Genomic DNA, 57,671 nt, shown 5'->3' on the forward strand with positions numbered 1-57,671 from the left:
CGTGAAGTGGGTCGTGCGCGTCCGGGTGGCCCCGGGCAGGTCCCTGGGCCACCCGGACGGCTGAGGGCGGCCGCCCGCGGCCGACCCCGATCCGCCGGCTGTTCGTGGCCGGTTTCAGCCTGCCGGCTGTTCGTGGCCGGTCTCAGTCCCGACGGCTGTTCGTGGCCGGCCCCGATCCGCCGGCTGTTCGTGGCCGGTCTCAGCCTGTCAGCTGTTCGTACGCGGGCAGTGTCAGGAAGTCCGCGTAGTCCTCGTCGAGGGCGACCCGGAGCAGCAGATCGTGCGCCTGCTGCCAGTGCCCGGCGGCGAAGGCGTCCTCGCCGATCTCGGCCCGGATGTCCGCCAGTTCCTGGGCAGCGACCTTGCGGGCCAGTGCGGGGGTGGCCTTCTCGCCGTTCTCGAACTCGACGCCCGCGTTGACCCACTGCCAGATCTGCGAGCGGGAGATCTCCGCGGTGGCCGCGTCCTCCATGAGGTTGAAGATGGCGACCGCGCCGAGGCCGCGCAGCCAGGCCTCGATGTAACGGATGCCGACCCGCACGGCGTTGACCAGGCCCGGGTATGTCGGCCTGGCGTCGAGGGAGTCGATGGCGATCAGGTCGGCCGCCGAGACGTGGACGTCCTCGCGCAGCCGGTGCTTCTGGTGCGGCCGGTCGCCGAGCACCTTGTCGAACGACTCCATCGCGATCGGGACCAGATCCGGGTGGGCGACCCAGGAGCCGTCGAAACCGTCGTTCGCCTCCCGGTCCTTGTCCGCCTTCACCTTCTCGAACGCGACCTTGTTGACCGCCTCGTCGCGGCGCGACGGGATGAACGCGGCCATGCCGCCGATCGCGTGCGCGCCCCGCTTGTGGCAGGTGCGGACGAGGAGTTCGGTGTACGCGCGCATGAACGGGGCCGTCATGGTGACGGCGTTGCGGTCCGGCAGCACGAACCTCGGCCCGCCGTCCCGGAAGTTCTTCACGACCGAGAACAGATAGTCCCAGCGGCCCGCGTTCAACCCGGAGGCGTGGTCGCGGAGTTCGTAGAGGATCTCCTCCATCTCGTAGGCGGCCGTGATGGTCTCGATCAGGACGGTGGCGCGGACGGTGCCCTGCGGGATGCCGACATAGTCCTGGGCGAAGACGAACACGTCGTTCCAGAGGCGGGCCTCCAGATGCGACTCCGTCTTCGGGAGGTAGAAGTACGGGCCCTTGCCGAGGTCCAGCAGACGCTGTGCGTTGTGGAAGAAGTACAGGCCGAAGTCGACGAGGGCGCCGGGCACCTGGGTGCCGTCGGCGTCGACCAGATGGCGCTCGTTCAGGTGCCAGCCGCGCGGACGCATCACGACCGTCGCCAACTCGGCGTCCGGGCGCAGGGCGTACGACTTGCCGCTGCCCGGGTCGGTGAAGTCGATGCTGCGGGTGTAGGCGTCGATCAGGTTGGCCTGGCCGAGGACGACATTCTCCCAGGTGGGCGCGGAGGCGTCCTCGAAGTCCGCGAGCCACACCCTGGCGCCCGAGTTGAGCGCGTTGACGGTCATCCTGCGGTCGGCCGGGCCGGTGATCTCGACCCGGCGGTCGTTCAGGGCCGCGGGTGCCGGGGCCACCCTCCAGGTGTCGTCCGCGCGGATCGCGGCGGTCTCCGGGAGGAAGTCGAGCGTGGAGGTACGGGCGATCTCGGCGCGGCGCTCCGCTCGGCGGGCGAGGAGCCGGTCACGGCGCGGCGTGAAACGCCGGTGCAGCTCGGCCACGAAGGCGAGCGCCGCGTCGGTGAGGACCTCCGGCTGCCGGGGCAGGGGCTCGGCGTCGACGATGGCCAGCGGGGACGGCGCTGGTGCGGACATGAACTGTCACTTCCTTCAGCGGTGGCACCGGGTGCCAGTCGTTCCGTGGGTCCGTGAAGTGGTTGGGCGCTTCTGGTTGGTGGATACTAGTTTCCTCATCGTGGAAGTTCAATGAGTGTCGACGTCGAGATCTCCGCGTCGAGGCAAGGCGGCGCCCGGTGTCACGACGCTCACTCAAGGTGGATGAGGTCCGCCTCCGTGTCGATGTCGTACGGCCGCGCCACGTCCCCGCACTCGACGAGCGTGATCGCCGCCTCGTGCGCCTTCAGGTAGGCGCGGGCGCCCCGGTCCCCGGTCGCGGCGGCGGTGATGCCCGGCCAGTGGGCGGAGCCGAGCAGAACGGGATGGCCGCGCACGCCCGCGTAGGCCGCCGACACGAGGGACGCCTCGTCCCGGTAGGCGGCACGCACCCGGGCCGCCGCCTCGGGCCCGATGCCCGGCTGGTCGACCAGCGAGACGAGGGCCGCCCGGGTGTCCGTACCGACGAGCGAGTGCAGCCCGGCCCGCAGCGAGGAACCCATGCCCGCGGCCCAGTCCGGGTTGTCCACGAGCACGCAGCCGCCGAGGTCGGCCCGCTCCCGCACGGTCGCCGCGGCGGCGCCGAGCACCACATGGACGCGTGCGCAGCCGGCCGCGCGCAGCACCGCGACCGCGTGCTCCACCAGCGGTCTGCCCCGGTGCTCCAGCAGTGCCTTGGGCCGGCCGCCGAGCCGTCGTCCGCCGCCCGCGGCGAGCAGCAGCCCGGCGACCCGTGTCCCGTTGCCCTGGTTGTCCGTCATGGCTCCTGCATACCTGACCCGAGGAGGAGTAATCGGTGTCCTGGGACTGAATTTCGGTCCCCGCAGTGGCGCGGCGCGCAGCGGGTGGCGTTTACTGGCCGTCCCCCGGTGTCCGGCCAGTGCCGCGGGTGCCGGGCGGGATCGTGAAGGGTGCGCCGCGCGTAGTGTGGAGGGGGAGGGCCATGTTGCGGAGTTTGGGGCAGATGCCGGTGACCGGCAGCGACGAGGACCCGAGAGTGACGGGGCTGCGGACCGCGGTCTCCCGGCTGCGGCGGGAACTCGCCGCGCATCCGGCCGAGTTCCGGGACCGCGCGATAGCCGAGGACGAGCTGGCGGCCCTGGCCGCGATGACCTCCGACGGCAACCCGGAGATCCCGCGCCTGCGCCGCTCCCTGCTTCTGATCGCGGGCGCGATCGGCTCGGTCAGCGCCCTGTCGCAGGGCCTCGCGGAGGTCCGCTCGGCGGTGGAACTGTTCGGGGAGCCCCCACGGTAGGGCTCCGCCGGTTGGGCCGGGCCGCTGATGCCGCCGCCGTCCCGATCGCTCGGCACCCGTCGCCGACGCTGGTCTGTTACGCCCGGTCGGGGGGGTGCGGTCTGCCTGGTGGGCGGGGTGTGGGTGCGGTGTGCCGGTTGGGTGCGTGGTTGTGGCTGCGGTTGGGGGTCGTAACCAGCGGTGGCCGTCTGCGGCGCCGTCGTGGCTGGTCGCGCAGTTCCCCGCGCCCCTTCGTCTTCGGGGCTCGGTCGGCGTTCTGTCGCGGGGTTGCGGTTGGGGGTTGTAACCGGTGGTGGCTGTCTGTGGTGCCGTCGTGGCTGGTCGCGCAGTTCCCCGCGCCCCTTCGGGGCTCGGTCGGCGTTCTGTCGCGGGGTTGCGGTTGGGGGTTGTAACCGGTGGTGGCTGTTTGTGGTGCCGTCGTGGCTGGTCGCGCAGTTTTCCCCCGCCCCTGTTCTGGTGGTCGGTGGGGTCAAGGGCCTGCTCGCGGCGTCGCGTCGTTCCCGGCAGTCGCAGTCGCTGTAGTCAGGAACCGGCGCTGGCCAGGGAGCGGGACAGTTCCGTTGCCACCTGCTGGAGCACCGGCACGATCTTCTCCGTCGCCGATTCGGTGACCCGGCCCGCCGGGCCGGAGATCGAGAGGGCGGCGGCCGTGGGGGAGCCGGGCACCGAGACCGCGAGGCAACGGACGCCGACCTCCTGCTCGTTGTCGTCGATCGCGTAGCCGAGGCGGCGCACGTCCGCCAGCGCGGCCAGGAAGCCGTCCGGCGTGGTGATGGTCTTCTCGGTGGCCGCGGGCATGCCGGTGCGGGACAGCAGCGCACGCACCTCGTCGTCGGGCAGGCCCGCGAGCAGCGCCTTGCCCACCCCCGTGGAGTGCGGCAGCACGCGCCGGCCGACCTCGGTGAACATGCGCATCGAGTGCTTGGACGGCACCTGCGCCACGTACACGACCTCGTCCCCGTCCAGCAACGCCATGTTCGCCGTCTCGCCGGTCTCCTCGACCAGACGGGCCAGATAGGGACGGGCCCAGGTGCCGAGCAGCCGGGAGGCGGACTCGCCGAGCCGGATCAGTCGCGGACCGAGCGCGTACCGGCGGTTCGCCTGCTGGCGTACGTACCCGCAGGCCACGAGCGTCCGCATGAGCCGGTGGATGGTCGGCAGCGGCAGCCCGCTGCCGGCGGCCAACTCGCTCAGACCGACCTCGCCACCGGCGTCCGCCATCCGCTCCAGCAGGTCGAAGGCGCGCTCCAGGGACTGGACCCCACCGCCGGCGGACTTGGCGGAGTCGGTGCTGCTGGCGCTGGACGGCGGCACGGCGCGTTCCTTTCGACTGGCGGGAAGGGCAGAAGCCTACCCGGCGGCCGGTCGGCTCCCCGCTTATGAAGAGCCACGTTCTGCTGGTCGGAATTCTAATTCCACGTCGTGGAAAGATCCAGGGTGAGCATCCGAAGGGCCCCGTCGAGCAGTGTGCCCCTTGACGCCGACCGAGCGGGAGTGAAGACTCCTTCAACAGATCGTTGAATTCCATTACGTGGGCGTATATCCCGTTTCCTGGAAGTGAACGACGGCAGAGAGGGGCCCGGGTGTCCGACGCCGAACTGGTGCTGCGCTCGACGCGCGTCATCACCCCGGAGGGGACGCGGGCCGCCTCGGTCGCCGTCTCCGCCGGGACGATCACGGCCGTACTGCCGCACGACGCGCCCGTGGCCGAGGGAGTCCGCCTGGAAGACGTCGGCGATCACGTCCTGCTGCCCGGCCTGGTCGACACCCATGTGCACATCAACGACCCAGGCCGCACCGAATGGGAGGGCTTTTGGACCGCCACGCGCGCGGCGGCGGCCGGCGGCGTCACCACCCTCGTGGACATGCCCCTCAACTCCCTCCCGCCGACCACCACGGTCGACCACCTCCGCACCAAACGGGCCGTCGCCGCCGACAAGGCCCACGTGGACGTCGGCTTCTGGGGCGGCGCCCTGCCCGGCAACGTCAAGGACCTGCGCCCGCTGCACGAGGCCGGGGTCTTCGGCTTCAAGGCGTTCCTGTCGCCGTCCGGCGTGGACGAGTTCCCGCACCTCGACCAGGACGGGCTCGCCCGGACGCTCGCCGAGATCGCCTCCTTCGACGGCCTGCTGGTCGTGCACGCCGAGGACCCGCACCAACTCGCCGCCGCCCCGCGGCACGGCAGCCCCAGCTACGCCGGCTTCCTCGCCTCCCGCCCGCGCGACGCCGAGAACACGGCCATCGCGCAACTGATCGCACAGGCCCGACGGCTCGACGCGCGCGTGCATGTGCTCCATCTGTCGTCGAGCGACGCACTGCCGCTGATCGCCGCCGCCCGCGCCGACGGCGTACGCATCACCGTGGAGACCTGCCCGCACTACCTCACCCTGACCGCCGAGGAAGTCCCCGACGGCGCCGGCGAGTTCAAGTGCTGTCCGCCCATCCGCGAGGCCGCCAACCGGGACCCGCTGTGGCGGGCGCTGACCGACGGCACGATCGACTGCGTCGTCACCGACCACTCGCCCGCCACCGCCGACCTGAAGACGGCCGACTTCGCCACCGCCTGGGGCGGCATCTCCGGCCTCCAACTGAGCCTGGCCGCCGTCTGGACCGAGGCGCGGCGGCGCGGCCACGACCTGGCCGACGTCGCGCGCTGGATGTCGACCCGCACGGCCGCACTCGTCGGCCTCGACGCCCGCAAGGGCGCCATCGCCGCGGGCCGCGACGCCGACTTCGCCGTCCTCGCCCCCGACGAGCCCTTCACCGTCGACCCGGCCCGCCTCCAGCACCGCAACCGGGTCACCGCGTACGCCGGCAAGACCCTGTACGGCGTCGTGAAGTCCACCTGGCTGCGCGGCGAACGCATCGCAGCCGACGGCGAGTTCACCGAACCGAGGGGCCACCTGCTGAGCCGTACCCCCTGAGCCGTACCCCTTGAGCCGCCCCCCCCCGCGCACCCGCAGCCGCCGACTCCCGAAAGGAACCCCTGATCACCGTGACGGCGATGCCCCGCTTCACCGGCGACGCGAACCCCTACGGAGGCGGTGACCCGTACGCGGACTACCGCACCGCCGACTTCCCCTTCACCCATCACGCCGACCTCGCCGACCGCCGGCTCGGCGCCGCTGTCATCGCCGCCAACGACGAGTTCTTCGCCCAGCGGGAGAACCTGCTGCTGCCCGAGCGCGCCGAGTTCGACCCCGAGCGCTTCGGACACAAGGGCAAGGTCATGGACGGCTGGGAGACGCGCCGGCGCCGTGGCGGCTCCGCCGCCCACCCCTGGCCCGCCGCCGAGGACCATGACTGGGCGCTGGTCCGGCTCGGCGCGCCCGGCGTGGTGCGGGGCATCGTCGTCGACACCGCCCACTTCCGCGGCAACCATCCGCAGGCCGTGTCCATCGAGGGTGCGTGTGTGCCCGGCTCCCCGTCGCCCGAGGCACTGCTGTCCGACGACGTGAAGTGGACGACGCTGGTGCCGCGCACCCCCGTCGGCGGCCACGCGGCCAACGGCTTCGAGGTCGACGTCGAACAGCGCTTCACGCACCTGCGGGTCAACCAGCATCCCGACGGCGGCATCGCGCGCCTGCGCGTGTACGGCGAAGTCGCGCCCGATCCCGCCTGGTTGGCCGTGCTCGGCACCTTCGACGTGGTCGCCCTGGAGAACGGCGGCCGGGTCGAGGACGCCTCCGACCGCTTCTACTCGCCCGCCACCAACACCATCCGGCCGGGCCGCTCCCGCACGATGGACGACGGCTGGGAGACGCGCCGCCGCCGCGACCAGGGCCATGACTGGATCCGCTACCGGCTCGCCGCCCGGGCCGCGGTCCGCGCGGTCGAGATCGACACCGCCTGTCTGAAGGGCAACAGCGCCGGCTGGGCGTCGGTGTCCGTGCGGGACGGCGCGGGCGGGGAGCAGGGCGAGGGCGGCGAGTGGACCGAGATCGTCCCGCGCACCCGCCTCCAGCCGGACACCAATCACCGCTTCGTCCTGCCGGAACCGGCCGTCGGCACGCACGCGCGCGTGGACATCTACCCGGACGGCGGGATCTCGCGGCTGCGCCTGTACGGCTCCCTGACCACCGAGGGCGCGACCCGCCTGACGGCCCGCCACCAGCAACTGAGCGGCTGATCCCGCCAGGCACCCCCAGCGCTGGCGCCGCCACCACACGCCCCTCCCGGCGCCCACAGCCAGCTCCGCGCCCCCCGAACCCGACCGCCCGAAGGAGCAGCCCCCAAAGAGACGCGCCCCAACCCCCCCAAGCCGAACCGACCGCCCCCCACCACCGCGCGGGCGCGCGACACCGACCGAACCGCAAGAACCTCACACCCCCATCGACGGCGAACCCGGCGCCGTTGGGCCGCCACAAGGCGCATCCGCTGCTGCGTCCAGGGTGCGCACCGCGCGTTGGCGGTGTGCTGCGCTTCGAAGCCACGTTCCCGGGTCACCGCGCCCGCGCGACCGATCACGCCGGACCGCCGGAGGGTTACGCCGCACCGCCGGGCACGTCACGGCGGCGGGCATCTCGATCCAGACGTACGACGCCGCGGGGCGCCCCGGGTACGGGTCGTACGCACTGCCGGAGCAGAGCCGGGCGCCAGGTTAACTTCCCGCTAATTCATCGGACTTGGCGGGCAGTTCTGCCCAGCTGTCATTGACATGCCATCCTCTACGCGCGTCATCATGAGGGCATGAGATTCCCCCCACGCATCACTCGCATCGGCGCCGCAGCCGCCGTCCTCTCCGCCCTCCTCGTCGGCGGCACCGTCACCGCCGGCCCGGCGGCCGCCGCGGTCGGTAGCATCTGCTACAGCGACCTGCCCACCCAGGCGTACGACACGCTCGAACTGATCGAGCGGGGCGGTCCGTTCCCGTACTCGCAGGACGGCAGTGTCTTCCAGAACCGCGAAGGCGTCCTGCCGAGCCACCCCACTGGCTACTACCACGAGTACACCGTGAAGACCCCTGGCTCCTCCACGCGCGGTGCGCGCCGCATCGTCACGGGTGAGGAGTACCAGGAGGACTACTACACCTCCGACCACTACGCCACCTTCGACCTCGTCGACTTCGACTGCTGAGGGCCGCCGCTGAACAGTCCGAGGACCGGTGCGACCTGCTGGAGACCCGGCCCGCTGCCCGGCCGGGCCTCCAGCCCTCACCATTCCTGAGCAGGCGGGGCTCGTGGATGCCGGCCATGCGAGCGGCCTCCCACCGCGGTAATTCGATGGCGCGCGCGAAACAGTGGGCCCACCCTGGTCCCCATGGCAGAACCCAAGTACCGGATTCGAGCCCTGCACACGGACTCCACGGTCACCGTCTATCAGGCGTACGCGCCGGGGATCGGTCTGCCGGCCGCTCGGGAAGGCCGTTTCCCGGCGGTGTGGCAGCGGGACCGGATGACATGGATCAAGCCGTCGTTCCTGTGGATGATGTCACCGCTGCGGATGGGGCGCCAAAGAAGGTCAGGAGACCGTCCTCGCCGTCGAGATCTCCCGCGCAGGCTTCGAGTGGGCACTGGAACACGCCTGCCTGTCCCACTACGAGCAGGCGCTCCACGCCGACCACGCCACGTGGAAGCGCCAATTGAAGCGGGCTCCGGCCCGGGTGCAGTGGGACCCCGAACGCGACCTGCGTCTTCAGCCGCTTCCTCACCGCTCGCTCCAACTCGGTCTCGCCGGCGAAGCCGCACGCCTCTACGCCGACGAATGGATCACCTCCATCACCGACATCACCCCGCTCGCCCACACGATCCACGCCCACATACAGGTCGGCGACCTGGACGCCGCACGGCACCTCCTGCCCCGTGCACGCCCCTACCCCGTGAACCACGGCTTCCTGGCCCATCTGAGCCCATGAGCCAGGCCGCTGGAAGTGGGGAATCGGCTGACCGTCGCAACCCAGCCGCGGCAACCGGAGCACTCCCCGCCCGACCACATGGCGTCGCCGAAGGCACCGGCGCGGGACGAGGACGAGACGACGAACGGCGGGTCCGGCGACCGGGCCGGGAAGGGCGGATGCGGCACGGTCGCCGGGACCCGGGGGTGTTCTGCCGGGACCCTCAGGAGGCCGCGGCCGGGTGCGGGTCGCCGAGGTACGGGAACCGGTCCAGGGTGTCGGTGTGCGGTGTCAGACCGGTGGGCGGTGCCTCGTTCTTGGTGAGGAACGCGACGCGGATGTCGATGACGTCTTCGGTGAACGTCCGGCCATTGGGGTACGCGGCCGGCTTGGAGGGGTCGAAGTGCAGCACGTCCGGCAGGATGCCGTGCTCCTCGAGCGCGGCGATCGCCTCCTCGGGCGTGTAGCCGCCGGTGTGGCCCAGCAGGTGCACGAACTGCTCCGTCCACCTGGCACGGTCGTTGGCCGGCTCGCCGGCGTTGTACTCCTCCTTTGTGTCGTCGGTGTTGAAGAAGCTGCTCACCGACGGGTGTCCGGCCCGGTCCGCGTGGACGAGTTCGCCGTCGCGCAGGACACTGCACCGGCCCCAGACGCGCAGCTCGGGGTCGGGCGCCAGCTCCGCGGTCGGCACTTCGACGGCCATGGAGAAGACGTTGGCCGTGACGTTGGAGTCGACGCCGGTCCACGGGGACGGCCCGTCCAGATGCGGGGCGGTGAAGTTCCGGTTGCCGCTGGTGTCGAACAGGTTCTTGATCCCGTCGAAGTCGAAGAAGAAGGCGTCGCTGCGGCTGCCGGCGGCCACCTTGTAGGCGCCGCTGTCGACCACGTTGGCCCGCGGGCCGAAGGAGACGTCGGCGTCCGACACGATCTTGGTGCCGACCGCCTCGGGGCTGCGGGACTCCGTACCGGTTGCCATGAAGACGCTGTAGGTCTGGGAGCCGTCGGCTGCCGGCGGGCTGAAGACCCAGCTGAAGGCGATGTCGGTCAGGTAGTCGCCGTCGTTGTCGATGTTCAGCCGGTATACGGCGTCGGGGTGCAGGGCGTCGGCGTTGGGATTGGCGTTGAGGATGAGAGCGGTCCTGCTCGGATCGCCGGGGGCTTGGAAGGCGTAGAGGTCGCACAGATCGAGGCGCTGGTCGCCGAGCGGCGGCCCCAGGCTGAGGCCGGTGAAGTGATTGGACATGTCGGGCGCTTCCTCTGCTCGCTCGCTGGAAAACCGCCAGAGCGCCACGGCCGTCTGGCAGCGCGCGTGAACGTCGGGGGCGGTGCGGCCACGCTAGCCCGGCGGACCGGTCCGGCCGTCGATGGGGAAAGTGCCGCTGCCAAACAGCCCTCGAATGGGCCACCGGCACAAAGCCGCCGCCCTGCGAGCAGAGGTACGGCTCGCCTCCGCGGACCCTTCCACGGCGCCCGTCTCCCAGGTGCCCGCCGGTCTCGCCGGCGCCGGGATCGCCGCCGCGCTCTTCGTGAGCGTCGCCATCTCCTGGCTTTCGTGTTCTCGCCAGCCCGGCCGCGGCAACCGCGTGCGGATCGCCCCCCCGCCCAGGTGTATTGCCCTGTGAGGTTGGGGACGCGGCCGGCGGGTGGTCGGCCTTTCAGCGCGGTGTGTCCGCGGACGCGGGACTCCTCGACGCCACCGCCCCCAAGCACGACCCGCAGGACACGGGCGACGCCGGGCGCCGTCCGCGTCCTGCGGGTCGTGCACGCCCTGCGCCGCACCGGGACGCGGGCCGGCCTCACCACACGGGTGCCCGGGGCGTGATCAGGGCCTCGCCCCCGCCCTCGATCTCCGCCGGCCGCACCGGGCGCCGCTCCCGCCGGGACACCTCGCACGCCTCGGCGATGCGCAGCGCCTGCAGTGCCTCGCGCCCGTCGCAGGGATTGGCCCGTTCGCCGCGCACCACCTCGACGAAGGCACACAGTTCGGCCTCGTAGGCGGGGCCGAACCGGTCCAGGAACCCCGCCCAGGGCTTGTCCGCGGGCGGTGGCCCGGTCGGCTCGGTCGAGGCGACGGGCGTACGGTCGTCCAGCCCCACCACGACCGTGTCCAGCTCCCCGGCCAGCTCCATCCGGACGTCGTAGCCCGCGCCGTTCAGCCGGGTCGCCGTGGCCGTGGCCAGTGTGCCGTCGTCCAGCGTGAGCACGGCGGCCCCCGTGTCGACGTCGCCGGCCTCCCGGAACATCGCGGGTCCGGCGTCCGACCCGGTCGCGTACACATCGACCACCTCGCGTCCGGTCACCCAGCGCAGCGCGTCGAAGTCGTGGATCAGGGTGTCCCGGAACAGCCCTCCCGACAGCGGCAGCCACTCGGGCGGGGGAGGGGCCTGGTCGGCGGTCATGGCCCGCACCGTGTGCAGCCGCCCCAGCCGCCGTGAGCGTACGGCCTCCCGCGCGCCGGCGTACCCCGCGTCGAACCGCCGCTGGAAGCCCATCTGCAAGGCCGTGCCGGCCGCGTCGACCTCCGCGAGCGCGTGCAGGGTGCCCGGCAGGTCGAGGGCGATGGGCTTCTCACAGAAGACGGGCAGCGCGGAGCGGGCCGCGCGGCCGATCAGTTCGGCGTGGGCCGAGGTCGCCGTGGTGATCACCACGGCGTCCACTCCCCACGTGAAGATCTCGTCCACCCCGGGTGCCGCCGTCTCGCCCAGACGGTGCGCCAGTTCCTGGGCCCGCGCGGGGTCCGCGTCCGTGAGGATCAGCGAACCGACCTCGCGATGACGGCTGAGCGTGTTCGCATGGATGGTGCCGATGCGGCCCGTACCGATGACCCCGATGCGCATGGAAACAAAGGTGGGGGCCGACCAGGGACGCTGTCAATCCGTATGTCCGGACAATCGAACCTCACGACTTCCCGTCAACCGGCCACGGAGCTACGCTCGGGCCGTGCCGAAACCAGAAGTGGACCCGACCGCAGCGCTCGATCTCAGCGTGGACCGCAGTTCGCCGGTCCCGTTGTACTTCCAGCTGTCCCAACAGCTGGAGGCGGCGATCGAGCACGGAGCGCTCACGCCCGGCAGCCTGCTCGGCAACGAGATCGAGCTGGCCGGACGGCTCGGCCTGTCCCGTCCCACCGTCCGCCAGGCCATCCAGTCCCTCGTCGACAAGGGGCTGCTCGTGCGCCGCCGCGGGGTCGGCACCCAGGTCGTGCACAGCCAGGTCAAACGCCCGCTGGAGCTGAGCAGCCTCTACGACGATCTGGAGGCGGCCGGCCAGCGTCCCGCGACCTCCGTCGTCGTCAACACCGTCGTCGCGGCGTCCGCCGAGGTGGCGGCGGCGCTCGGGGTGGCCGAGGGCAGCGAGGTGCAGCGCATCGAGCGGCTGCGGCTGGCCCACGGCGAGCCGATGGCGTACCTGGTCAACCATCTGCCGCCCGGCCTGCTCGACCTGGACACCGCGCAGTTGGAGGCCACCGGCCTGTACCGGCTGATGCGCGCCGCCGGGATCACCCTGCACAGCGCCCGGCAGTCCATCGGGGCCCGGGGCGCCATGGCGGCCGAGGCGGAGCGGCTCGGTGAGGCCGAGGGCGCCCCGCTGCTCACCATGCAGCGCACCACCTTCGACGACACCGGACGCGCGGTCGAGTTCGGCGACCACATCTACCGCCCGTCCCGCTACTCCTTCGAGTTCCAACTGCTCGTACGCCCCTGACGGGCGACGTACCGCTGCCACGCCCGAACGGCAGCCCGTACGCCCCTGTGTGCGATCCCCATGGCCTGGGCGGCAGTTCGTACGGCCCCTGTGTGCGGTCCGCATGTTTTGGGCGGCAGTTCGTACGGCTCTGGTGTGTGGTCCGCATGTCCTGGGCGGCAGCTCGTACGGCTCTGGTGTGCAGTTCGTACGGGCCGGGCGGGCTGCGCGTGCGGCCACGGCGGGCAGTTCGTACGGGCCCGGACGGCAGGCCCGGCCGCCCGCCCCTGCCGCGGCGACCCTTCCGCGCTCCCTGCCGGACGGCCGGGCGACCGGACTGCCGGCTGCATCGCATCGTCCGGACAGTCTGACCGGCCGGCCCTCCCCGCCGCGGAACCGCATCACGCGTATCCGGTGGGGGACCGGTTCGTGAGGCTGTGGCGCGGCACCATGGTGGGCCACCACACACGGGAGGAGATCACCCTGGACGAGTTGACCGGTCAGATGGCGGGCGAGCCGATCTGGAGGCCCTGCGCCACGAACTGCGGCGCGGTGGAGCCGCCGGGCCCCATGAGGTCCCCGTACCGCACCCGCCCCGCGGTGAGGCAGAATCGGCCCTGATGAGCACCTACCGCGACCTCACGGCCCCCATCGGCTCCCGCAGAGCCCCCGTCCTGCGCACGGTCGGCACGCGGGAACGCCGGTCCCACCTGACCGCGCCCCGAGTGCCCACCGTGGGCATCGACATCGGCGGCACGAAGGTCATGGCGGGCGTCGTCGACGCCGACGGCAACATCCTGGAGCGGCTGCGCACCGAGACCCCGGACAAGTCCAAGAGCCCCAAGGTCGTAGAGGACACGATCGTCGAACTGGTCCTCGACCTGTCCGACCGGCATGACGTGCACGCGGTGGGGATCGGCGCGGCCGGCTGGGTCGACGCGGACCGCAACCGCGTGCTGTTCGCCCCCCATCTGTCCTGGCGCAACGAGCCGCTGCGCGACCGGCTGGCCGGCCGGCTCGCGGTGCCCGTCCTGGTCGACAACGACGCCAACTCCGCGGCCTGGGCCGAGTGGCGCTTCGGCGCCGGCCGCGGTGAGGACCACCTCGTCATGATCACGCTGGGTACCGGCATCGGCGGCGCCATCCTGGAGGACGGCCAGGTCAAGCGGGGCAAATACGGTGTCGCGGGCGAGTTCGGCCATATGCAGGTGGTGCCCGGCGGCCACCGCTGCCCGTGCGGCAACCGCGGCTGCTGGGAGCAGTACAGCTCGGGTAACGCGCTGGTCCGCGAGGCCAGGGAACTCGCCGCCGCCGACTCCCCGGTGGCGTACGGGATCATCGAGCACGTCAAGGGCAACATCGGCGACATCACCGGCCCGATGATCACCGAACTGGCCCGCGATGGCGACGCGATGTGCGTCGAACTGCTCCAGGACATCGGCCAGTGGCTGGGCGTCGGCATCGCCAACCTGGCGGCGGCGCTCGACCCGTCCTGCTTTGTGATCGGCGGTGGTGTCTCGGCCGCCGACGACCTGCTGATCGGCCCCGCCCGTGACGCGTTCAAACGCCATCTCACCGGCCGCGGCTACCGCCCCGAGGCCCGCATCACCCGCGCCCAGCTCGGCCCCGAGGCCGGCATGGTCGGCGCCGCCGACCTCGCCCGGCTGGTCGCCCGCCGCTTCCGCCGGGCCAAGCGCCGCCGGGTGGAGCGCTACGAACGCTACGAACGGTACGCGGAGGCCCGCCGCCCCCGGGACACCGCATGACCGCTTCGCTGCCGCGTCAGACCGAGGCGCCCGACACGCGGGAACGGCCCGCCGAGAGTCCCGGCCACAAGGCCCGCCGCCGGGCGCTCACCCTGCTGATCATCGGGCTGCTCATCGGCGTACCGGCCGGCTATCTGGTGATCTCCGCCGCCCAGAGCCGCGACAGCGGCAAGGCCAAGGAGGCGAAGTACTCGGCGACCGGTCTCAGCGCGGGCTGGCCGTCGAAGGTGCAGCGCCGCCTCTACCAGGTGAACGTCCCGCATCCGGCGGACCAGATCGCCTACTACGAGACCAACAACTGGAAGACCAGCAGGCTCTACGTCCAGTTCCGCACCACCGTGGCGGGACTCGACAGCTATCTGCAGGCGCTCGGCATGCGGCGGGACGACCTGAAGCCCGACGACCTCCCCATCAGCGGCCGGGACCAGAAGATCACCGGCTGGGACTTCACGGGCTCCGGCCCGTGGTCGGGCTTCACCTGCAAGCAGAAGAACCCGGCGCCCAGCCAGGACGTGGTCGTGAACATGTCCGACCCGACCTACCCGATGGTCTACGTCGTCTCCCGCACGGTGCCCTGACGGCCCCGGCGCCGGCCGGCCGCCGGGGCCGACTGTCAGACCCCGCCCGTACAGTCGAAGACGTCTGGTCCGACGCACGGGCGGGAGGTGGCAGGACGTATGAGCGACACGGCCGCGGTGGCCGAGCGAACCGGGGAACCCGGGCGGAGCGAGGGCCCCGTCCCGGTGCGGCTCGCCGCCGTCTATCTGCCCGCGCCGCTCCCGCGCGAGGGCCGGATCGCCTTCTGGGACCCCGACGGCGGCCCCCTGCCCACCGCGCCCGACGCACCCGCGGCGGCCCAGCCGCACCCGGCCGCCGGCCACCGACGGCCGACGGGCCCCCGCCACGAGGAGTCGAGCCTCCTGCGCCATGAGGAGCCGACCGTCGTGCGCCATGAGGAGCCGACCGTCGTGCGCCATGACGGGCCGAGCCCCGTGCGGCATGACGAGTTGACCGTCGTACGCCCGCACGGCGCGAGCGTGCGCCGCAGGACGGTGCCCGCGCTGACCCTGCCGCTCGCCGCGGCCCTCCCGCTGCTCGTGCGGGCCCGCCACCATCCGGCCGCCCACCCGGCGACGGCCTGCTGGGGCGCGGCGGCCCTGCACGCGCTGCGGCTCGCCGCCCGCGGCCGGCTGCTGCCCGGCCTGACCCCCGCCGGGCAAGACGCCTGGCGGGCCGGCCCCCTGGAGCCCGACGACATCGCCCATCTGCGCGCCGTCGCCGCCGCCCTCCCCGCCGAGGGCCACGCCGTGCCGCTGCCCGGCCCCGGCCCGCTCCGGCTGCCCGAGCCGGAGGCGCTGGTGCGCTCCTTCCTGGACGCGGTCGCCGACACCCTGCCCCGCACCCCGGCCGCCCCCCACGCCTCCGGCGGGCCCTTCGCCGCCCGGGAACCCCACCTGCTGCCCGACGCCCACGACTGGGCGGCGGAGGTCGCCGCGGGCATGGACGCGGGCGTGCGGATCTCGCTCCGCCTCGACCTGTCGGCGTACGACCTCTTCGACACCGGCCCCGGCGGCGACGGCACCCGCGGCGCGGGCGCCGCGATCGTCCAGGTGCACAGCCTCGCCGACCCCACCCTGGTGGCCGACGCCGCCGCCCTGTGGGCGGGGGAGGCCGACACGGCGTTCGGGCCACGCGCGCGCGTGGACGCGGCCCTCGCCGTCCGCCGCGCGGCCCGCGTGTGGCCGCCCCTTGACCGGCTCGCCGAACAGGACGTGCCCGATGTGCTCGCCCTGTCCGAGGGGGAACTGGGCGACCTGCTCGGGGTGGCGGCCACCCGGCTCGCGGCGGCCGGGGTCGCCGTGCACTGGCCCCGGGACCTGGCGCAGGATCTGACGGCCACCGCGGTGGTGCGCTCCGCGCCCGGCTCGGCCACCGACGGCACCGGCTTCTTCGAGAGCGAGGAACTGCTCCAGTTCCGCTGGCAGTTGGCCCTGGGCGGCGATCCGCTCAGCGAGGCCGAGATGGATGCGCTCGCCGAGGCGCACCGCCCCGTCGTCCGGCTCCGCGACAGCTGGGTGCTCGTCGACCCCGCCCTGGTCCGCAAGGCCCGCAAGCGCGAACTCGGTCTGCTCGACCCGGTCGACGCGCTGTCCGTGGCGCTCACCGGCACCGCGGAGGTCGACGGGGAGAGCGTCGAGGCGGTGCCGGTCGGCGCTCTGGCGGCACTCCGCGACCGCCTCACGGCCGGGATCAGCCCCGCCCGGCCGCCCGCCGGACTGCACGCCACCCTGCGCGACTACCAACTGCGCGGGCTGGCCTGGCTCGACCTGATGACCTCCCTGGGCCTCGGCGGCTGCCTCGCCGACGACATGGGCCTGGGCAAGACGATCACCGTCATCGCGCTGCACCTGAAGCGGGCCCGCGACGAACCCACCCTCGTGGTCTGTCCCGCCTCCCTGCTCGGCAACTGGCAGCGGGAGATCGCCCGGTTCGCGCCCGGCGTCCCGGTCCGCCGCTTCCACGGCCCGGACCGCACCCTCGACGGCCTGGCCGGCGGCTTCGTCCTCACCACGTACGGCACCCTGCGCTCGACCGCGCCCCGCCTTGCCGAACAGCCGTGGGGCATGGTCGTCGCGGACGAGGCACAGCACGTCAAGAACCCGTACTCGGCCACGGCCAAGGCCCTGCGCACCGTCCCGACACCCGCGCGCGTCGCCCTCACCGGCACCCCGGTCGAGAACAACCTGTCCGAACTGTGGGCACTGCTCGACTGGACCACGCCCGGACTCCTCGGCCCGCTGAAGTCCTTCCGCGCCCGGCACGCGCGCGCGGTGGAGAACGGCGAGGACCAGGAGGCGGTGGACCGGCTGGCCCGTCTGGTCCGGCCCTTCCTGCTGCGCCGCAAGAAGTCCGACCCCGGCATCGTGCCCGAACTGCCGCCCAAGACGGAGACGGACCACCCGGTGCCGCTCACCCGCGAACAGGCCGCGCTGTACGAGGCGGTGGTGCGTGAGTCGATGCTCGCCATCGAGACGGCGGAGGGCATCGCCCGCCGCGGCCTGGTCCTCAAGCTGCTCGGCGCGCTCAAACAGATCTGCGACCATCCCGCGCTGTACCTGAAGGAGCCGCCGCCCGGCGACCGCCTGGCCGCGCGGTCCGGCAAACTGGCCCTGCTCGACGAGCTGTTGGACACCCTGCTGGCCGAGGACGGCTCCGCCCTCGTCTTCACCCAGTACGTCGGGATGGCCCGGCTGATCACCGCTCACCTGGGGACCCGCGCGGTCCCCGTGGACCTTCTGCACGGCGGTACGCCGGTACCGGAGCGCGAACGCATGGTGGACCGCTTCCAGAGCGGGGCGACCCCGGTCCTCGTGCTCTCCCTCAAGGCCGCCGGCACTGGTCTGAACCTCACGCGCGCGGGCCATGTCGTCCATTTCGACCGCTGGTGGAACCCGGCCGTCGAGGAACAGGCCACCGACCGTGCCTACCGCATCGGGCAGACCCAGCCGGTGCAGGTCCACCGGCTGGTGACCGAGGGCACGATCGAGGACCGCATCGCCCGGATGCTGGAGTCCAAGCGCGCCCTGGCGGACGCCATTCTCGGCTCCGGCGAGTCGGCCCTCACCGAGCTGACGGACCGTGAGCTGTCCGACCTGGTGTCACTGCGGAGGACGTCATGACGGCCGACCGGGAACGCCCCGCCGACATCGCCCGCCGCGCCCTGCGAGCCGCCCGGGAGCGGCCCGGCGACAGCGCACCACAGCGCACGTCTCCGGGTACGGCGGGGGAAGAACCGCAGGGGACGGCTTCGAGCACGGAGGGGGAAGAATCGCGCGGCACGGCTTCGGAAGGGGCGCGGACGCTTTCGCGAGAGATGGCACGAGAGACGGCACGAGGGGTGGCACGGGGGGCGGCTTCGGGCACGGCGGGGGAGGAATCGCGCGGCACGGCTTCGGAAGGGGCGCGGACGCTTTCGCGAGAGACGGCAGGAGGCGCGGTACGGGGGGCGGCTTCGGGCGCGGCGGGGGAGGAATCGCGCGGCACGGCTTTGGCAAGGGCGCGGACGCTCTCGCGAGAGACGGCAGGAGAGACGGCACAAGGGGTGGCACGGGGGGCGGCTTCGGGCACGGCCCGGACCCCGTCGCGAGCGGTGCCTTCCGAGATCGCCGAGACGCCCTCTCGGACGGCCCCCGCCGAGACGCCCTCTCGGACGGTGCCCGCCGAGACGGCGGAGGGGCCGGTGCACGGGGGCGGCACGCGTGCGGCGGAGCAGCGTCCGCGCGGGCCCGCTGCGAAGGCGACCAAGGACATGCCGCGCGGAGCCGCTTTCCCCGCCGGCGAGGCGCCCCGCGGCACCGACGGCGGGGGCGACCCTCCCGCGCGGCGGCCGAGGCCCGGCGACGCCGCCCGGGCCGCGATCAGGCCGGCCGCGTCCGCGGACCCCGCCTCCCGGGCCGGCGCGGTCGCCCCCGGAGGCCCGGCGGCCGGCAGGCCCCGCACGTCGGAGCAGGAGGCCGCGCGTACCCCGGCCGCGGTCAGCCGCCGGGCCACGGCGCCACCGCCGGCGACGCCCGCCAGTCGCGGCGACCGGCGGGCGGACCAGGGCGACGCCGCCTTCGGCGCCGTGGTGCGACGGGACGACCCCGACGCGGCGCGCCCCGCCACGGACGACATGCCGGACACGGCCCCGCCTCCCGCCGGCGAAGCCACCCCGGACACCGATCGTCCGGCCGGCCCTTCCGCCCCGTCCGCGAGCCGACCTGCGGACGCGGCCCGCCACGCCCTTCGAGCGGCCCGCCGGGAACCACGAAGGACCGGCGAACAGCTCCGGCCGTCCGCATCACCGCCCGCCACGCACCCCGCTCCGGCACCGTCCGGCACCCCCGCCGTCGAGCACACCGGCACCGGGACCGAGCAGGGAACCGGGACCGGTCCTCCCCGCCTTCCCCGGACCATGGCCACCCCCCACCGCGACGGTGAACTGCGCCGTACGTTCCCGGCGTTTCCCGGCCGGACGCCGGCGGACGGCCCGGACGCGGCCTTCGCCGCCACCTGGTGGGGCCATGCCTGGATCGACGCTCTGGAGCGGGGCGCGCTGGATGCCAAGCGGCTGGCGCGCGGCCGAGGGTACGCCGAACAGGGGCACGTGGACGCGATCACCGTGACACCGGGACTCGTGCTGGCCTACGTGCGGGGCAGCCGACCGCGGCCCTACCGGGTGCAGGTGCGGCTGCGCACATTCGACGAGGCGGACTGGGAGCGGTTCCTCGACGCCGCCGCCGAACAACCCGGCCGTATCGCCGCGCTGCTCGACCGGCAACTGCCCGTGTCCCTCGCCGAGGCCGGAGCCGCGCTGCTGCCCGGCGCCGGCGACCTCGACCCGCGATGCAGCTGCCCCGACTCGGGCCACCCCTGCAAGCACGCCGCCGCCCTCTGCTATCAGACGGCGCGGCTGCTGGACGCCGACCCCTTCGTCCTGCTCCTGCTGCGCGGCCGTGGCCAACGCCAACTGCTCGACGCGCTGTCCCGCCGCAGCGCCGCCGCCGCGGCCCGCGCCGCGCAGGACCGGCAGCCGCGCCCGCTGCCCGGCGTGCGGGCCGCCGAGGCCCTGGCCGCGCGCGAACTCCCCCCGCTCCCAGCCCCGTTGCCGCCGCCCGCGCATCCCGAACAGCCCCCGGTCTACCCGGCGGCGCCGGGCGGCCCCGACCCCTTCGTCCTGGACCAGCTGGCGACGGACGCCGCCGCCCGCGCGCATGCGCTGCTGTGCACCGGACGGGATACGGTCGGTGAGCTGACGCTGTGGCAGGACGCGGTGCGGCTGGCCGCGGCCCGCCCCGGCTCCGGCCTGACCGCCGCTGCCCGCGCGCTCTACTCCGCACTGGCAGCCGCCGCGGGCCGCACCCCCGCCGAACTGGCGCGCGCGGTCGCCGCCTGGCGGCAGGGCGGACGGGACGGGCTCGCCACGCTGGAGGAGCCCTGGGACCCGCCGGCGGGCCGCTTCGACCGGGCCCGCCCGCTGCTGCTCGCCGCCGGCCTCCCCGCGTTCCGCCCCTGGCGCAACCACCTCACCCATCCGCGGGGCCAGGTCCAACTCCGCCTGGGCCGGGACGGCCTGTGGTACGCCTACGAAGCGGAACCGGGCCACGACGACTGGTGGCCCCGAGGCACCCCGAACCCAGACCCCATCGGCGCCCTGACCGCCTTGACCATCCCCAACACCGACTGACCCTGGCACACCCGATGTCGACGGGGTGAGGATTCATCAGATAATCACCTCAAAGGGCTAACTCCCCATCAATCCCTTTGCGACCAGGGGACTTGACATCCCGTCCGCTGGGGGCGAGGAGGCGTGCAGGTGCTGCGGGTCCCTCGTTCGGCTCTCCGGCGAAGGGCCTGGTGATATGCCCGATATGACAGCCATGGGAGCTGTTTGTACGTTCAGTCATGCGTCGGCTGCGCAGCCGGCCCTCTCTCAGACAGGAGACGTTGCATGCTGATGACCCGCTCCACTGCCGTCACCGCCGGCATCGCGGCCGCCGCGGCCCTGGCCGCGACCGGTATCACCTATGCCTCGGCCGCCTCCGTTCCGGCCCAGGTGGCCCCCGCCCAGGCGCCCTTCGGCGGTTCCGGAAAGGGCAACGAGGGCAATGAGGGCAACGAGGGCAGGGGAAAGGGCTTCGAGGAGGAGGGCCTGATCCACATCAATGAGCGGTCGTACTCCGCCCACCCGGGTGGTTGCATCACCGTGGTCAGCGGCCTGGGCGCCAAGAGCCTGAACATCCGCAATGACACCCGCCGCACCGTCGAGGTCTTCCGTGGGGCGGTCTGCGACAACGGCGCCCCCATCGCCACGGTCGGGCCGCACAGCTCCAGCGACGGCGTGAATCCGCGGTCCAATGACGGCTTCTTCGACGAGGAGGCGGTGGTGGGCAGCTTCCGGGTGGTCAAGGACCGCGACGGCAAGTTCTGAGCCGGCCGCCCGACGGGAATCCCCGGCCCGCCGGAATCGGGCCGGGATCCCCTGCGGGCATGACCACCGTGCGGCAGAGGAGTCCGGGATCGGCCTAGGGACAATGCCGTCGGCATTGGGTCTAGCCTGCGCGTTTCAGTTGCGTCCGTGTCCGGATCTTGAGCGGAAAGACGAAAGTGCCTTCTGAGCTGGGATGATGAGGCTTGTCTAGGGCTTCTGTCACCACAGCAGGAAGGCACTTTCTGCGTGCACACTACCGGGTCGCGTCCCAAGCTCGTCGTCTCGTCCGACGGCCGCGGAGTGGTCAGCCACGCCGGATCCCGCCTACTGGCCGATCTCGCTGACGCCACGGGCCTGACCGGCTCCTTTACCGACGCGCTGCGCCTGCTGCGGCCGCGCGGCACCGGCCACGATCCGGGCCGGGTGGCGGTCGACCTGGCGGTGATGCTCGCCGACGGTGGCGAGGCAATCGCCGACCTGGCTCTCCTGCGCGATCAGCGCGAGGTGTCCGGTCCGGTGGCCTCCACTCCCACCGCTTGGCGTCTGCTGGCCGACATCGACACCACCGCACTCGCGGCACTGCGCACGGCCCGCGCCGCTGCCCGGGAGACCGCCTGGCTGCAGGCCGCCGAAACCCGGCGCGGGATACCTGTCTCCCGTGCGGGCGGGCGTGACCTGCCCGGCCTGGTCCTGGACCTCGACGCCACCCTCGTCACCTGCCACTCCGAGAAGGAACAGGCAGCCGCCACCTACAAACACGGCTTCGGCTTCCATCCGCTGCTGTGCTTCCTGGACAACACCGGCGAGGCCCTGGCCGGCCTGCTGCGGCCGGGCAACGCTGGCGCGAACACGGCGAGCGACCACATCACCGTCCTGGACGCCGCACTCGCCCAGATCCCGAATGCCCACCGCCACGGCACCGACATCCTCATCCGCACCGACAGCGCAGGCGGCGCCAAAGCGTTCCTGACCCACCTGCGCAACCTGCGCCAACAAGGCATCCAGACGCGCTTCTCCGTCGGACACCCCGTCACCGAACCGGTCCGCCAAGCGATCCGAGCCCTGCCCCGGCAGGTCTGGCACCCGGCCCTGGAACAGGACGGCTCCCTGCGCGGCACGGCCGAGGTCGCCGAGCCGACCGGCATGGTCTGCCGTGGCACCCCGAGCAACCACAGAACGCATTCTTGATCGTCCGCCGAAACCCCGGCCTCGCCCTGTACACCGCCACCGAACGTCTACCGGGCGTGCTCCGGATGCACAGGAAACCCCAGCCGGATGACCGGGAGTACGATCAGCCGGTCCGTGAGTGGCCCACGGACGAGGACCGCCGCAGCTGGTGCTTCCGCACGACACCTGACACCTCGGCCTACGCCCCTGCCGAAGCCGTCGGCGGCTATCACCGCCCGTACGCCGGACCACACATGTGGGTCTCGGAACCCGAACAGGCTGAGCAGAGCCTGGAACTGACCTGGCCCGCGCCGGTGACGATCCGCAGCGTCGACCTCGTCTTCGACGACGACGTCCACGACGACCTGATCAACCTCCACCACCACCGCACCGACTACGACGTGCCGCCCGAGCTGGTCCGCGCCTTCCACATCGAAGCCAGAACAGCGGACACATGGCACACCCTGACCCAGGTGACAAACAACCGACGCCGACACCGGGCGTTCGCACTGCCCGAGCCGGTCCACGCCCAGGCACTCCGCATCGTCATCGAAGCAACGCATGGCGCTCCCAGGGCACATGTGGTGTCACTGAGGGCCTACGGGTGAGAGTTCGCCCCATACCGAACCGACCTTGCTCCGGCGGCCTGAGAACGACATGAGCGTTCCGCCTCGACGGCCCGGACAGAAACGGACCCCATGAGCCACCACACAAACGGGAACTCCACGGCACGACCCGCACACAGTCGGACCGCCGAACGCCACAACGGCCAGAGCGTCTCTGCCCGCGACCCCTACCTCACCTACATCGGCCGATGGGGCCACCTCGGCACCATGGCCATCACCCCCAACTCCGGCTCACAGCTGCGGTTCCGGTTCACCGGACCCATCCTCCGAGGCATGTTCGACACGTCGACAACCGTGAGCCCTCCGCAGATCTACGTCTCCATCGACGGCGGCGAACCCCGGCTGCACCGAGTGGACCGCGACCTTGTCGACTTCACCCCGACACCACTGACGGACAGTCAGCACACCGCTGACATCGTGGTCAAGGACATCGACGAGCACGAGAACCGCTGGATCGTGCCGATGCGATCCGGCCTGCACTTCACCGGCCTGCAACTCGCCCCTGGTGCAAGCCTCCTACCGACAACGCTGCCAGACGCGCTACGCCTGATCTTCTACGGAGACTCCATCACCCAAGGAGTCATGGCTTTGGGCGCGGAGGCCACCGTCGACTGCGCCGACGGCACGAGGAGCTTCGCCCACCTCACAGGCCGAGCGTTTCAGGCCACCACACACCAGGTTGGCTTCGGCGGCCAAGGAATCCTTCGGCCCGGCAACGGAGGTGTGGGGACAGCCGGCCAGTCGCTCGGCTGGAACTTCCACGGGTCGTCTGTCGATCCACAGTTCCAACCCCACGCAGTGATCGTCAACCAGGGCACCAACGACCATGCCTATGAGGGCGCGGCATTCCGCCCGGCCTACCGCACATACTTGGACCGCACCCGTGCAGCGCATCCTCACGCCTGGCTGTTCGCCATGTCCCCCTTCGGCGGGTACCACGCCGAAGACATCGCCTGGGCCGTCGCGCAGACCAGGGATGCGCGAACCGTCTACGTCGACACCGCAGGCTGGCTCTCGCCCTCGCAAGACGACTTCAACGATGGCTGTCACCCCAATGTGCGGGGGCATGCGAAGGCGGCCCGTCGGCTGACCGCCGTCATACAGGCGACTACCGGATGGACTCCTGTTACCGACCGTTCCGTTGAGTTGTCGGGGGAGTGACAGAACAACAACCGCCGTGCGGAAGGCCGGCGCAGGACAGCGGACGCCTCGGCGGCATGCCTCACACTCATGCACGTAACGCCCACGTCAACGGCCTTCGAAGGGTCCGTCCGTACGATGCTCGGACGTCTTGCCTGACGCACCTGTCCTGATCCTGGGGCCCTCCCTCGGCACCACCTGGCACAGGTTGTAGAGACGGTCTGTCGGCGTCCAGGTCAGTCCAAGATGACCGCACAATTCCAGGTCAGAGCGTTTTGGTCCGGGGGAGTCGACGCAGTCGGTGACAGGTGTGTGATAGCGGTGTTCGACGAGAAGCCTCGCCGGTGCGGTCCGACGAGGCTTCTCAAACAGGTGCGTGCAACGTCCGTCGAGGGCACCGTTGTGCCCGGCTTCTCCCCTCCTGAGCACCCGAAGCAAGGAGGGGGCGCCGCCGCCGCTCTGACGGCCGAGGCACAGCCTGTCACCCAGGGACTCTCCGCGCCCAAGCGGGAGGCACTCTTCGCTTCTGCAAACTCATCGGCCTTTGAGGAGTGTCTACGGCACGGCATGTCTCTCCGAGGCCGGGCGGATCGCGAACCGCGCCCACGCGACCAACCGAGCGTCGGTGAACTCGGTGCGTGGTCGTGCGGCCGACGTACTGGAAGCGGTCGCGTCCACGTCACACCAGATCCCTTCCACCAAGAAGGGCAGGCGTGCGGGTCTCACGCGAACCCGTCTCTTCGTCATCGACCAGGGCGAGGTAACGCTCGCGACCGCTCCGCAAGATGATGTCCACGCCTGTAGTTGCCCACGTCATGGTTCAGGAGGGCATCCGCAGGGCGAGCAGGGCCACGTCGTCGTGAGGTTTCCCCGTCGATGTCGGACACGTGATCGTTATGCCGCGAGGGCGTGCTGGTGCCGTTGCCTGGCCTCGGCTGGGGTGAGGTAGCCGAAGGTCTTGTGTTTGCGTAGGCGGCGGCGGTTGTAGAAGGTCTCGATGAAGTTGAAGACCTCGGCGCGGGCGGTGGCCCGGTCGAGCCAGGTGCGGGTGCCGATCTCCTCCTTGAGCAGGGCCCAGAAGCTCTCCGCGGCAGCGTTGTCGAAGCATGATCCGGTGCGTCCGCAGCTCTGCCGCAGTCCCAGCTTCCCTATGTGTTGCCGAAACTGGGTCGACGTGTATGCACTGCCGCGATCGCTGTGAACCACGCAGCCGGGCTCGAGTCCGCCCCGGCCGTGGGCCATGTGGAGAGCGTCGACGACGAGCTCGGCGCGGTGGTGGTCGGCCATGGCGTAGCCGACGACCTCGCGGGTGGCCAGGTCCAGCCAGCAGGCGAGGTAGAGCCAGCCCTCAGCGGTGGGCAGGTAGGTGATGTCGCCGACCAGCTTGGTCCCGGGGCGCTCGGCATGGAAGTCGCGGCCGATCAGGTCCGGGGCCGGCTTCGCCTTCGCATCCGGCCGGGTCAGCGAACGTCGCCCGCGCCGGGTGATGCCGTGGATGTCGCGCTCACGCATCACGCGGGCGACGCGCTTGCGGTTCACCCGCCGGCCCAGGCGGCGCAGCTCGGCGTGGATGCGCGGGACACCGTAGGTGTACCGGGAAGCGATGTGCACCACGGTGATCTCGTGCGCGAGCGAGTCGTCGGCGGCCTGCCGGGCACGGCGGGCGGCCTCGCCCTCGCACCAGTCGTAGGAGGAGGGGCGGGCGACCTTCAGCACCCGGCACAGCAGCACGATCGGGTAAGTCGCCTTCTCCGCATGGATCAACCGGTAGAGCTCTCTCACCGGTCGTTCTCCTTGACGAAGAAGGCCGTCGCTTTTTTCAGGATCTCGATCGTCTGCTGCGGTTCACGGACCTCCTTCCGCAGCCGTTTGAGCTCCTCGCGCTCGGCGCTGGTCAGTTCACCCGGCCCGCCCTCGCCCCGGTCCGCCTTCGCCCGGCGATACCAGCCCCGCAGGGACTCGGAGCTGATGTCGAGTTCCCGGGCGACAGCAGTGACCGTCCTGCCCGAGGAATCAACGAGCGCGATGGCGTCCCGCTTGAACTCCTCGGTGTACCGCTTCGTGTACTTGCTTCCCACCTGGTGCTACTTCCTCTGGAACCTCAAGATCCCAGTCTCCAGGTGTCCGCGATCAAGGGGAAGCTTCACGGCGCCGCCTTGGGAACTGCTGAGACCGGGCCGCAGGTGGGGATGCGCTTGGAGACGTCTGCTTCGTCTGCCAGCGGCAACGTAGGCTCATTGTCTAGATGCGGGTTCCCTGCCAGGCAGGTCTCACGCCGTGACAGGACAGGTTTGTGGAGCGATCCACGCGCTTCCACGGCAGAACGGAGGCCGGCCCGTGAATGGGCCGGACCCCAGCAGGCGGGCACTGCCGAGGGAAGGACATTCGTGTATTTGTCCGGATGTGTTTGCGATGGAGGGTCGGAAAGGGCCAGAGTCGGAGGGGGGACAGGAGGCGACCGTGACCGTTCTCGCGATGTTTCTTCTCATCATCGGGGCGCTTTTGATATTGCTTGGGACGGTCCTGGTCGTCGTCGGGGTCCTCGTGATCCTCATGGGGATGACCCTGATCGCCGTTGCGGCCTTCCTGCTGATCCGGAGAGTGCTGGGCCGCCGACAGTAGAAATGGCAAGGCCGAGGGGGTGTCTGTACGTCCGGTCAGGCGTGCTGTGGTGTGACCTGCGCCCGAGGTGAGGCCGGAGAGGCGGGACCGGATGAGGCCCAACGCGTCGAGCTGCCGTTGACGCCTGGCTAGGCTGCGGTTTCTGTGATGAGGACGGCGGTGGTGGCCGGGCCGGATGTGTCGGTGGTGGCTGCGTCGGCTACGGCGGCCCGGACGGCGCGGGCGGCACACCCGCCGACCGGTAATGCTCCCGACCGCTGGCCGACCGCGACATCCGGGCCGTCGCCCGCGCCTTCCCAGCGCTGTGCGTCCTCACGCTCGCCCTGCCGCTCGCGGTGGGCTGGGCCATCGGCGGTACGTGGCTGTACAACGTAACCGCCCTGCTGTGGGCGGGACCTGTGCGCATCGCGCTTTTTGCTTGCGCGCAATGACCGCGTTCGGCTCCGCACACAGTTCGTGCTCTTGTGATGCTCACGGGACGCTGGATTTGCGATTGCGCCCATCAATGAGGGGAGCCGTGAGGCGGCGCAGCAGTTGCGTTTCACCGGATCACTGCAGCCGGGCACCGGGACAGGGCTCTGGAGTACGCCGTCGGCGCCGGTGCGTCATGCTGGGGCGCTGCCGATACGGGCTCGCCGCAGTGGGGCTCCTGCTCGGTGGAGGCTGGTGAGTGCTTGCCGGTAGGAGGTGATCAGTCCGGTTTCCAGGTAGTCGACTCCAAGGTCCTGGCAGTAGTGGCGGACGAGGGGCCGGGCCTTGCGCAGGTTGGGGCTGGGCATGCTGGGGAACAGGTGGTGTTCGATCTGGTGGTTCAGGCCGCCCAGGGCGAGGTCGGTGAACCAGCTGCCGCGCACGTTGCGTGCGGTGAGAACCTGGCGGCGCAGGAAGTCGGGGCGGTCGTTGCCGGTCAGGATCGGCATGCCCTTGTGGTTGGGGGCGAACAGACAACCGAGGTAGAGGCCGAACAGGCACTGGTGGACGGCCAGGAACGCGATTGCCATGCCGGGTGGGAGGACGATGAACACTGCGGTCAGGTAGGCGGCGGTGTGCCCGTAGAGCAGCGTGCCGTCCAGGGCGCGGTTCTTCAGGGCGCGGTTGCCCAGTGCTCGCGCGCTGGAGACATGAAGGTTGACCCCTTCGAGCAGGAGCAGGGGAAAGAAGAGGAACGCCTGCCGACGGCCGATGATCCTCGGCAGTCCGGTCGCGGCGCGGGCCTGGTCCTGGGACCACACGAGCAGGTCGGGGGCGATGTCGGGGTCGAGGTCCTCGTGGTTGGGGTTGGCATGGTGGCGGGTGTGTTTGTCCTGCCACCATCCGTAGCCCATCCCGATCGCGGCCCCGGCGATGCGGCCGGCCGTTTCGCTGGGCCGGCGCCGGCGGAAGACCTGGCGGTGCGTGACGTCGTGAGCGAGCAGAGCCACCTGCCCGAACATCACGGCGAGGAACGCGGCGAGCGCCAGGGTCCACCACCCGGCGCCGATGACGACGAACGCGCTCCAGCCCCCGGCGTAGGCGACGGCCACGACGATGGACCGGACGGTGTAGTAGCCGGGGCGCCGGTTCATCAGGCCGGCCTCGGCGATCTTCTTCGACAGGCGGGCGAAATCACTGCCACCTGCGGGGGGAGGCGGGCGACGGCGCGGGGTATGCGTGGTCATGGTCTCGGAGTGTCCTTCCCGGCTGACGGGCCGCATCCGGTCGTGCGGTGCAGGCCGGATGCGATGCGGCAGCCGGGTACCCACATCCCTGCCTTCGGACCGGCACCCGATGCTCGTCGGTCGGAGCTCCGGATGTCGCGGGCTTTGACATAAGGCCCCCACGGAGGGTGGCTGCTGTCGATGAACCTGCCGCGCTGGCAATCGGGGCGAAGCGGCATGACAGGGGTATAAGACACTAGCCTCGGGCCATGGTGACGCGTACCCGGCTGTATCACGACGGCACTCTGGTCCTGGAGGGCTTTCCCGCCAGTGACGTCTCAGCGCATCTCGCTGATCCGGCGTCGGTCCTGTGGCTGGACCTGCACCGGCCCGGGCCTGCCGAGTTCACCATGCTCGGCCAGGAGTTCGGCATCCACGAACTGGCTCTGGAGGATGCCGCTCACCGTGGACAGCGGCCGAAACTCGACCGCTATCGCACCCACGAGTTCCTCAGCGCCTATGCCGTGACCGTCAGCCCGGACGGTGCGCAACTGGCGTACAGCGAGATCGCCGTATTCCTCACCAGCCAGGCCATGATCACCGTCCGCAAGGACGACGGCCTCGACATCGAGGACGTCGTCGCCCGCTGGGACGAGAGCCCGGACCTGGCCGGCCACGGCGTCGGATTCCTGCTGCACGGTCTGCTCGACCATCTCGTGGACGGGCACTTCGCCGCGGTCCAGCAGTTGGACGACAGCGCCGAGGAGCTGGAGGGTCTGCTCTTCGCGGCCGGGCGCCGTGAGATCGAAGCCGTGCAGCGCCGGGTTTTCGCACTGCGCAAGTCGCTCGTCCAGCTGCGCCGCGTCGTGCTCCCGATGCGTGAGGTGGTCAACACCCTCATGCGCCCCGGCCTGCACCTGATCAACGACCCTCTCGCCCCGTACTACCAGGACGTCTACGACCACGTGCTGCGTGCCACCGAGTGGACGGAATCACTGCGGGACCTGGTGGCCTCGGTCATGGAGACGAACCTCTCGGTCCAGGCCAATCGCATGAACCTGATCATGAAGAAGGTGACGAGCTGGGCCGCGATCATCGCCGTACCCACCGCGATCACCGGCTACTACGGCCAGAACCTCCCCTATCCCGGTTTCGGCCGCGAGTCGGGATTCGTCACCTCCGCCGCCGTCATCGTGCTCCTGTCCGCCTTGCTGTATCTGACGTTCAAGCGCAAGGACTGGCTCTGACCGGCATCGGCACCGGCGACCAGGTCCCGAAGGCAGGAAACTGCCTGGTCATCCCGGGCTTTTCGGACCGGTGAGCGGAGTAGTGTGAAGACACCGGGAGTTCTTCGCGCACCGGCTCCGCTGCGGGTGCCGTTCCCGGAGATCGACAGCGCCGGGCCGCACCCACGAGCCCGGAGACAGGTTCGCGCCATGGCCGTGACCATTGACCGTACGACATCGGGCAGGCGCGCGCCGCCCCATCCGGCCCGGCTGTCCCTCACGCCCGCACCGGGCGGGCTGGACGGTATGTGGTGGCCCCGCTCCCGTGCCTTCACCCGTGAGCTGCCGTCGTTGACGGCCGCATTGGGCGATCTCTGGGGTCGTATCACGGGTGTCACCGTGCACCCGGCCTACTGGCCCGTCCTGCCGCACTGGGTGTCCTACGCCGGGCGCACCGTGCAGGTGGGCTGGTCCACCGAGGAACAGGATCCCCACAGGCTCACTCTGTTCTCCGCTGACGGCCGCCGGGACGTGCTGGTGATTCCGCCGGAAACCGGTGCGGATGTTGCCGTGCAGCTGATGGCCGGCGACGGCGCCGATGCCTCGGCCCGGGAGCAGGCAGCAGACAGGATCGATGCACGAAACAGGGAAGAAGCCTGGGAGGCCGACGGCGGAGCAGGTCGACCGTCGTCCCGGCCCCGGCCCATCGGCTCGGCAGGGCCTTCGCCCGCCGGTCGGCGGAGGTGAGATCCCATGCTCGTCATCGCCGCGGGCGTGCTGCTCGTCCTGATCGCCGTCGGAGTCGTTCTGATCCACCGGCTCAACGGTCAGCACGCCGAACGGATCGCTGCCTTCCACTACAGCGATGTTCTGCCGGGGATCGGGCGTCGGCCCCGGAGGCACCGTCGGCCGGCGGTGGACGCGACCGTTCCGACGCGCCCCACCGCGACGGCGACCGCGGACGGCATCGACTTCGGCCCGATCGTGGGCAGTAGAGGAAGGCGCGTCATGGCGATACTGCGAGACCGGAAGACGTACCGCGAGAGGATCATGCAGGCTCTGTACCAAGCCGCCGAGGGCAATCGCCTCCTGGGCGTCGATGGGGCGAAGCTCCGCTCCGACCTGGGTATCCCTGAGCAGGACATGGCCGCCGCTTGTATGTACCTGGCGGGCGAAGGCTGGGTCGTCGTGGACTGGGGGAGGGGTAACACGCCCGCGATGATCACGCTGACGCACCAGGGGATCCGGCAGATGGAGACGGAAGAGGAAGGGCGTGGCTGAGCCGCCGCGTCGGCTCCTCGGACCGGAGTGAACCCGCGCAAGGATTGCTTATGGCGGATTAGTCCCTTTGGCGTAACCTGGAAGGCGGGTCGGTGCACGCTCACGTGCAATGACCCGGAAGGGCGGCTCCGGCGGGTATACGCCGGAGCCGTTGCCTGTTTCCGTGACCGCGCCCTGCGGCGAAGCGCTCGCGGGAGCGTCGTGCGGAGTACCGTGAGGTAGCAGGGTCGTATCGTGGCAGCACGTCCTGCGGTCGCACTGCTCTCTGTGGACGGGCGGACACCATGGCCGACTCAGACACCCCCGATCTCCCCAGGCTTCTGCCGGACGCCGTCCACCGGTCGGTGCACCCCGGGACGGCCCTGCTGCGGCTGGAGACGACACACGCACGCGAGGGAATCCTGGACGGCGCATGGTGGCCGCGGTCCCGGGACATCGGTGCGGAGCTGCCCTCGCTGATCTCCGCGTTGACCGAGCATCTCGGGCCCATCACCCGGGTCGGTCTGGACGGCAGAGCCTGGGACGGACTGCCGACCCGGGTGATGGTCGACGACCGCGTCGTGCACATCGACTCCTTCCCGGTCGGTGACGACACCGTCCTCATCACCCGGGGCGACCGGGACCACTTCTCCCTGCTGCTGGTGCCTCCGGACACGTCGCCCGACGCGGCACGCGCCGCGATGGCCAGGGCCGTACGGGCCGAAAATGTCACCGAGGCCAGGCAGATCCTCATCGAAACGGGCAGCGTCCAGCCACCTGCGCCGGCCTGACACGTCCGTCGCACGCCGACTCTTTATCGGCCCGGACGCTAGATGCGGGCGAACTCCTCCGTCTGTTGGGCGAATTCCTGGGCCATGGCGGCGCTGACCGTGGGCCTGGTGTCGCGGATCGTGTCCAGGTAGTCGTCGGTGGTGGGGGTGGTCCGGGTGCCCGTGTCGAAGGTGCGCTCGAACTGGGCCTGGGAGACAGTGCGTGCCGCGTGGGCGATGTCGGCGGGGGTGAACCCCTCGCTGGCGGACGCGAGTACCGCGCTGTCGGCCCGTGCGCCCGCTCGGGCCAGGTAGCTCTCCCACAGCGCGGTCCTGGCGGTGTGGTCGGGAGGGCCGATCGGCAGCACGTAGTCGAAGCGGCCGTGCCGCAGGAACGCGGAGTCGAGCGTGGTCACGTTGTTCGTGGCGCAGACGAGCAGCCGTCCGTCCTGGCTTCGGAACCGGACGATCGCCTTGAGCAGTTCGTTGACGACGCCGACAGCGGTCGCGTCCGCGCCGCCGCGTTCGCCGGCGATCTCCTCGACCTCGTCGATGAAGACGAGGACGTGGTCGAGCCGGGCGATCTCGTCGAAGCGCCGGTTCAGCCCGGTCGCCAGGCCGTACTCGGCGGCCAGACGGGCGGGGAACAGTTCGAGGAAGGGCCATCCCAGGCGGCTGGCGATCGCGTGCGCGAACGTGCTCTTGCCGGTCCCGGGCGGGCCGAACAGCATCACCGCCCGTGGCGGTTCCACTCCGTGCTGGGCGGCCAGTTCGGGGTGGGCCAGCGGCAGGACCAGGCGCCGCTCGATGAGCTGCTTCTCCCGTTGCATGCCCGCGACCTTCTGCCACAGTCCCCCTGGCGGCAGCTCCGCTCCGAGCGAGGACAGCGTGCCGGCCGACTGCGGGGTCACCGGTCCGCGTTTCTCGAAGAAGACCAGCCCGGGGCGGGCGCCGAAGTCGCAGTGGCGCAGGGCGGTGGCACCGGTCTCGCCCTCGGGCAGGGCGGCGTGCACCGCGCGGATGCCGGCGGCGAAGAGCCGTTGCTCAAGGGCGGTGATCAGGGCACTGCCCAGCCCGCGCTGCCGCCAGCCGGGCGCCATGCAGATGCGCAGGATCCATGCCCGTTCGCCCTCCACCCTGCTCACCGCGGCGCCGATCAGCACGTCGTCGGCCGTGGCCACCACCGCCGGGTGGCGGGTCTGGAGGGCCGTCACGGCGTCCGAGAGCGGGAAGAGCGGCGGCTCCTCGGTCGTGCCGCTCTGCATGTCGACACGGATCACCGCTTCGAGATCGTCCTGGGTGTAGTCCCTGACCCGCCAACCCGTCATGATCAGCTCCGCGTGTTCGATCGTACTCCCATCATCAGCCGGTGTCCGGAGGACGCGCGCGACAGGCGACGGTCACGAATCCTCCCTGGTGCCACGGATCGTTCGGGCCGTAGTCGGCTTCACGCCGCGGTGCCTTGCGCGCTGGCGGCCGGGCTGAGGGACGTGTCGGTGCGGCCGGTGCCGACCGGTGGCGCTGCCGCGGCGGGGGCGGCGGCAGCGGTTTCCCGGGCGAGGAAGGAGCCGAGCTCGCCGATCGTGCTCATGAGGGGGGCCGGGAAGACGACGGTGGTGTTCTGGTCGACACCGATCTCCACCAGGCTCTGGAGATTGCGCAGTTGAAGCGCCAGGGGGTGGGCCATCATGGTGTCCGAGGCGTCGCCGAGCGCGGCTGCGGCCAGGGACTCGCCCTCCGCGTTGATGATCTTCGCTCGCTTCTCGCGCTCGGCCTCGGCCTGGCGGGCCATGGCGCGCTTCATGGTGTCGGGCAGCTGGATGTCCTTGAGCTCGACCAGCGTGACCTGCACACCCCAGTCGACGGTGGTGACGTCGAGGATCTGGCGGATGTCCAGGTTGATACGGTCCGTCTCCGACAGCGTCTCGTCGAGCGTGTGCCGGCCGACGACCTTCCGCAGGGTGGTCTGGGCGATCTGGTTGATCGCCGCGTTGACGTTCTCCACGGCGACAACCGACTTCACGGCGTCGACGACCCGGAAGTAGGCGACCGCCGACACGTCCACGCTCACGTTGTCCCGGGTGATGATGCCCTGGGACTGGATCGGCATGGTGACGACCCGCAGCGACACCCGGTGCAGGGCGTCGACGAACGGGATGATGAGCCGCAGCCCCGGGGAGCGTGTTCCGACAAGTCGGCCGAAGCGGAACAGCACTCCCTTCTCGTACTGCTTGACGACCTTCACGGACAGGGCGAGGGCCAGGACGGCCAGGAGACCGATCACGACGATGAGAACGATCAGGGCTTGCATGTGCTGCTCCTCGGGACGAGGACCACGGGGGCGGGGATCCGCCGGTCGAGACCCCTGCATATGCCTGCGCCGGTTCGCGAGGCAGGGCCGAAACCCGGGAAGGCACCGGTCGTGGCGGCCGTCTCACATGCCGATGACCAGGCGACTGGCGCGATCCGTCCGTGCCGGAACGGCTGCTGAGGCGGGGCCGTCCTCCTCGTGCTTCCCTGCCTCGTCCGGTTCGAGTGGCCGGTCGGCGGCGGAGACGGCGTGCCGGGTCTCGTCCGCGGCGATGAGAGCGCTTGCGGTCAGCGGTGGGCCGTCGTAGTCGGACGCGGTCGCCATCAGGCGGGCCGCCGACTCCGTCTCGGTCTCGGGCGGGATGACCAGCAGGTCCCAGCGGCCGGTGCCGTAGGAGAGCAGCAGCAGCTTGTGCGGGTCGATCTCCGGGGTGAACCATCCGACCTTGACGACATGACCGCCCACGGGGATCTCGTGCGGGATGACCGGCCAGTACTTCGGGTTGACGGCGATGCGGGTGATGCGGCCCCACAGAGGGTCCAGCACATCGGTCAGTGCGGGCAGCTCGCTCAGCAGGTCTCGGGAGCGGGGCCACCAGGCACCGTCCAGGAGGCCGCGCGACGGGCCGTCGGTCTTCAGCGCGAGACGCACGGCCGGGGCTGCGACGGGCTCGTGGTGTGGCAGGAGTTGGTGCAAGGTCGCCGACATGATGCGGACCCATCTCCGGGCCGCCTTGGCGGCGCCCCGGGTTTCGTCTCTCGCCGAGAACGACCCGGCGTGGAAGCCGGTGTGCGAAATGCCCTCGGTGCTTTCCACGGTACTCCGCACACGCCGGGGCGGTTGTGGAGACGCCGCCGCATTCGGTGAAGCGGCTGTCGATACCGGCGGGAAGTGGGCTGAGGGCGCCGGGGCACGCCGTACGCCGGCTACCGGACCGGTCTCACGCCCGACGGCTCGCATGCCCTGGCCGGCACTCCTTGGCTGTATTGCGCGGGAGGTTTTCCTCGTGTTCCGTTCAACCCCTCGCTCCGCATCGGTCCGCCGGGCGCGGGCGAGGAGTAACCTGGTGAGTACCGAGAGCATCTCGTACACCGGCTTCCACGCCGGGTCGTTCTCGGCGATTCATGGCAACCGGGCCGGCCGTGACCGGCCCGGGGTTGGGTCCGCGTCATGACCGCGACCATTCCGTTCACACCCGCAGTCGGAGACCGGGCCCCTTCTTCGTCACCGCTCCGACTCACGCTGGCGCGGGCCGGCGCCCCTCCGGCCCTGATCGACGGTGCCTGGTGGCCCCGTTCGCGCAACCTGACGGAGGAGCTCCCGGCGCTCGTCGAATGTCTCGACCCGCTGTGGGGGCGGATCACCCGGATAGCGGTGAGCCGCACGTTGTGGCCGGTCATCCCGGGTGAAGTGCCCGCGCACGGCCACATGGTGCGCGTCGGCTGGTCCAACGCCGGGCAGGACCCGCACAAGCTGTTGCTGCTGTCCCACACCTTCGGCCGCTGGGACCTGCTGGTGATCCCACCGGAGACAGCCCCGGCCACCGCAGCCCGGCTCATGGCCACGGCCACCGACCCGTCGCGGAGCCTCACGGCGACCGGCCTGATCCATGAGGCCGAACGTTTCCGGGCCGCGGCAGAGGCAGCGGCCGACTCGGACTCACTCGGGGAGGCGGTCTGGGACTCCGAAGGCGGACACGACGCCCCCCACCCCGCCTCACGCACTCCTGACGGACCGGTCACCGGTCACGGGCCCCCACCACGGCAGTAGGAGCATGGGAGATATGGGCACCTTCGTGACGGTGAGCGTGCTGCTCGCAATGATCGTCTTCGGTGTGATCGTGATTCAGCTGTTCACCGCGAGCCACGATGATCGCATGGAGGCCCTGACCTCCGGCCGTACCCGGCGGTGGCGGTTCTCGCCATGGCACCGCACGGGGAAGTGAACCCGCTCCAAGGAGGATCGCGGAGCCGCCCCCGCCGGTGCGACTTTCGCAAAGAGCGGCGGGAGAGGAACGTAGTGTGCCGTCGGCCATGTCCATGGCGGTGCGCTGCCGGCTCACTCCAGGAGGGCGAGGTCGTCGGGGGCGCTCCCGCGCCATTCGATCAGCAGGAGCGTCGCATCGTCCGTGATGATCCCGCCCCGCGCCCGTTGCAGCGCGTGGGAGAGGGAGCGCGCCACCGTCCGGACCTGTTGGGCCGTGGGCTCAAGGCGGTTCACCCACCCGATGAGCTGCTCCTCACCGAATTCCTCACCGCCGACATCGCGCTCCTCTGTCAGTCCGTCGGTGAAGCACAGGATCCGGTCGCCGGGGATGAGGGCCACTTCGCTGATCCGGGGCTCGTGACCGCCGAAGCCGACGGGCAGCGTCGTCGGGCCCTGCAGCCGTCGTACGACACGGTGTCCACGGATCAGCACAGGAGCGGGATGTCCGGCGTTGACCCACTGGAGCCTGCCCGTGGCCGTGTTGAGCCGCATCATCTGAGCGGTCGCGAAGTGGTCGGGGCCGAACTGCTCGGCGACGGCCCGGTCCGTGAACGTATAGATCTCCGACAGGCCGACGCTGATGCGCCGGGCATGCCGGTAGGCTCCGATGACCACCGTGGCCATCGTGGCGGCGTCCAGTCCGTGGCCCATCGCGTCGACCATGGCCACATGCAGGACACCGTCGTTGGGGGCGTAGTCGAAGCTGTCGCCGGCCACGTCGTAGGCGGGTTCCAGCATGCCGGCCAGCTCGACCCGGGGCGTGGACATCGCCAGCGGTGGCAGCAGCGACCATTGGATCTCCGCCGCCACACTCATCGGTTCTCTGCGGCGCAGCCGGAAGAACAGATCGGTGTAACCGTGCTTGGTCACCAGCATGTCGGCCACGAGCGAGGCGAGCCTGCGCAGCAGCCGTCGCTCGTCGTCGTGGAGGTGGTCCAGGGTGACGGCCATCACGCCCACCTGGTCTCCACCGTCCAGCAGGGGAAGGTAGACCCGCACACCGCCGGCCTGCGAAACCTCGACGGGACGCGCCTCCCGGAAGGCGCGTCCGGCGTCGGAGCCGTCGATCGGCTGCGGTTCCCCGGCCGCCAGCCCGTCGCCCGGCAGGGGGACGAGCCACACCTGGCCGTAGTCCTGCAGGAAGATAGAGGTCTCGCGGCCGTCGAGCCTGCCGATCTGCCGTGCGACGAGCGGACCGAGCTGGTGCGGCGGCAACTCGTGCCCCTGGTCCAGCAGGACTCCCAGAAACTCCTCCCCGAAGCACTCCGACCGGGTGGAGCCTTCCGCGGGTCCTTGCCGCTCACCGCCCGCCATCGCCGTGGCCCCGGGGGACGTTCGGGCGGATCCTCACGAAGGTGCTGTGCATACGAACTTCCGGCGGAGACTCACGGGCCGACGCGGTGGGGAACTTCCGCCCGGATGGTGGGGGCCGATCCACCGACTCCCCAACGAGTCGGCCGTGCGCTCGTGCGGCGAGGACCGGCACAACGGCCACCGGGCGCGCCCCGGTCGAGCCTCGGCGGCTGGCCGGCACCGGCGGCGGCCTCTGCCGGCTCGACCTCTCCGCCGCCGCCGTCGTCCGCCGCCGCGGAACGTCTTGGTGGGGTCCGCGACGTCTGCCGGCCTGCCCGCAGCCTGGATCACTGCCCTGCAGGGCGACGATTCCGACTACCAGTAGTGGCGTCGGCCGGCGACGGCGTGTCCCATCGCGCCGAGGATCCACAGGATGGCTCCGACGACCAGCAGGATGATCCCGATGGTCCACAGGATGGACAGGCCGGTGAGGAAGCCGACGACGAGCAGTATGACGCCCAGGATGATCATGATCTCTCCTTCGGGGAGTGATGTCGGCGCACCCGCGAACTGCTCTGGGCCGCAAGGGCGTCGGCGGGAACGGCCCAATCTCTCTCCTCCTTACTCCACGCGGTGTGGTCCGTGGCGGCTGACCTGTAGGCGGACCTCGGCGGGCATGTCGATGAGGCCGGTGGACCGACGCGCGGTGCTGAGCGGGCCTTCGCACAGGGCACCGAGAGTGGCGCCGGGCGTGCCCTCGGGGGTGAGGGTGAGCTTGATGCGGGTGTGGTGGCGGCCCGGTCGGCCGGTGATGAGTACGGCCGCATGGCCTACCCCTGGCAGGGCACCGGCTTCGTTCGCGATCGCTTCGCTGAGTGCGCGGTCGCGCACTTCGACGCCCTCCTGCGGGGGTGTGCCGCCGACGGGCAGTGAGCCGGGGCGGTGTCGGCTCAGCTGGGCGAGCAGCCACCACAGGGCGAGCAGGGCGGTGAGGACGAGGGCGGCGATGACCGCGGGCCACCACCACCAGCCCTGGCTGCTCCAGCGGGCCCGGTCGGCGGAGGCGAGCAGGACGTCGGCCGGGGTGGTCAGGGGCCAGCCGGCGGGTGGGGCCAGATCGTGTCGCCGGTAGAGGTCGAGCCCGGCGAAGAGGATGAGCAGTCCGCCGCCGAGGAGGACCAGTCCGGCGAGGGCCAGCAGAGTGCGGTTGAGGGCGGATCGCGGCGTCATGGCGGGCTCCGGTGCTGCGGGGCTTGTGTCAGCGGGTGCGTCGCCGCGTTCGTACGGCGATGCGGGGAGGACGGGCGAGGGCGAGCCGGTCGCGCTCCTCGTCGAGGACGGCGGTGAGGTCGTCCTTCACCTGTCGGGGGTCTCGGAAGCGGACGTCCGCGCGGGCTTTGATGCGGTGGCGGCCCACCAGGACGTGCGCCGCGCCGACTCCGGGGACGCGCATGGCGGCGTCGCGCAGCAGGACGGCGGCGCTGTTGCGGTCCACGAAGGCCCGCAATCGCGGGCAGCCGGCGGGTGAGCGCAGGGGCAGCCAGCGTCGCTGACCGGGGGTGAGGGCCAGGACGATCAGCCAGACGCCGACGGCGGCGGCCACGGCGGCCCCCGTCAGCATCCACACGTCGTCCACCGGGCGGGTCGCCAGTTCGTCGGCCAGGTGCCGTCGCCAGGCCGCGGCCGGACGTCCCGCCCGTACGGCGACGACATCGACGAGCGTCGCGACCGCGGCCACGAGAGTCACCGCGGCGACCAGCGCCGCCGTGATGCTGCGCGCCGACCACTCGCGACGGGTTCGGTGCCCTCCTTCGCGCTCACCGGCTGTCAGGTCCGAGGTGGACACGTCGCGTTCGGGAGGATCGGGCTCCTTCGTCAGCGGCACTGCGGCACGGTGCGCGGACGACGCGGAGCCGCGGCCCGGGGGACGTGGACCGGATGTCATCGCGATCGCCCTTCCTGCACGGCGTGCCCGGTGACCCGGGCCGCCCGGCCGCTCACCGGACCCGCCCCCGGCTCGAGTCGGCGGCGGTCACCAGCCGCCGGACGGTGAGGAGGACCTCTCCCACCCGCAGCCCGGTCAGCTGGGCGACCCGTTCGGCGACGTCCTGCCGGATCCGCTCGCAGACACGGGGGATGTCGGTGGGATAGGGCAGGTCCATGGTCAGATGCAGGCGCACCGATCCGGTACGGACGGCGGCGGAGGCGTGGGGTGCCGCAGGTCCGCCCCGATCGGGCGGTACCGCGGCGCGCCGCGCCTGCGCCGCGCGCGCGGCCTGCGCGGCGATACGGGCGACCACCCTGTCCGGGATGACGGTGGCGCCCCGCTCGGCCGGGGGCGGCAGCCCGGCGGCCGGCGCCGGCGGGCCCGACCCCTCGCCGGGGGAACCGGGCCGGGTCTTCACCGCTGCCTCCGTGTCCGGAGGTCCAGGTCGCCCTGTACGACGAGGCCGACGATCAGCCCCGCCGCGCCCAGGACCAGCACCAGCAGAAAGGCCCAGAAGCCGCCGAAGTAGCCGGCGAAGCCGAGGGCCATGCCGGCCGCGAGTCCCGTCGTTGCTGTGTTCATCTTGCACTCACCCGTCTCGCGAGTGTCCCTCCCGCCGTGATCATTCGCTCGTGCCCGAGGACACGGCGGTGCTCCCGGCAGCGGTCACCTCACGCGGCCCTCGTCCGGTCCGGTCTGTTCCTCCTCGTCGTCGGGCAGGTGGACGTCGTCGACGGCGATGTTCACCTCGACGACCTCCAGGCCCGTCATCCGCTCCACGGCGCTGATGACGTTGGTGCGTACGCCGCCCGCGACGTCGACGATGGAGACGCCGTACTCGACGACGACGTCCAGGTCCACCGCGGCCTGCCGTTCCCCGACCTCGACCTTGACGCCGCGGGTGACCGCTCCGCCTCCGCCTGCGCCGGGGACGTGTTCCCGCATGGCTCCGAAGGCGCGGGCCATGCCCGCGCCCAGGCTGTGGATGCCTGGTACCTCGCGGGCGGCCATGCCCGCGATCTTGGCCACCACGCCGTCCGCGATGGTGGTCCTGCCCCGTGTCTCGGCCGGAGCCCCGGCCCCGGTGCGGCCCTTGAGCGCGCTCACGCCTGTTTCGGGCCGGCTGCCCCCGCCGACGCTGGTGATGTTGTCCGTCATGGCGGTCGCCTCGATCGGTCGGCCGGACACCGGAATGATGCCCGTCGAAAGTTGGACATATCGAGCGGCGGAGTCCTCACGTGCCCTGGTGTGTGACGTGCATCACATCTCTTTTCGGGGGTACACGGTCGTTCCGAGACCTGCGTGGGGGCGCCATGATCGAACGCACTGCTTCCCCACGACTGGGGTGCGACCTGCCCGACCGTCTGCTGGCGGTGCGGGCGGCCGAGGGAGACGAGGACGCCTTCGCCGTTCTCGTCCAGCGGCACAGCCGCTCCCTCCTGACCCTGGCCCGCTGCATGCTGGGCAACCCCCAGGACGCCGAAGAGGCCGTCCAGGACGCCTTCGTCAGTGCCTGGCGCCACCTGCCGGAATACCGCCACAGGGCGGAGTTCCGCACCTGGATGTACCGGATCACCGTCAACCGCTGTCAGACCATGTGCCACCGCCGGCCGCCGCCCGTTCCCCTGGACACCGTGGCCGAACCCACGGCGAGCGACGCGTGGAGCCATCCCGCCCGGACCGCCGAGCAGGACGCGGCCACGGCCGCCCTGTTCCGCGCACTCGCCGAGCTGGACGCCGGACAGCGGGTCTGCTGGATCATGCGGGAGGTGCACGGCCTGCCCTACAAGGAGATAGCGCACGTGACGCGTACCGGCGAGCAGACGGTACGCGGCAGACTGTTCAGGGCACGCCGATCCCTGCAGGAGGCGATGGGCTCATGGCGCTAGACGACCCGCACACGCGGCCTCCCGAACCGCCCGGAGCCGACGGGCCCCGCAACGGCTGGGCCGCCGCCGACGTGCCCCCGATCGCAGGCGATGAGGTACTGCCCTGCGGCCGCCTGCTCAGCCGGGTCTGGGAACAGGCGCGGGACGCACCACCGGCCGCGGACCCGCACCCGGTGTCCTGTCCATACTGCCGAGAGGCGGTTGAGGGACTGGCCACGGTGAACGCGGCCGCCCGGACGCTGCGCGACGAGGACCCTCCGGGCCTGCACGCACTCGCCGACCGGGTCATGGACGTCGTCAGGGCAGAGGTCCGGTTCGGGCGGCTGCTGCCCCTGGCCGACCCCGACCGGGACCTGCGGATCGCCGAGAGCGCCGCGGCGAAGGTGCTGAGGCGGGCCGCGGACACGGTCCCCGGTGCCAGGGCCGCGACCTGCCGGCTCGTACCCGAGGGCAACGGCACCGACGTGCGGGTGACCATGACCCTGGCCGCCGCCCTCGACCGCCCGCTGCCCGACCGGGTCCACCAGGTACGCCGATCGGTCCTCCACTCGGCCGGACAGGACCTGGGGCTCACGGTGACAGCCGTCGACATCACCGTGGCCGACGTACTGGAACCGGGACCGACCCTCGGTCCCCGCCTCCCGACGGGCGGTGGCGCATGATGACCGCCGTCGGCACCACCGCGCTCCCCGGCGTCGCGGCCGAGGCAGCCCTCGCGGTTCCTGGCGTGGCCGCCCTGCAACCCCGCCTCGCCCGGCGCCTCGCGGCAGCCGCCGCGCCCACCCGGGCGGACACCACGCCGCCCGAGGCCGGCATACGCGCCGACCGGGCGCCGGACGGTTCCGGATGGCACATCGAGGTGCGCTGCGTCCTGACAGAGGGTCGGCGGGCGCTGGACATCGCCCGAAACGTCCACGACCGGGTGACAGCCGCCCTCGTCACCCACCTCGCCACCCACGGTGCCGCGGAGCCGGTCACCGTCGCGGTCACGGTGACTGGTATCGCCGCCTGGCGCGACGCGGCATGAGCGGCGGCGCGGGCACAGGCCCCGCGAACCGTCGTTCGGCAAGCTGGTTTCCCAGGGCGGAAGCGGCCGCGGGGCCACCAGGCGGGCAGGTGGTCGCCATGGACGAGGATGACGCGGACGCGGCGTTGCGAGCGGCGCCCGACCAGATGGCGTTCGCCACCCGGAGCGCGGCGGCGCTGTCGAGCACGCTGGACGCGGTCGAGGGGCTCAGACGGGTGTGCCGCGTGCTGGTGCCGAGACTGGCCGACTGGTCCGCGGCCGATCTGATGGACGAGGACGGCGCCGCCGAGCGGGTCTGTTTCTCACACCGCGACCCCGACGCGGCCCTGACCGGCCTGACGGGACCGTTGCCGCCGGTGCCGGAGACGGCGACGGGCCGCTGTCCCGGGTGCTTCGCGGCGCCGGCCCGCTCCTGTTGTCGGCCGGGCGGCTGCCGACCGCGCAGGGGCGTCCGATCCGCTGCACACGGCAACCACGCAACCGTTCGCGCGACTCGGGGGAGACTTCGTGATCGTGGGGCCCTTGCGGGCACGCCGGCGAGTGCTCCGGAGCGTGCGTGATCAGCGACCGCCGGAAAGTCTGGCGTGCGACGTTTTGGTCAGATGGGTTCGGGGACGCGTTGAGCGGAGGTCGCGTCGCGTGCGGGTTCGGAAGTGAGCTGGCATTCAACTCGTCCGCCCGCCCTGCCGTCCGGCTCGGAACACGGGCGGCAGAGCTGTGCTGCGTTCAGATGGACCGTGCGGTGGCCAGTGCCTTGTCCAGGGAGGTGCGGATCTCATCGGGCAGCTGTTCGCTGTGTACCCACTCCACGATCAGTTCGGAGACCTGCCGCAGTTTCGTATTGGTGTGCTGTGAGACCTCTCGTAGCAGTTGGAAGCCCTGCTCGGGACACAGGCCACCGAGGGTGATGACCACACCGATCGCTGCTCGGTCAGACCCTGGAGGTGGACGAGGCCCTCGCCCGGTTGAGCCGCAGCCTTGCTCTCCGCCTCACCGACGGGGCCGCGGTGGACCTGCGGGTCGGCTCCCGTCCGGCTGGGGTGACAAGTAGCCCTGGCCGCTTTCAGGGCCCTGTCCGCAGTTTCGTGATCCCCAGGTCAGCGGAGGGAACGACGGGCACAGCGCCCACGGCGCGGTGAGGTTCTGTCCGGCAAAAAGGCGTTCCGGAGCAGCCGCCCTGGCGCCCGCGTACGGCCACACCTGGTCGTGTCGGTGCCCGCCAGGCGCAACAAGTCGAAGGCGACGAAGTGGGCGGGCCACTGCTCGGCGAGCCGGCCAGCGCCGGCACCGCGCCGCTGGAGGCGACCCCGGAGTCGCTCGAAGGCGAGCCTGCTGGATTTCCCGTACGACCAGCTCGCCGTCCAGGGCCGTCGCGTCGGCAGCTGGACCGTGCCCGGAACGAACCTCGGGGAAGGAGGGTGCGAGGTTCCTGTCCCTGCGCGAGCGCAACACCAAACGCCCGGCATCCAGAGAGAGCAGCGCTCTCCAACCATCGTTCTCCAGACTCTGGCGTGTCTCATAAGACATGGGCCCGTCGAGCCGCTTTTGTACGGAGCAGCCGTGGCGGCCCCGTCCGCGGGCGAACGCCGGAGCGTGACTGTTCACGGATTGACGCTCACTGCGGTTATTACCAAGCTGGTGGGGGGTGCGGAGGGGACTGCGGTCGTGAGCGGTGGACAAAGTGGACTCACCCGATTGCTGACGGCAGCGGAGACAGCGGCGCCGGCGGACGCCGTCGACGTGATCGCGGAGGACCTGCTGTGGCGTTTCGAGGCCACGAAGGTCTCTTTCCTCATCGTGGACCTGACGGGGAAGGCGGTGGCTCGGCTGTCCACCGCTCCCACTCGGGGTGGGCGGCAGGCCGAGCGGATTCCTCTGTTCGGCAGTGTCTACGAGGAGGTGATCCGTACCCAGCGCCTGTATCAGGACGCGACCGGCGAGGGGCAGCGGGTGATCGTGCCCGTCACCAACCGGGGGGGATACGATCGGGCTGCTGGAACTGCTCCTGCCGACCGGCCCTGGCGAGGACGTGCTCGACGCAGTCCGGGAAGTCGCCCACATCCTGGCCTACATCGTGATCGCCAACGGCCGCTTCACCGATCTCTACACCTGGGGCAAACGCTCCAAGCCCCCCACCCTGGCAGCTGAAATCCAGTACCAGCTGCTGCCCCTGTCGCTGTCGTGCGAGGCCGCACAGTTCACCCTGTGCGGGAACCTGGAGCCCTCCGAGGACCTCAGCGGCGACACCTTCGACTACACCGTGGACCGCGACACCTTGCACGTGTCGGTGACCGATCCCATGGGCCACGACATGGATTCCGCCCTGGCCGCCACGGTCCTGGTGGGCGCCCTGCGCGGTGCCCGCCGGGCGGGCACCGGCCTGGCCGAACAGGCCCACCGGGCAGACCAGGCACTGATCGAACACGGCCACGGTCATGCCACCGGGCAGCTCCTGCGCATCAATCTCCATACCGGGCGGGCCCGGCTCGTCAACGCCGGTCATCCCTGGCCGCTGCGCATGCGCGGCGGGGCTGTGGAGACGATCACCTGCGCGGTGGACCATCCCTTCGGGCTGTCTGAGCTGACTCCCCACCCGTACCGTGTGCAGGACCTCGACCTGCGGCCCGGTGACCGTCTGCTCATGTTCACCGACGGCATGCTCGAACGTCACGGAGAGAAGGTCGACCTGCCCGCCCTGCTGGCGTGCACCCGGAATTTGCACCCGAGGGAGACCGCGCTGGCGCTGACGTCCGCGGTCCGGGACGCCGCCGACGGCCGGCTCGAAGACGATGCCACCGCCGTCTGCCTGGACTGGCACGGCCCCCAGGAGACCCAGCGGCACGTCAGCACCGGCGCAGACACCCGGCAAGCCTCAGCCGCACGCACGAAGGACCAGTCGTGGCCTGGGTGAACGGTGCCGACGCGAATGAGACATCACGAGGTGTCTGGAGAACCGTCCCACTTCTCCTCGGCGGCCCACCCATCGGGCGGCGCCGGGTCGGAGACGGGGGCCGCGAGCATCGGGTCCGGCAGCGCCCACATGCGCCATGCCTTCCACGCGGGCGCCCCTTCGTGCGGTGCTGCTGTTCCCCGTTACTCGAGTAGACCGAGTTCCCAAGCACTCGCCGGTGCCTTTGCCGAGTTGCTAGGCAGCCTCTTTGGCAGCCCGCGCCATGACTTGCGGACAACCGTGCACCAGAATGAGGGCTCGAAGCCGTTCGTGCGATGGCCGATGGAGGGCGACCGTAAGGCGGCCCAGACGGCTGTCTGTCATTGCCGGTCGCGAGTGGGCGGGGAGTCAGCTCATTCTCAGCCTGCTCCGGCCAGGTTGGGCATTGGTTCGGGCGAAGCCATCCGGCTGTGGTCGGTAGATGCCGATACGCCGGGATCGATGCGACGGTTGCGCGATGCCGTCCCGGACGGGGGTCTGACTCTTGAGATCTTTGACCGAAGTGTCCAGTCACAGGCTTGTCGACCGTCGTTGCGGGCTGGCTTCTGCTGTCACCGAGCCACAGGGCGTGTCCCAATAGGGGCCTTGCCGAGTTCCAGGCGCCATCACGGTTCAGACCGCCCGAGCGGGCCGGTGCCATCCACTCAGCGTGTCACCCTGCGGGAGGCGAACCACCATGACGACCAGACAGCGCAGCACCTCCTCCAGTACGGATCCTCCCGTGCGGAGAGAAATCGTGCTCGGCGTGGACACGCACGGTGAGGTGCATGTCGCCGCCGTGGTGTCCCCGCTGGGGAAGGTCCTTGGCACCGAGTCCTTTCCGGCGACGGTGGCCGGCTACCGGCGGCTGCTCGTGTGGGCCCGCAGGCGGGGGACGGTGCGCCGGGCCGGTGTGGAGGGCACCGGTACCTTCGGCGCGGGCCTGTCCCGCTACCTGCTGACCCAGCAGATCCAGGTGTTCGAAGTGAACCGGCCCGACCGCACAGCCCGCCGTCTGCTCGGCAAGTCGGACCCGCTCGATGCGCAGGCCGCAGCGCGAGCCGTGCTCAGCGGTCGCACCCGGGCCCAGGCCAAGTCCGGCGACGGACCCGTGCAAGGCGCCCGGATCTACAAACTCGCCAAGGACTCCGCGGTCAAGGCCCGCACACAGGCGATCAACCAGCTCAAGGCCGTCCTAGTGATCGCCGACCCCGCCCTGCGGGAACGGTTGTCGAGCTTGGGCAATGCCGAGCTGTTCCGCACCTGCGCGACCCTCAGCCCACCCGATGGTGGGGGAGACGAGGACGCGGTGGTCCAGGCCACCCACATGACATTACGCATGCTCGCCGAACGCATCGAACAGCTCACCGGGCAGATCAACGAGCTGAACCAACGCCTGACCCGACTCGTCGAACGCCACGCGCCGCAACTGCTCGTACCGATGGGCATCGGCCCGGACAGCGCCGTCACTCTCCTGATCACCATGGGGGACAATCCCGAGCGGCTGAACACTGAGGCGTCCTTTGCTGCCCTTTGCGGAGTCAGCCCCATCGAGTACTCCTCCGGGCGGCGCATCACGCGACGGCTCAACCACGCCGGCGACCGGCAGGCCAACGCCGCCCTGCACCGCATCGTGTTCACCCGCCTGCGCCACGACCCCCGAACCCAGGCGTACTACGAACGCCGCACCCAGGAAGGCAAGACCCGGCGCGAGATCATCCGATGCCTCAAACGATATGCCGCCCGCGAGGTCTTCAACCTGGTCAGAACGGTATCCAGCGTTCCCCCGTTATAGGGGCGTCTGTGAGAGCGCCGGTGATACGGCGAAGCCCCGTCGGAAACATCACGACGGGGCTTCCGCATGGAGGGGGCTATGACAGAGTGCGGCGTCCGGCAGCACGGGCACTGACGCTTGGACTCCCGGCTCTGGAGCACCGGGAGCAAGGATGCCGGGCGTGGTAGGGCCTGGCCGACCACACGGCACACACGTTCGCTCAGCTCGCCGAACGGCTTTGCCTTCGCGAATATGGCGAGTCCCTCGACTGGCCAGTGTGCCTTCAGAGCGCGACCAGGAGGCGGTGTCCAAACCATCGACGGAAGATCGCGGTGCCCCGTTATAGGGGCAGTGCGGCCAGCGTTGCTGCCGTTCGGCGTGGCGGCCTCATCTTCGAGGCCGCCACGCCGAACGGCTCGGAGCCGTCCCGGTATCTACAGGTCGGTGCCGCTGGCTTCCTTCAGGATTTCGATGCTCTCAGGGTCCTTCGGCTCGGAGCGTCGGTACTGGGGGTGGCCAAGGTCCATCTGAAGCGCGGCGTGGAGCGGGGCCGGGTATCGCGTCCGGTCTGACCAGGAGAGCGCCTGGTGACAAAGCCGCGCCGCGGCAACCGCGAGAATCTCTCGGTCGTAGCCGTCCCGCGTGTGCATCGGGGTGATCTCCCTGGTGGTCATGCTGTACCAGGGTGCGTTCAGTTCGTTCTCCTTGCGCTCGTCGGCATTCTTCGATGCTTTCCCCGGGTCGGCGCGCCAGCGGGTCTTCCACTGCCCATGGCGCTTCTTGCCGTAGTTGCGGGGTTCGGTGAACAGGAACCAGGGGTGGCCTTCGGGCCGGGCTTCCGGGTAGTAGAGGTCGCTGGAGGTCTTGAGCGGGACGGTCTTGCCGTTCTTCTGCTTCTCGGTGACGGCGACCAGACGGGGCATTTCCGCCTGCGCGCAGTTCATGCGGATGATGCTGACCGGATTCCAGGACGGGGGCAGTCCGCTTGCGGGGAGCCAGAGGCGCGGGTCCCCGGGATCTTTTCCGAGGCCCTGCTTGTTGTTGTGGAGGCCGGGCCATACACGGCGGCTGGCGTGACCGTCGATCATCAAGGCGTAGGGCAGGCCGTCGAGTTCGTCGTGGAGCTCTTGGAGGGCGGTGCGGACGTCTTCACCGGCCTGTGCCCAGCGCTGGATTTCGCCGTCGCCGTTTTCAGTGTGAAGAGGGTAGTTGGCGGCGTGGAAGTTGCTCTGTGCGAGGGCGTAGTGCTCCCACTGCGGGTGGATGTTGCTCCAGCCGATCATGCGCCACGGGCCGCCGGGTTCAGGGGAGGGGATGATCACGCTGGCGGTGATGATCCTTTTGGGCTGGCCCTTGTACTTGCGGTCCGTGGCCTGCTTGCGGATGTGGATGCCGCAGAAGGCCATGCGGGGTAGCGGGTAGGGGTCGTCGCCGGGGTAGAGGGCACGCTCGAAGCGGTCGTCCACGACCCCGCACGAACGGTAGAGGTCCAGCAGACCCATGTAGACGCGGTGATCCTCGAAGGCTTTCGCGGGCCTCTTGATGATGGTGAAGGTCTTGGTGAACGGGTCGTACTCGCGGCCGACGAGGAATTGGGACGGCACTGCAGCCTTGGCGAGCTCCCGGACGACTTGGTGCTTGGCGTCGTTCTCCGCCAGGGCGGTCTTCACTTCGGCGGGCTTCATGCCCTCGTGTTCCTCGCCGCGCACCGGGATCTCTGTTTCACACCAGGCGGCGAGGAGGACGCCGGGTTCTGCGAAGGTGCCGGCGATCCTTTGGGCGTCAGTGGCGCGCTGAGTGCCGGGGCCGTGCTCCAGCAGGGCTTCGGCGTTGCAGAAGACAGCTTCGATGCCGTCCGCGAGCGGGAAGGACTTCTTTCCGCCAGGGTCCGGATCGATGCCCTCCGGGTCCAGCCCGTAGGGGTGGGCGAGACCGTGGATCATCCGCGTGAGGGTCGCGTCGCGGTACCACAGGCACAGGATGCGGAGTTTCTTGTATCCGGCCGCTTCGATGGAACGGCGAATACCCTCCGGGGAGGGCTTGCCGATGAGATCGACGTATTCGCCATCCTGCTTCTTCTGTTTCTTCTCTTTCTCCTGGGCAGCGGTGGCGGGCTCGTGGGAACGCTTACCGAAGACATTCCCCTTCGACTTCAGGTCGAGCAGGGAGACGGCGTCACCGAAGACTCGCTGGATGTGTTCCCGCAGCAGGGAGAGATGGTAGATGCCGGCGCCGGTACCGACAGCGAAGGAGTCCGTCTTCGGCATGGTCGGCCTGATCGCGCCAGGAGGAGGAGTCAGGATGTCGATCCTCTTGCCATTTTCGTCCCTGGCGTTCAGGCGGCTGCGCTCACCGGCGACGCGTTCCTCGATGGCGTTGAGCGATGACCGGTCGGCGTCCATCTTCGCCAGGATTTCCAGCGCGTGCTTGTTCGTCTGCCGCAGACCGCGCCCATCCAGGGACACAGACATGATCGGCCGGTCTGTTCCCTGGTCCACGAGAACGGTGCTGGCGTGGATCACCGTGTTGTTGATGCGCCGGATGTGAGCGTCAAGATTCAGGACGGGGTTCGGCTCGGCCGTGTAGGTGGCCATCTTCACCGACAGGCGGGACAGCGCGTACTGGACTTGACTGCGGGTGGGGTTCTCGGGACGGGCCTTGAGCGCTTCGGCGAGGTCGACCGGGTGGGCGAGGGTGGCGAAGACCGGGCCGATGGGCTGTTCCCAGGCGATCAGGTCACCGTTGCTGATGGGCCGGTACTGCACGGCCGCGACGTTGTCGGAGGGCTGCCAGCCGACGGTCCTGTGTTTCACCTGGCCGTTCGTCGCCTCGTACGCCTCACGGACCGGCTCGACTTCCCGGTCGAGGAAGGGCTTTGCCGCCAGCTTCTTGGCGATGTGCCACTTCACCGCCTCATAGGCCCAGCTGTCCGGACTGGCGGGCTTGCCGTCTTCCTCTTGGAGGATGTTCTTAGCCAGGCTTCGGCGCTCAGGAGCGACGTCCGCGACCAGTCGGGCCAAGGTGGGTGGATCCATGAAGGGGATCTCATCCAGAGGAATCCGGCGGACGATGCCTTCCAGGTAAGTGAAGACCGTCCTGAGGGCGTCGGGCTCCACGGGGTTGAGCGTCACCATGAAGGCCAGGTACTTGTCCAGGTAGACGTAGCCATCGGTGATCTGCTGGAGCACGGTGACAGCGATGGAATAGGGAACCAGGAAGGGGTCGGATTCCTGGACATCCTTGATCCATTTCGCGTTCTTTGAGGCCGTGCTCCCCAAATCCCGCCAGGCCATGCGGATGGGCGAGTGGTAGTCGCCGAAGTCCCAGACCAGGGCGGTCATGCCGTCCAGGAGCTCGGGGGTGCACCGGATCGATGTGGTGTGCGCGGTGAGATCCCGCTGCGTGTTGCTTCGCCCCATGAGCGGGGGTACCTCGTCTCTCGGTCTCTCCGTTTGGGAGAGGATGCGGGTCCGTCTCCGCCGCGGCAAGGCGGAGACGGGCGTGGTCAGTTCAGAGCGTCTCGCGGTCGAGCCCTGCATAGGTCAGGAATGCCTGAAGCGCTTGACCGTAGAGCTCATTCATGATGTCGCGCTGTTTCGGAGTCCAGTCGCGGTAGATCTGTTCGATGATCGTGGCCAGGTCGGAGCTGAACTTCTTGTCGTGGATGGAGTGGTCCACGATGTGGAGGGTCATGTCGGTCTCGCCCCGCCGGGCACGGCCGGCGAGCTGGATGAGCAGGACGAGCATTCCTGCGACGAGTTCCTTGCGCAGGTCGTGGTCCATGTTGGAGAACCGGGCCGGGGAGCGAAGGATCTTGGTGAGTTGCTTCCAGGAGGCTTCGCCTGCTGCGCGCAGGACGGCCAAGGGCTCGTCGCTGCCGCCGGCGGGAAGGGTGTTGTAACCGGCGGCGTTGACGCTTGCGTGCAGCCAGTCGGTGTCCTCGATGCTCAGGACAGGCCGGACGCACAGATAGATGTCGCGGACTGCCGAGCGCGTTCCGACGACGATGTTCAGGCCCCGGCCGATGACGGCGAGGGGGGCGATAAGGATCTCTCCGCGGTCGGGGAACTCCTTGAGCTCTTCGCGGACCATCCGGTCCACGTGGGCAGGTAGGTGCTCCTCGTAGTTCTGTTTCTCCGGCTTCTTCACCAGCAGGCAGATCCGGTGGTTCAGCCCGTCGGCCTGTGCCACCCCGGAGGCGAGGTAGGCGGCCTGCTCATAGGAGTTGACGGCGAGGATGACGCGGGCCCGTTCCGGTTCGTGCTTCTCCAGGCGGGCCAGGCGCTTGGCGAGCTGCTGCTCGTACAGGCCCCGGCCGAGATCGCGCAGTGCGTTGGGCTTCAGCTCTGGCGGGAGACCCCCGATCCTCATGGCATCCCCGCTGCTGCCCCGTACAGGCGTGGCGAGGGTGACGATGGACTCCGGACGGGTGTCGGGGAGCCACCAGCGGACCGGGGCATGGATGTGTTCCTGTACGGCCTGTGGTAGGTAGGCGGTGGCGGACAGGCCCATGACGGGACGCTGCACGCCGGCCGCCAGCAGGGCGGTGAGGCCGCCGAGTTCGCTGACGAAGGTGTGCGGATCGCCGCCGAAAGAACGTGACAGGAGTTCCGCTTCCTGCTCCTTTTTGTCCATGCCCTTGACCTGGTAGCCGTGGATGGAGCGGCCCAGCATGGCCAGGGGGTAGAGGGTGGCGACCGTGCTGCTGCGCATGCTTTCAAGGATCTTGCGGACCGATCCCAGGTCGAGATAGCGCAGGGTCTGGGCCTGCATGCGCAGCTCGTCCAGCGCGCTGTCGAGTTCCCGTAGCACGGTGCGGGTGATCAACAGGTTCACCACGGCGGCCTGCTGATGCGCATCGGGCACGTGCTCACGCAGGAGCGTGCGCATCGCGTCGCGAGTGTCGGTGAGGTGGTCCTGGCCGCGCTGCGCGGTGAGGATCGTCAGGGCTGTTTGGATGGCGTCCCAGTCGGCTCCGTCGGGAAGCTTGGCCTCCTCATCCGGTCCGGCCGCGTACCAGCGGGCGGGCATGATCTCGTCGAGGAAGGCGAACAGCTCGGGCGGAACGTCGTCGGCCGCGGTCTGGTGGGGGAACAGGAGCTGAAGGATTTCACGGTCCCTCGAGCGGGCCAGGCGCCAGCCGGTGTTGTCGCGGCTGGCCCCGTCAGGGCTGTCCGCCTCGTTGCCCGGGTTCAGCCTGAGCCCGCTGCCTGAGCAGAGCCACAGCAGCAGCATCTCGGCCATGAGCCGCGCGTGGCTGACCGGCGCTGCAAGGGACATCTCATGGACGACGGGCAGGTTCCTGGCGTCCGAGTCGATCTCCCGCAACGCGGTCGTCCGTTTCCGGGAAGCCAGAGTGAGCTCCGAGGTACAGCGGCTGATGGCGGCCGTCTGGAAGGCATCGATCTCATCGATCACCAGCGCATCGCAGGCGCGCAGCGTCATCTCCAGCACGCTCATGCCCCTAGTGCCACGTGCCTTGCCGCGGAACTCCTGCCCGTCCAGGACGACGCCGATGCGTGTGCGGCCTTCCAGGAGGTTGGCGTGGTTGGTGACGATCACGGCCGCGTCGGTGGCCCGGTAGAACTGCTGGAACTTGCCGCACACCGGGGCGAAGGAGCAGGTGAGCCGGGTGGAGCCGGTGGCCGGAGAGGTCAGCGAGGTGCAGTTCTCCTCCCCGTACGGATACAGGGTGGGCGGGTCCATCAACGCCCGCTGCGCGCAGCCGGCCGACAGCAGCGCGATGTCGGTCCTGGCGCGCCGGTCCCATTCGTCGATCTGGGTGGAGGTACCCAGGGCGGCGTAGTCCATGGCCCGCCGGTGCATGCTCGACGGGGACATCAGCGGAGTGCAGTGAGCGGGCTCGGCTAGGTGCTTGTTCTTGTGCAGATAGGCCAGGTCGTTGTTGATGTCCCAGGCCATGTCCAGGGTGGCGCGGACATCGGTGACGGCGAGGGCGATTCGCCGGTCGTTGAGCGCTGCCCAGGACGCCATGACCCGTACGAGTACCGTTTTGCCGCTTCCCGTGGGGGCGTTGAGGACCTGCAGGTCTCCGGACGTCAGGTCCAGTTCGGTCAGCTCGCCGTCGGTCGTCTTCATTGCCTTGAAGAAGCGCTTGAGCACCTTGTGCAGGTAGGCGACGCTCTTGTCCTGGCCGCTAAGGATCTTGGCGACATCCAGGAGTTGGTTCACTGTCGGCGCGACCCGGTCGCGCTGCGGGCGGGTGTGCACCTGCGGGAGCACCTCGTGGCCGGGCGCTTCAAGGAAGCCGGGAGTCGCCTGGATATGGATCTCCCTGCTGGTCGTGCCGTGCTCTTGGCCCAGGTAGGCCGTCCTCGTCTTGAGGGTTCCTGGGCCCGCGAACGCCTGTGCCTTGGGGCGCTTGCCGAAGGTGAAGAACGGCCCGGTGACGCGTTGTGCGTATCCGAGGAAATCCCCTCCCACCCTGGGGATCGCCGCCTCGGCCAGCTGTGGGTCTCCGGCCGGCAGCCGCAGCGAACCTCCCGACCTGTCCGCGAGGTCGGGATCGGGGGCCAGGGTGCCTAGGAGCGCGAGGACGGCGGCCCTGAGTTTCTTCGCATCCGTCCATTCGGGAGCCATCAAGGCCATCACCTGACGGATCAGGTTCCGCTCGGCCACTGGCAAGCTCGCCCAATCCGACCAAGCCTGCGGCTTGCGGTGGGCGAAGAACGTGGCTTCTTCGAAGCCGGCCAGGATGCGCCCCTCGTCGTCCTTGCGGGGAAAGTAGTGCGCGGCCAGAGCGAGTGCTCCAGCCAGGCCGGCTTCCTTACCCGTCATCTCCCCGCTCACGCCTGGCCCTCCTTGATCTGCGTGATGACCATCTCGAGGTAGTCCGTCGCGGTCATCGCCGCCTTCATCCTGTATGTGCGGCACACCGCATGGAGCTGGGCCACCTGGTCCTGGCGATGGTCGGGCACTACCAGGTACTCGGCGCCGCCCTTATCGCCGCCGTCCATATGAAGCTTGCTGACCAGGTGATTCGGCCAGGTGTAGTCCTTGAAGTCAGCAGGAAAGTGCGGCTGTTCGCTGCCTTCGCGGGTGATCCACAGGTCACACTGGTCCCCGTTGGGCCACAGATGTGATGTCCAGGCGGTTCCCTCCAGGGCCGCCGCGGCGGCTCGGTGCAGGGCCAGTTCGGGTAGGCCAGGGATGACGGTGTAGCGCCACACCGGCCGTACCAGCGCCATGTACTCTGCGGCCGGCTTAGCCTGCGGCACGTGCGGTACGGCCCCGGTCCATAGGCGTGCGAACCGGCCGGATGGGACCCGGCATTCGAACGTCGGACTCAGTTCGGGGGCCGACTTCTTCCGGGCGGTCACGACGAACTCGTACGACGCGCCCGTCTCCTCGTGCCAGGGGTACAGACACCGCACCCTGCCCCTTGTACGCGCGCCGGTGCGGGCAGCTGTCACCTTCATCGGCCACTTGCAGGCGGGGCAGGGCCACCACCAGCCGTTGAACTGCGCGTACTGGGCGATCGGCTTGTAGAAGTCGTTCGCCCGGGACGGCAGCTTGAGCTCCGCGAGACTGCCCGCCGGCACCGTCGGGTTCTCAACCAGCGTGGAGCGGTGCCTCTGGTAGAAGGAGCCCTTGATCGCGCTGAAGACGGCTTCCTGGCTGTACTCGTCATCCAGCTTCGGTTTCGTTACCTGCCCGGTGAACTTCCCGACCTTCTGCGCGGCCCGCAGGACGCGCTGGGCTTCGTGCCGGAAGTCGAACCCGTCCTCCGTGGCAACGCCCTCGCTGTCCATGAGCCGCACGCCAGCGAGAGCCTCGCTGTCGATCCAGTCGGGCAGCAACCCTTCCAGGGAGCCAGCCCGGTCGCCAGTGAGCCTGCCCATCAGTTCGTCGAACAGGATCAGGTGCCCCGGGCCGCATGCCGCCATCAGGATGCCGTGGGCCTCCATGAGGCGGTCCAGGCGTCTCGGCCCGTCCAGTCCCTCGCCGACCATCGCGTGCTCGCACACGGCGAACGCCTTGACGATTTCCAGCAGTGCGTGAGTCTGCTGAATATCCGTTGTGTCGTCAGCTTGCATCACGTGCCGGACCCTACGGCAGGCCACTGACAATGGGCCCTGGGAATCCCGAGGGGAGTTCAGCCAGAGCTCTCGTCGAGGCCCTCGGTGTCGATGCTGGGATACAGGCCGCGGTAGGCGTCGAGGTGGTCGGCGATGTGGCTTCGCCCGGAGTCGGTGAGGAACCACCGGTACGGTCCGTGAGTCGCTCCGTCGGGGTGCCGCAACACGATGAAGCCCCGGCTCGGGGTCCGTCCATCAGGGCTTTGTCCCACCGCCAGGTAATGCGGCCCACGCCCGGCGAGGCTGCCGTCCACCCCCTGCGCTCCGGCGCGCGCGACCCGGACCATGATCTTCCAGAGCCACAACGACAGCAGCGGCGCAGGTGGTCCTGCTTCCCGGGGAGCCCCGAGGGCCGCACGGGCCACCGCTCGCCCGTGCCGGGTCATCTCCACCCGGGTACGGGGGATATCCCCCAGACCGTCGACATACAGCCGGTCCCGGTACACGACGATCAGGCCACGCCGCTCCAAAGCGGCCACCGACGATCCAGCTCCTGGGTCATGTACCCCCGCTGCGCGCAGCCCCTCCTGAATGCGGGTGTACCCGACTACATCAGACGAGGCGGAGACTGCCAACGTCATGCGCCGCCATTCGGCTGCCGGTCGCTGTTCCGCTCCCACCAAGCGGGCCTGCCGCTGTTCTTCCTCTACCTCCTGGTCGTGACGGAAGATGCACGTCAGATAGGTACGTTGCCGCTCGTTGAGGGCCCTCCATACAGCCATCGACTCCTCGGAAGGCTGACGGGGACGTCGGACGGGAAGCACTGGGAGAGGGTCCTCCGGGCGGCTGCGGCGCCAGGCATCCATCACCACCCGGTCGGGGACTCTATAGACCTGGGCGATCATGTGCGCCACTCTCCCCAGGGTCTCGGGAGATCCCCACATCCAGCCGCGCACACGTCTGCCGCGTTCAAGATCGCGGATCTTCTCGGCGCTGATATGCAGACCGTGTGCACCACGCTTGCGTCGTAGAGCTGAGGCGGCCTCTTCCGTGCTCAAGCCAGCATCACGACGCAAGTCGGCCAGGCTCTCGGTACCCGGTTCGCGCCCTGTCAGATCCTGCGCACCACATCGCAGAACCTCTAGCAATCGGCCGAAAGCTCGGTCACCAACAGTCCGTGTTCCCGCTTCCCAGTGGCGTACAGCACGTGGCGTAACCCCTACAGCCTCGGCGAGCTGTTCCACGCTCATGTCTCTGAACAGTCGTTGGCGTTGCAGGGCCTGGGGACGGAGGGACTGTGCCATACCGGAAGCAAAACGTAGTGAACAGTTCACTGCAACTATTCACGACGGGGCGATCCTGATCCCGGCCAAGGCGGTTGCGGGCAACTACCGTCCAGAGCTTGGGGCCATCGCTGGTCGCCCCTCAGGACGCGCGCGGTCTGTGCCTCTCGGTCGCAGGGCCGGCCAGCGAAGGAGCCGTGGTGCACGACAGGGTGGCGAGGTCGCTCCGGTCTTCGCCGTCGTCGGCCACGCCGAAGGGGACCGTCCCCGTAACGTGTTCTCGTCGGTGGACGCCTCCGTGCACCTCGGTGACCAGTCCCCCAGCGCCGTTGGTCGGCGCCTGCCCAAGGGGATGCGGCCCGAGATCGCGCCGGGTCTGGAGGGCGCTGACCGTGATCTGGCGATCCGGCTGCTGACCCGCCCCGAGGGTGCACCGTGGTGGAGTCTGAAGTTGTACGGCTCTCAGTCGTACGACGGCTACCGTTCCGGCAGGGCGGACCACCCCGCTGTGGGCGAGCTGCCGCCCATCCTCGTCGACTCGCTCGGGGAGCCGGTGGTCGCGGCCTGGACGTCGCCGGAGGGCGACCAGCGGTGGTATCTCATCCCCGATGCCACCCGCTGGGAGAGCGTCCTTGGCTGGCTGGTGCACCGGGCACTGCCGGAGTACGTGCCCGCAGCGCTGCGCCGGGCCAGGTCACCGTTCTTCATCGACCCCGATCTGCAGACCGTCGGTGAGCAGAGCGCTCGCGACGCGCTGGAGGACCTGGAGGCGCGGTACGCGGCCGATTCTCAGGCTCATGTGCCCTCGTGGGTCAGCTCGCTTCAGGACCACGCCCCCCAGACAATGACCGCCGCGGCTGCAACCAGGGCGACCGAGACGGCCCAGACGATCGCTGTCCGCGCAGAGGTTTGCTGGGCCCCTCCGCTGACTTCGGCTCGCGCTGATCCACGATGGCGCGCGACCGCAATAGGCGCCGTGACGGTCACAGAGGAGTTGTCGCCCGTGATGATGTTGATGCTTTGGAGTGCTTGAGCGACCTGGTCCGGTGTCGGATCTTTTTGCCCTTGTGGCATCGCGGCCCGCAACTCCCCGACGAGCTGGACGAGTCGCGTGCGGACCTGATCCAGAATGCCCTCCAGGGCTGACGGGTGCACAGCCCAGTACAGCCTGAGAACCTGCCTGGGCGAGTTCTGGCTCATGAACACGGCCAGGTCGGCAGCCATGGCCGGACCGAGCTGCACAGTCTGGCCAGGATTTCCGGCGATGAGGGACTCGATCTGGCCGACGCCCTGCCCGAGGCGAAGTTCGCCGCCCAGGCTGTCACGGGCGAAGTCCGGCAGGTCGAACATGCTG

The 57,671-nt window shown here is 70.3% G+C and carries 47 protein-coding genes and 6 pseudogenes (2 of these 53 cut by a window edge); 28 read left to right on the plus strand and 25 right to left on the minus strand.

From position 1 onward, the window contains the following. Positions 1-64 (plus strand): annotated as a pseudogene (locus ABT245_RS03555) (Rdx family protein); it begins 207 nt to the left of the window's first position. A 135-nt stretch (positions 65-199) separates the two neighbouring features. Here ABT245_RS03555 and aceB read toward each other — a convergent pair. Both aceB and ABT245_RS03565 read right to left on the minus strand, forming a co-directional pair. Beyond that, positions 200-1,825 carry a malate synthase A gene (gene aceB, locus ABT245_RS03560; protein WP_351728129.1) on the minus strand — a complete coding sequence of 542 codons (1,626 nt, stop codon included), beginning with the start codon at positions 1,823-1,825 and terminating at the stop codon, positions 200-202. 170 nt (positions 1,826-1,995) lie between these two features. Further along, positions 1,996-2,604 carry a nucleotidyltransferase family protein gene (locus tag ABT245_RS03565; RefSeq protein ID WP_351728130.1) on the minus strand — a complete coding sequence of 203 codons (609 nt, stop codon included), beginning with the start codon at positions 2,602-2,604 and terminating at the stop codon, positions 1,996-1,998. Between the two features lie 182 nt (positions 2,605-2,786). On the opposite strand from ABT245_RS03565, the gene ABT245_RS03570 reads away from it, so the two are divergent. Continuing rightward, complete coding sequence (locus tag ABT245_RS03570) at positions 2,787-3,098, plus strand: DUF5955 family protein (RefSeq protein WP_351728131.1); 312 nt, start codon at positions 2,787-2,789, stop codon at positions 3,096-3,098. Positions 3,099-3,620: 522 nt separating this feature from the next. On the opposite strand, the gene ABT245_RS03575 is transcribed toward ABT245_RS03570, so the two are convergent. Further along, on the minus strand, positions 3,621-4,412 hold the full coding sequence (locus tag ABT245_RS03575; RefSeq protein WP_351728132.1) for an IclR family transcriptional regulator: 792 nt from the start codon (positions 4,410-4,412) through the stop codon (positions 3,621-3,623). Positions 4,413-4,681: 269 nt separating this feature from the next. Between ABT245_RS03575 and allB the strand changes: the two genes are divergently transcribed. The 4 genes and pseudogenes from allB to ABT245_RS03595 all read left to right on the plus strand — a co-directional run bounded on the left by allB (position 4,682) and on the right by ABT245_RS03595 (position 8,952). Further along, entirely contained in the window at positions 4,682-6,022 is a 1,341-nt protein-coding gene (gene allB, locus ABT245_RS03580; protein ID WP_351728133.1) for an allantoinase AllB, read from the plus strand. Positions 6,023-6,093: 71 nt separating this feature from the next. After that, the gene (gene alc, locus ABT245_RS03585; protein WP_351728135.1) at positions 6,094-7,227 is read left to right on the plus strand and encodes an allantoicase; all 1,134 of its coding nucleotides are present in this window, start codon (positions 6,094-6,096) and stop codon (positions 7,225-7,227) included. A gap of 560 nt (positions 7,228-7,787) precedes the next feature. Then, entirely contained in the window at positions 7,788-8,174 is a 387-nt protein-coding gene (locus ABT245_RS03590) for a guanyl-specific ribonuclease (protein WP_351728136.1), read from the plus strand. A gap of 183 nt (positions 8,175-8,357) precedes the next feature. Beyond that, a pseudogene (locus tag ABT245_RS03595) lies at positions 8,358-8,952 on the plus strand (DUF4291 domain-containing protein). A gap of 202 nt (positions 8,953-9,154) precedes the next feature. Here the strand turns inward: ABT245_RS03595 and ABT245_RS03600 are convergent. Together ABT245_RS03600 and ABT245_RS03605 are read right to left on the minus strand one after the other, a co-directional pair. Continuing rightward, complete coding sequence (locus ABT245_RS03600; RefSeq protein WP_351728137.1) at positions 9,155-10,174, minus strand: DUF4331 family protein; 1,020 nt, start codon at positions 10,172-10,174, stop codon at positions 9,155-9,157. Between the two features lie 553 nt (positions 10,175-10,727). Then, positions 10,728-11,768: a Gfo/Idh/MocA family protein gene (locus ABT245_RS03605; RefSeq protein WP_351728139.1), complete on the minus strand. Its 1,041-nt coding sequence runs from the start codon at positions 11,766-11,768 to the stop codon at positions 10,728-10,730. Positions 11,769-11,886: 118 nt separating this feature from the next. Between ABT245_RS03605 and ABT245_RS03610 the strand changes: the two genes are divergently transcribed. The 10 genes and pseudogenes from ABT245_RS03610 (at position 11,887) to ABT245_RS03655 (ending at position 24,305) form a co-directional block, all read left to right on the plus strand. Further along, the gene (locus tag ABT245_RS03610; RefSeq protein ID WP_351728228.1) at positions 11,887-12,636 is read left to right on the plus strand and encodes a GntR family transcriptional regulator; all 750 of its coding nucleotides are present in this window, start codon (positions 11,887-11,889) and stop codon (positions 12,634-12,636) included. Positions 12,637-13,011: 375 nt separating this feature from the next. Continuing rightward, positions 13,012-13,169, plus strand: a pseudogene (locus ABT245_RS03615) (ATP-binding cassette domain-containing protein); the annotation flags it as partial. 66 nt (positions 13,170-13,235) lie between these two features. Then, the gene (locus ABT245_RS03620) at positions 13,236-14,381 is read left to right on the plus strand and encodes an ROK family glucokinase (protein ID WP_351728230.1); all 1,146 of its coding nucleotides are present in this window, start codon (positions 13,236-13,238) and stop codon (positions 14,379-14,381) included. Continuing rightward, positions 14,378-14,959, plus strand: coding sequence for a sugar kinase (locus ABT245_RS03625; RefSeq protein WP_351728140.1), 582 nt, complete (start codon positions 14,378-14,380; stop codon positions 14,957-14,959). The genes ABT245_RS03620 and ABT245_RS03625 overlap by 4 nt, the downstream gene beginning before the upstream one ends. Positions 14,960-15,058: 99 nt before the next feature. After that, positions 15,059-18,061, plus strand: a complete 3,003-nt coding sequence (locus ABT245_RS03630) for an SCO1167/SCO6262 family helicase (RefSeq protein ID WP_351728142.1) — start codon at positions 15,059-15,061, stop codon at positions 18,059-18,061. A 533-nt stretch (positions 18,062-18,594) separates the two neighbouring features. Further along, positions 18,595-20,607: an SWIM zinc finger family protein gene (locus ABT245_RS03635; RefSeq protein WP_351728143.1), complete on the plus strand. Its 2,013-nt coding sequence runs from the start codon at positions 18,595-18,597 to the stop codon at positions 20,605-20,607. A gap of 264 nt (positions 20,608-20,871) precedes the next feature. Continuing rightward, positions 20,872-21,351 carry a hypothetical protein gene (locus ABT245_RS03640; protein ID WP_351728144.1) on the plus strand — a complete coding sequence of 160 codons (480 nt, stop codon included), beginning with the start codon at positions 20,872-20,874 and terminating at the stop codon, positions 21,349-21,351. Positions 21,352-21,567: 216 nt separating this feature from the next. Continuing rightward, positions 21,568-22,497 (plus strand): annotated as a pseudogene (locus ABT245_RS03645) (transposase); the annotation flags it as partial. Between the two features lie 38 nt (positions 22,498-22,535). Beyond that, positions 22,536-23,126 carry a hypothetical protein gene (locus ABT245_RS03650; protein ID WP_351728146.1) on the plus strand — a complete coding sequence of 197 codons (591 nt, stop codon included), beginning with the start codon at positions 22,536-22,538 and terminating at the stop codon, positions 23,124-23,126. 291 nt (positions 23,127-23,417) lie between these two features. Then, positions 23,418-24,305, plus strand: a complete 888-nt coding sequence (locus tag ABT245_RS03655; RefSeq protein WP_351728147.1) for a GDSL-type esterase/lipase family protein — start codon at positions 23,418-23,420, stop codon at positions 24,303-24,305. A gap of 873 nt (positions 24,306-25,178) precedes the next feature. On the opposite strand, the gene ABT245_RS03660 is transcribed toward ABT245_RS03655, so the two are convergent. Together ABT245_RS03660 and ABT245_RS03665 are read right to left on the minus strand one after the other, a co-directional pair. Beyond that, positions 25,179-26,066: an IS3 family transposase gene (locus ABT245_RS03660; protein ID WP_351728149.1), complete on the minus strand. Its 888-nt coding sequence runs from the start codon at positions 26,064-26,066 to the stop codon at positions 25,179-25,181. After that, positions 26,063-26,362, minus strand: a complete 300-nt coding sequence (locus tag ABT245_RS03665) for a transposase (RefSeq protein ID WP_058082548.1) — start codon at positions 26,360-26,362, stop codon at positions 26,063-26,065. Before ABT245_RS03665 ends, ABT245_RS03660 begins: the two co-directional genes overlap by 4 nt. 382 nt (positions 26,363-26,744) lie before the next feature. Here ABT245_RS03665 and ABT245_RS03670 point away from each other — a divergent pair, with 382 nt between their 5' ends. Further along, a complete protein-coding gene (locus ABT245_RS03670) occupies positions 26,745-26,906 on the plus strand; it encodes a hypothetical protein (RefSeq protein WP_203349057.1) in 162 nt (53 codons plus the stop codon). Positions 26,907-27,511: 605 nt separating this feature from the next. Here ABT245_RS03670 and ABT245_RS03675 read toward each other — a convergent pair. Further along, positions 27,512-28,564 carry a fatty acid desaturase family protein gene (locus ABT245_RS03675; protein ID WP_351728151.1) on the minus strand — a complete coding sequence of 351 codons (1,053 nt, stop codon included), beginning with the start codon at positions 28,562-28,564 and terminating at the stop codon, positions 27,512-27,514. A gap of 248 nt (positions 28,565-28,812) precedes the next feature. Between ABT245_RS03675 and ABT245_RS03680 the strand changes: the two genes are divergently transcribed. The 4 genes from ABT245_RS03680 to ABT245_RS03695 all read left to right on the plus strand — a co-directional run bounded on the left by ABT245_RS03680 (position 28,813) and on the right by ABT245_RS03695 (position 31,820). Then, positions 28,813-29,790, plus strand: coding sequence for a magnesium transporter CorA family protein (locus ABT245_RS03680; RefSeq protein ID WP_351728152.1), 978 nt, complete (start codon positions 28,813-28,815; stop codon positions 29,788-29,790). Between the two features lie 189 nt (positions 29,791-29,979). Next, positions 29,980-30,516: a DUF5994 family protein gene (locus ABT245_RS03685; protein ID WP_171151380.1), complete on the plus strand. Its 537-nt coding sequence runs from the start codon at positions 29,980-29,982 to the stop codon at positions 30,514-30,516. Positions 30,517-30,777: 261 nt separating this feature from the next. Beyond that, positions 30,778-31,050, plus strand: coding sequence for a hypothetical protein (locus tag ABT245_RS03690; protein ID WP_351728231.1), 273 nt, complete (start codon positions 30,778-30,780; stop codon positions 31,048-31,050). A gap of 284 nt (positions 31,051-31,334) precedes the next feature. Further along, entirely contained in the window at positions 31,335-31,820 is a 486-nt protein-coding gene (locus ABT245_RS03695; RefSeq protein ID WP_351728153.1) for a DUF5994 family protein, read from the plus strand. A 38-nt stretch (positions 31,821-31,858) separates the two neighbouring features. Here ABT245_RS03695 and ABT245_RS03700 read toward each other — a convergent pair whose 3' ends face one another. The 3 genes from ABT245_RS03700 to ABT245_RS03710 all read right to left on the minus strand — a co-directional run bounded on the left by ABT245_RS03700 (position 31,859) and on the right by ABT245_RS03710 (position 34,926). After that, positions 31,859-33,127, minus strand: coding sequence for an ATP-binding protein (locus tag ABT245_RS03700; RefSeq protein WP_351728155.1), 1,269 nt, complete (start codon positions 33,125-33,127; stop codon positions 31,859-31,861). 119 nt (positions 33,128-33,246) lie between these two features. After that, the gene (locus tag ABT245_RS03705; RefSeq protein WP_058082555.1) at positions 33,247-34,110 is read right to left on the minus strand and encodes a slipin family protein; all 864 of its coding nucleotides are present in this window, start codon (positions 34,108-34,110) and stop codon (positions 33,247-33,249) included. A 123-nt stretch (positions 34,111-34,233) separates the two neighbouring features. Beyond that, positions 34,234-34,926: a DUF5994 family protein gene (locus tag ABT245_RS03710; RefSeq protein WP_351728156.1), complete on the minus strand. Its 693-nt coding sequence runs from the start codon at positions 34,924-34,926 to the stop codon at positions 34,234-34,236. A gap of 354 nt (positions 34,927-35,280) precedes the next feature. On the opposite strand from ABT245_RS03710, the gene ABT245_RS03715 reads away from it, so the two are divergent. Both ABT245_RS03715 and ABT245_RS03720 read left to right on the plus strand, forming a co-directional pair. Then, positions 35,281-35,880, plus strand: coding sequence for a DUF5994 family protein (locus ABT245_RS03715; RefSeq protein ID WP_051818442.1), 600 nt, complete (start codon positions 35,281-35,283; stop codon positions 35,878-35,880). 13 nt (positions 35,881-35,893) lie between these two features. Beyond that, complete coding sequence (locus ABT245_RS03720) at positions 35,894-36,055, plus strand: hypothetical protein (protein WP_158712535.1); 162 nt, start codon at positions 35,894-35,896, stop codon at positions 36,053-36,055. 113 nt (positions 36,056-36,168) lie between these two features. Here the strand turns inward: ABT245_RS03720 and ABT245_RS03725 are convergent, their stop codons facing one another. From ABT245_RS03725 to ABT245_RS03755, 7 genes are all read right to left on the minus strand, one after another. Next, a complete protein-coding gene (locus ABT245_RS03725; RefSeq protein WP_351728159.1) occupies positions 36,169-37,410 on the minus strand; it encodes a PP2C family protein-serine/threonine phosphatase in 1,242 nt (413 codons plus the stop codon). 354 nt (positions 37,411-37,764) lie between these two features. Further along, the gene (locus ABT245_RS03730) at positions 37,765-37,920 is read right to left on the minus strand and encodes a DUF6131 family protein (RefSeq protein WP_099054839.1); all 156 of its coding nucleotides are present in this window, start codon (positions 37,918-37,920) and stop codon (positions 37,765-37,767) included. Between the two features lie 90 nt (positions 37,921-38,010). Next, positions 38,011-38,619, minus strand: coding sequence for an alkaline shock response membrane anchor protein AmaP (locus ABT245_RS03735; protein WP_351728161.1), 609 nt, complete (start codon positions 38,617-38,619; stop codon positions 38,011-38,013). Between the two features lie 28 nt (positions 38,620-38,647). Next, on the minus strand, positions 38,648-39,274 hold the full coding sequence (locus tag ABT245_RS03740) for a DUF6286 domain-containing protein (protein ID WP_351728162.1): 627 nt from the start codon (positions 39,272-39,274) through the stop codon (positions 38,648-38,650). 112 nt (positions 39,275-39,386) lie between these two features. Then, on the minus strand, positions 39,387-39,794 hold the full coding sequence (locus tag ABT245_RS03745; protein WP_351728164.1) for an Asp23/Gls24 family envelope stress response protein: 408 nt from the start codon (positions 39,792-39,794) through the stop codon (positions 39,387-39,389). Further along, positions 39,791-39,958 (minus strand): hypothetical protein, encoded by a 168-nt coding sequence (locus ABT245_RS03750; protein ID WP_030645371.1) that lies wholly within the window; start codon positions 39,956-39,958, stop codon positions 39,791-39,793. Before ABT245_RS03750 ends, ABT245_RS03745 begins: the two co-directional genes overlap by 4 nt. Positions 39,959-40,042: 84 nt before the next feature. After that, the gene (locus tag ABT245_RS03755; protein ID WP_030645369.1) at positions 40,043-40,534 is read right to left on the minus strand and encodes an Asp23/Gls24 family envelope stress response protein; all 492 of its coding nucleotides are present in this window, start codon (positions 40,532-40,534) and stop codon (positions 40,043-40,045) included. 155 nt (positions 40,535-40,689) lie between these two features. Here ABT245_RS03755 and ABT245_RS03760 point away from each other — a divergent pair, with 155 nt between their 5' ends. The 3 genes from ABT245_RS03760 to ABT245_RS03770 are packed head-to-tail and all read left to right on the plus strand — an operon-like array spanning position 40,690 to position 42,292. Next, positions 40,690-41,265 carry an RNA polymerase sigma factor gene (locus tag ABT245_RS03760; protein WP_203349058.1) on the plus strand — a complete coding sequence of 192 codons (576 nt, stop codon included), beginning with the start codon at positions 40,690-40,692 and terminating at the stop codon, positions 41,263-41,265. Beyond that, on the plus strand, positions 41,256-41,927 hold the full coding sequence (locus ABT245_RS03765; RefSeq protein WP_030645365.1) for a hypothetical protein: 672 nt from the start codon (positions 41,256-41,258) through the stop codon (positions 41,925-41,927). The genes ABT245_RS03760 and ABT245_RS03765 overlap by 10 nt, the downstream gene beginning before the upstream one ends. Continuing rightward, positions 41,924-42,292, plus strand: coding sequence for a hypothetical protein (locus tag ABT245_RS03770; protein ID WP_063823261.1), 369 nt, complete (start codon positions 41,924-41,926; stop codon positions 42,290-42,292). Before ABT245_RS03765 ends, ABT245_RS03770 begins: the two co-directional genes overlap by 4 nt. Positions 42,293-43,018: 726 nt before the next feature. On the opposite strand, the gene ABT245_RS03775 is transcribed toward ABT245_RS03770, so the two are convergent. Next, positions 43,019-43,207 (minus strand): ANTAR domain-containing protein, encoded by a 189-nt coding sequence (locus ABT245_RS03775; RefSeq protein WP_159103846.1) that lies wholly within the window; start codon positions 43,205-43,207, stop codon positions 43,019-43,021. Positions 43,208-43,987: 780 nt separating this feature from the next. Between ABT245_RS03775 and ABT245_RS03780 the strand changes: the two are divergent. Then, a pseudogene (locus tag ABT245_RS03780) lies at positions 43,988-45,203 on the plus strand (PP2C family protein-serine/threonine phosphatase). 715 nt (positions 45,204-45,918) lie between these two features. Further along, a complete protein-coding gene (locus ABT245_RS03785) occupies positions 45,919-47,016 on the plus strand; it encodes an IS110 family RNA-guided transposase (protein WP_351728168.1) in 1,098 nt (365 codons plus the stop codon). A gap of 413 nt (positions 47,017-47,429) precedes the next feature. On the opposite strand, the gene ABT245_RS03790 is transcribed toward ABT245_RS03785, so the two are convergent. The 6 genes and pseudogenes from ABT245_RS03790 to ABT245_RS03815 form a co-directional block, all read right to left on the minus strand. Next, positions 47,430-50,336 (minus strand): RNaseH domain-containing protein, encoded by a 2,907-nt coding sequence (locus ABT245_RS03790; protein ID WP_351728170.1) that lies wholly within the window; start codon positions 50,334-50,336, stop codon positions 47,430-47,432. A 169-nt stretch (positions 50,337-50,505) separates the two neighbouring features. After that, entirely contained in the window at positions 50,506-53,805 is a 3,300-nt protein-coding gene (locus tag ABT245_RS03795) for a hypothetical protein (protein ID WP_351728171.1), read from the minus strand. Beyond that, positions 53,802-55,052: a restriction endonuclease-related protein gene (locus ABT245_RS03800; RefSeq protein ID WP_351728232.1), complete on the minus strand. Its 1,251-nt coding sequence runs from the start codon at positions 55,050-55,052 to the stop codon at positions 53,802-53,804. Before ABT245_RS03800 ends, ABT245_RS03795 begins: the two co-directional genes overlap by 4 nt. A 59-nt stretch (positions 55,053-55,111) precedes the next feature. Then, complete coding sequence (locus tag ABT245_RS03805) at positions 55,112-55,573, minus strand: hypothetical protein (protein ID WP_351728236.1); 462 nt, start codon at positions 55,571-55,573, stop codon at positions 55,112-55,114. Between the two features lie 588 nt (positions 55,574-56,161). Next, positions 56,162-56,338: pseudogene (locus ABT245_RS03810) on the minus strand (helix-turn-helix domain-containing protein); the annotation flags it as partial. Positions 56,339-57,139: 801 nt separating this feature from the next. Beyond that, positions 57,140-57,671 carry the 3' portion of an AbiTii domain-containing protein gene (locus ABT245_RS03815; RefSeq protein ID WP_351728173.1) on the minus strand. The gene runs 254 nt beyond the window's last position, so the window shows 532 of its 786 coding nt (coding positions 255-786); its start codon lies beyond the right edge, outside the window — the gene reads right to left on this strand; the stop codon is at positions 57,140-57,142.

It is taken from the genome of Streptomyces sp. NPDC001508 (assembly GCF_040298665.1).
Classification (GTDB): domain Bacteria; phylum Actinomycetota; class Actinomycetes; order Streptomycetales; family Streptomycetaceae; genus Streptomyces.

Coding starts and splice junctions, on each gene's coding strand:
- aceB (WP_351728129.1), bottom strand. CDS start 1,825: ATGTCCGCACCAGCGCCGTCCCCGCTGGCCATCGTCGACGCCGAGCCC.
- ABT245_RS03565 (WP_351728130.1), bottom strand. CDS start 2,604: ATGACGGACAACCAGGGCAACGGGACACGGGTCGCCGGGCTGCTGCTC.
- ABT245_RS03570 (WP_351728131.1), top strand. CDS start 2,787: ATGTTGCGGAGTTTGGGGCAGATGCCGGTGACCGGCAGCGACGAGGAC.
- ABT245_RS03590 (WP_351728136.1), top strand. CDS start 7,788: ATGAGATTCCCCCCACGCATCACTCGCATCGGCGCCGCAGCCGCCGTC.
- ABT245_RS03600 (WP_351728137.1), bottom strand. CDS start 10,174: ATGTCCAATCACTTCACCGGCCTCAGCCTGGGGCCGCCGCTCGGCGAC.
- ABT245_RS03605 (WP_351728139.1), bottom strand. CDS start 11,768: ATGCGCATCGGGGTCATCGGTACGGGCCGCATCGGCACCATCCATGCG.
- ABT245_RS03620 (WP_351728230.1), top strand. CDS start 13,236: ATGAGCACCTACCGCGACCTCACGGCCCCCATCGGCTCCCGCAGAGCC.
- ABT245_RS03625 (WP_351728140.1), top strand. CDS start 14,378: ATGACCGCTTCGCTGCCGCGTCAGACCGAGGCGCCCGACACGCGGGAA.
- ABT245_RS03630 (WP_351728142.1), top strand. CDS start 15,059: ATGAGCGACACGGCCGCGGTGGCCGAGCGAACCGGGGAACCCGGGCGG.
- ABT245_RS03640 (WP_351728144.1), top strand. CDS start 20,872: ATGCTGATGACCCGCTCCACTGCCGTCACCGCCGGCATCGCGGCCGCC.
- ABT245_RS03655 (WP_351728147.1), top strand. CDS start 23,418: ATGTTCGACACGTCGACAACCGTGAGCCCTCCGCAGATCTACGTCTCC.
- ABT245_RS03675 (WP_351728151.1), bottom strand. CDS start 28,564: ATGACCACGCATACCCCGCGCCGTCGCCCGCCTCCCCCCGCAGGTGGC.
- ABT245_RS03680 (WP_351728152.1), top strand. CDS start 28,813: ATGGTGACGCGTACCCGGCTGTATCACGACGGCACTCTGGTCCTGGAG.
- ABT245_RS03685 (WP_171151380.1), top strand. CDS start 29,980: ATGGCCGTGACCATTGACCGTACGACATCGGGCAGGCGCGCGCCGCCC.
- ABT245_RS03690 (WP_351728231.1), top strand. CDS start 30,778: ATGGCGATACTGCGAGACCGGAAGACGTACCGCGAGAGGATCATGCAG.
- ABT245_RS03695 (WP_351728153.1), top strand. CDS start 31,335: ATGGCCGACTCAGACACCCCCGATCTCCCCAGGCTTCTGCCGGACGCC.
- ABT245_RS03700 (WP_351728155.1), bottom strand. CDS start 33,127: ATGACGGGTTGGCGGGTCAGGGACTACACCCAGGACGATCTCGAAGCG.
- ABT245_RS03705 (WP_058082555.1), bottom strand. CDS start 34,110: ATGCAAGCCCTGATCGTTCTCATCGTCGTGATCGGTCTCCTGGCCGTC.
- ABT245_RS03715 (WP_051818442.1), top strand. CDS start 35,281: ATGACCGCGACCATTCCGTTCACACCCGCAGTCGGAGACCGGGCCCCT.
- ABT245_RS03720 (WP_158712535.1), top strand. CDS start 35,894: ATGGGCACCTTCGTGACGGTGAGCGTGCTGCTCGCAATGATCGTCTTC.
- ABT245_RS03725 (WP_351728159.1), bottom strand. CDS start 37,410: ATGGCGGGCGGTGAGCGGCAAGGACCCGCGGAAGGCTCCACCCGGTCG.
- ABT245_RS03730 (WP_099054839.1), bottom strand. CDS start 37,920: ATGATCATCCTGGGCGTCATACTGCTCGTCGTCGGCTTCCTCACCGGC.
- ABT245_RS03735 (WP_351728161.1), bottom strand. CDS start 38,619: ATGACGCCGCGATCCGCCCTCAACCGCACTCTGCTGGCCCTCGCCGGA.
- ABT245_RS03750 (WP_030645371.1), bottom strand. CDS start 39,958: ATGAACACAGCAACGACGGGACTCGCGGCCGGCATGGCCCTCGGCTTC.
- ABT245_RS03755 (WP_030645369.1), bottom strand. CDS start 40,534: ATGACGGACAACATCACCAGCGTCGGCGGGGGCAGCCGGCCCGAAACA.
- ABT245_RS03760 (WP_203349058.1), top strand. CDS start 40,690: ATGATCGAACGCACTGCTTCCCCACGACTGGGGTGCGACCTGCCCGAC.
- ABT245_RS03765 (WP_030645365.1), top strand. CDS start 41,256: ATGGCGCTAGACGACCCGCACACGCGGCCTCCCGAACCGCCCGGAGCC.
- ABT245_RS03770 (WP_063823261.1), top strand. CDS start 41,924: ATGATGACCGCCGTCGGCACCACCGCGCTCCCCGGCGTCGCGGCCGAG.
- ABT245_RS03785 (WP_351728168.1), top strand. CDS start 45,919: ATGACGACCAGACAGCGCAGCACCTCCTCCAGTACGGATCCTCCCGTG.
- ABT245_RS03790 (WP_351728170.1), bottom strand. CDS start 50,336: ATGACCGCCCTGGTCTGGGACTTCGGCGACTACCACTCGCCCATCCGC.
- ABT245_RS03800 (WP_351728232.1), bottom strand. CDS start 55,052: ATGCAAGCTGACGACACAACGGATATTCAGCAGACTCACGCACTGCTG.